Below are 54,851 nucleotides of genomic sequence, written 5' to 3' on the forward strand. Positions count from 1 at the left end.
GCAGCTCCGCTACCTTCCGTTCCGTCCGCCTCCGTGGCGCCCCGTAGCGCCTCAGCGCCGCCGGTGAAGGGGCTTTTACGTATAACACCAAATACCCGCAAGTGGATTTTTGAAGTTTTTGCGTTTTTTTTCACAGAACCGCGAAAAACCCCTATTTTTATGGCATTCCTTGCGGCTCTCCTCAGAGGACGCCCGGCGCCAGCCTCGCCCTTTGGCCCCCTCCCCCGCCCGCCGGCCCGGTGAATCGGCGCAGATCCCCCCGAGTCACCGCCTCCTCCCCGGCAAAATACTCCGATCGAAGCGCTGACTCGGGCGATTTTTTCCTCAGAGGTCCTCCACCAGCAGCGGTCGCGACTCGTGGAGCGGCCGGTCCGCCCCCTCAGCAGTAGAAAATCCCGCCCGATCCAGAATCTCCCGCAGGGCGTCACTGCGCGCCACGAAATGCCCCAGCCCGACCTCGACCATCTCGGCGCGCTCGGGCGCCTGCCCTGCCGGCAGCAGGAGCGAGGGCCGCGCAAGGCTCTCCCCTCCCCCCCGGTGTCCCCCGCGCCGCGACGGGTCCGGCACCGGCACCGCCGCCAGCAGCCGTCGGGTATAGGGGTGGCGCGGGTCGTGCAGCACCGCCTCGGTCGGGCCGGTCTCGACGATCTGGCCGGCCCACATCACCGCCACCCTATGGCTCACCCGCTCCACCACCGCGATGTCGTGCGAGATGAAGAGGAAAGACACTCCCTCCTCCACCTGCAGCCGCGCCATCAGATCGGTCACCTGCCGCGCCACCGAAACATCGAGCGCCGAGACCGCCTCATCCGCCACGATCAGCGCCGGCCGCACCGACAATGCCCGCGCGATGCAGAGCCTTTGCCGCTGACCGCCGGAGAACTGATGCGGGAAGCGCTCTGCCGCCTCGGGCTCCAGCCCGACCTTGCGCAACAGCTCCTCCGCCAGCGCCTGGCGATCTGCCTTGCGCAGCGGCGACTGGATATCGGCCGGTTCGGTGATCAGCTCGCGCACCGGCATGCGCGGATTGAGGCTGGCGAAGGGATCCTGGAACACCATCTGAGCCTCGGCTCTGAGCGGTCGCAACTCGGCGGCCTCCAACCGGGTGATCTCGCGCCCCTGCAGGCTGACCCGCCCGCCAGCGGGTTCGATCAGCCGCAGCACCGCGCGGGCGAGCGTGGACTTGCCGCAGCCGGATTCGCCCACCAGCCCCAGTGTCTCCCCCCGCCCCAAGGCAAGGGAGACGCCATTGACCGCGTGGTAATCCAGGTGCCCCTGCCGCCCCAGCCCGCGCTTGACCGGAAAGCGGACCGAGAGGTTTTCGACCTCCAGCACCGGATCGCCCACCGTCATCGGCGGCTTTGGCGCGCCGGAGCCGAGCTTGGGCGTCGCCGCCATCAATCCCTGGGTATAGGGCGCCACCGGGCGCAGGAAGACATCGGCGACCGGGCCTTCCTCGACCTTGTCGCCACGGCAGAGCACCACCACCCGATCGGCGATCTGCGCCACCACCCCCATGTCATGGGTGATGAACAGAACGGCCATGCCGATCTCCTGCTGCAGGTCGCGGATCAGGGCGAGGATCTCGGCCTGGGTGGTGACGTCGAGCGCGGTGGTCGGCTCGTCGGCGATCAGCACATCGGGGCGGCAGGCCAGCGCCATGGCGATCATCACCCGCTGGCGCAGCCCGCCCGAGAGTTCATGCGGGAACTGATCCAGCCGGCGTTCGGGATCGGGGATCTTCACCCGGTCGAAGGCGGCGCAGGCGGCGATGCGGGCCTGTTCCCGGCTCAGCCCCTGGTGCAGGCGCAGCACCTCGGCCACCTGTTCGCCCAGCGGCATCACCGGGTTCAGTGCCGTCATCGGCTCCTGAAAGATCATCGACACCCGGTTGCCGCGCACCGCCTGCATCTGCCGGTCGCTCAGCGCCGCCAGATCGAGGCTCGGCGTGCCATGCAGCCGTACCGATCCGCCGGCGATCCGGCCGCCCTCGCGTTCGATCAGCCTGAGGATCGCCAGGGCGGTGGCGGATTTGCCCGAGCCGGATTCACCCACCAGCGCCACCGTCTCCCCCCTTGCGATGTCGAAGGAGAGATCGCGCACCGCGCTGAAGCTGCCGAAGGCCAGGCTCAGCCCCTCGACGGACAGAAGGGGGGAACGGGCCATGGCTCAGCTCTCCGGCGCGGCGTGACGGGCACGCAGTTCGGGATGGGCGCGGAACTCGGGCAAGGGCGGCGTCCAGCGGCGCAGACCCGGGGTCAGCTCGGCGCGGAAGGGGTCGAGCCCGTCGACCGTCCAGCGCACCGTCTCGCCCAGCTCGATCACCCCCATGGCGCCGGCGGGGGTGCCTTCGGTGGTGAAGCTTTCGGTCAGCGACTGCTGGGTCAGATGCGGGATGCCATCCACCGTGGTGACGGTGTTCCAATGCACATGGCCGGAGAGGCAGACCACCGGCACCCGCGCCTGGGCCAGCGCGGCACGGGCACGCTCGGCCATCGGATAGGTCGAAAGCCCGGGGTTGTTCTGGAAGTAATAGTTCCCAGTCTGCGAATGACCCGACAGCGGCACGTGGCTGACGATCAGCAGCGGCCGGTCGGCGGCCTGCACGGTGCGCGACAGCCACAAAAGGTCCGCCTCGCGCAGGATGAAACCCGAATGATCGGAGCTGCGGTAAATCCGGCTGTCGGCACGCCAGAGCACGATGCGCCAGCCACCGACGTCATGGGTCTCATGCCCCAGCGACTGACCGAGGATTTCCTCGTTCTGCGCCACGCTCAGGTGATCGCGGTCGTGATTGCCGTTCAAGTGCCAGATCGGCGTGCCGACGGCGCGGAAGGCTTCGGCCACCTCGGCCTCGAGCCGCAGGTCGGTGTCGTGATCGACGTCGGAAATCCGGTCGCCGAGGTCCAGCACATGCGTGACATCGGCGTCGCGGACATAGCGGGCGAATTCCTCCATCAGCCCCATGGCGGCATCGCCGCGTTTGGTCGAGGAAGGCGCGCCGTGATGGATATCGGCAACGATGGCAAGACGGAGGGTCATGTCGGAAGGTCTTTCGTATATGGGAGGGAGGGGTCCATCGCATCCCGGCGACGAACCCCGGTCAGATCAGTTCGAGGCGAGCGAGATCGCGCCGGCGCGGAAGTCGAGCACATAGGGGATATGCCCCGGCTTCGGCGCCCAGGTGACGGATTTGTTCATCGCCCAGCTTTCATAGGGGCGATAGAGCACCAGGAAAGGCGGGTCCTGCTTGATACGCTCCTGCAGCTCGGCATAGGCGGCCTTGCGGGCCTCGACGTCCTTGGAATAGCGGAAGCGTTCCCAAACCTTGGCATAGGCCTCGTCGGTGTTGAACCGGCCCTCGCCCTCGGACGGGCCATGCGGCGCCCACATCACCCCGAAGGAGCCGAAGGGGTCGGCGAAATACATCGGATTCGACCAGTTGCGCGCCATCATCTCGGGCGAGCCGCCGGACCATTTCTCGACGATGTTCACCTTGCCGTTGATGCCGACCTCTTTCCACATCTCGGTGATCGCCTGCGCCGCCAGCATCCCGTTGGTGTAATAGGTCGGGTGGGTGTCATAGGTGATCTCGAAACCGTCATAGCCGGCTTCCTTCAGCAGCGCCTTGGCCTTCTCGGGGTTGTATTCGAAGGTCTTCAGCTCGGGCATGTAGAGATCGCCGAACTCCTTGTAGGTATGAGAATCCGGCACCACCGCCTTGCCGAACCACAGCGCCTCGTTCAGCATGTCGCGGTCGATCGCCAGGCTCATCGCCTGACGGATGCGCGGGTCCTTCAGCTTGGGATGGTTCACGTTCATGATCATGACGTGGAACAGCGGCGTGGCGCTGCCCACCGCGGTCAGCTTGGGGTCGTTTTCGATCAGACCAAGCTGATCAGGCGCGATATTGGTGATGATATCGGCCTCTCCGGTCTTCAGTGCCGTCACGCGCGAGGCGGTCTCGGGGATCTGCTGGACCGTCACCTTGGCGAGCGGCGCCTTGTCGCCCCAGAAGCCGTCGAACCGCTCCCAGACCAGCCGTTCGCCCGGCACGAATTCGGTGACGCGATAGGGGCCGGTGCCGATCGGGGCGAGCGAGAAGGCCTCGAAATCGTCATCCTCGGCGACCTTGGGATCGCCGGTCAGCCCTTTGGTGTAATCCTCGGGGATGATCATGACCTGCTGCAGGTTCAGCAGCGTCTCCCACAGCGGCTCCTCGCGCTTGACGGTGATCCGCACGGTCAGGTCATCGACCTTCTCGGCCTTCTCGAAGTTGTCCAGCCGGTCGCGCGAGCGCACCACATAGGGCGGGAAGGTCGCCTGATACATCCGGTTCAGCGAAAAGACGACATCGTCAGCCGTCATCGGTTCGCCGTTCTGGAACAGAACGCCTTCGCGCAGCTTCAGCTCCATCACGGTCGGTTCCACCAGATGCCATTCGGTGGCCAGCGCCGGCTGCCATTCGGCGTCGAGCCTGTCGTGGTTCTTGTCGATCAGCGTGTCGAAGATGTTGTAGTAGAATTGCGACCCGACGTTGGAATGATCGCGGCCTGGGTCGAGATAGCTCGACACATTGGCGGCGCCGACGGTCAGCTCTTGCGCAGCCAGACCGGTGGCAAGGCCGGCGGCCAGGGCGGTGGAAAGCAGCAGTCTCAGCATGGGTGTCTCCGTGGTGCTGAAGGAGGGGGAACGGGCCTTTGGCGGCCTTCTGAGGGTTGAATTCCGGGGGGTCACCGCGCGCGCAGCCGCACATCGGCGCCGTCGCGCAGCCAGTCGCCGAGGATCTGGACGGCGAAGGTGATCAGCAGGATCATCGCGGCGGGGGCGATCACGATCCAAGGGGCGGTCGGCATGAAGTCGCGGCCGATCCCCACCATCGAGCCCAGTGTCGCCGTCGGCGGCTGCACGCCCAGCCCCAGGAAGGACAGCGTGCTTTCCAGCAGGACGATGTTCGACAGCGACAGGGTGAACTGCACCACGATGGGCGAGACGATATTGGGCAGCAGATGGTGCCGGGCGATCCTGAACGGGCCGGCACCGGCGGCGCGGGCGGCCTCGATAAAGGGCATGGTCATCATCCGCTTGACCTCGCCGCGGACGATGCGAGCGTATTGCTCCCAGCCGTAAAGACCCAGAACCAGCACGATGACCTCGATCGAGCTGCCGAGGATCGCCAGCAGGAACAGCGCGATCAGCGTGAAGGGCAGCGCGATCTGGGTATCGACGGCGGCCATGATCGCGGCTTCGGTGCGGCCGCCGGCGATCCCGGCGATCACCCCCAGCGCGCCGCCCAGGATCAGCCCCAGCGTGGCGCCCAGGCTTGCCAGCATCAGGGTCAGGCGCAGACCGTAGAGGCTGCGCGACAGCACGTCGCGGCCAAGCTCGTCGGTGCCGAGCAGATAACCCGCCTTGGCCCGTGCGAACCCCAAGGGCGGGCGCAGCCGCGAGATCAGGCTTTGCGAATCCGGGTCGAAGGGCGCGATGAGCGGCGCGAAAAGCGCCAGGATCACCAGTGTCAGGCCGACGAGGATGGCCACCTTCTGGATCGGATCAGCACTGCGCCAAAGGCCGAGAGCAGCGGCAAAGGGTGACGGGGTGACGCGGGAAACGGGGATATCGGTCATGGCGAACCTCAGGCGGTGACGCTGTGGCGCAGCCGCGGGTCGGCCCAGGCATAGGCCAGGTCCACGGCTGCATTGATGACGATGACGGCAAGCGCGACGGTGACGACACCGAACTGCAGCACCGGGTAATCACGGCGCAGCGCCGAGCTGACCAGCAGATCGCCGATCCCCGGCCAGGCGAAGATCGACTCGATCACCACCGACCCCGCGGCGGCGAGGCCGGCGACCTGCAACCCGATCACCGACAGGATGGTGATGCCGGCGTTGCGCAGCCCGTGCTTCAGGATCACCCGGGATTCCGGCAGCCCCTTGGCGCGGGCGGTGCGCATGAAATCCTGTCCCAGCACATCGAGCATGGCGTTGCGGGTGAACCGCGTCAGCGCCGCGATCAGCACGCCGGCCATGGCGATGGTCGGCATGATGAAATGCCAGGGCGTGCCATTGCCCACCACCGGCAACCAGTTCAGCCAGTAGGAGAAGACCAGCACCATGACGATGGCCATCACGAAGTTCGGCACCGCATAGCCCAGGAAGGCCAGCACCATCACCGCGCTGCCGATCCAGCTCTTGCGCCAGAGCGCGGCGGCGATGCCGAGCGGCAGCGACACCAGGAGCGTCAGCCCCATCGCCGAGAGCAGCAGTTGCGCCGAGGGCCAGAGCCGTTCGACCACGATCTGGCTGACCGGCCGGCGTTCGATGAAGGACAGGCCGAACTGCCCGTCGGTGAAGGACTTCAGAAAGGCGAAGTATTGGGTGAACAGCGGCTGATCCAGTTCATAATATTTGATCAGCAGCGCGCGATCCTCGCTGGTGATCCCCTCGCCCACCACGAAATCGACAGCATTGCCCGACAACCGGGTGGCGAAGAAGACGATGGTGATGATGACGAAGAAGGTCAGCGCCATCCGGGTCAGCGTGCGCAGGGTATAGCTCAGCATAGGCTTGCCTCTCTCTTCCGCGGGGCGGAGGTGTCCCGGTCGGGACGGGTGAGCAGGACGAATTCGACCCCCGCCGCCCGGGCAGCGGCGCCGTCGGTCTCGGGCGTGTCGCCGATGAAAATCGCCTGATGTGCCGCGACGTCGGCGCGGGCCAGCGCCTCCTCCAGCAGGTCGGGGGCGGGCTTGCCCAGGCTGGGGGCGGCCAGATGCGGCAGGGCGGCGGCGACGGCGGCCCAGATCGCGCCGGTTTCCGGCTGCGGCGTGCCATCGGCGCCGGGATGGAAAGTATCGGGATTGGCCAGCCGCACTGGCACCCCGCGATGGGCGAGCGCGATGATCCGCGCCAGATCATCGAAGCGTAGCCCGATGTCGCGGGCCAGCACCACCAGATCGGGTGCCTCGTGATCCGGACGCAACCCCAGGGTGCAGGCCAGCCGCTGCAACGGCGCCGCCGCGAACAGCGCCACCCGCACCGCCGGCTGCAGCCGGCGCAGCGTCATCTCGCCGGCCAGCAGGATGCGCGCCGGCGGCATCGCCAGCCCCATCGCCCCCAGCCGCAGCGACAGGGTTTCCGCGGTATCGGTGGAATTGTTCGACACGATCCACAGCCGGTCGCCGCAGCGGTCGAACAGCGCCGGCACATCCGGCAGCACGGTGCCGCCCGAGATCAGGCAGCCGTCCAGATCCGCCAGAACGGCGGCCCTCTCGGGCCCGGGGCCGTTCAGAAATTCGCTCAGGCGGATCGGCGGTCGCATGCAATATCCTCTTGCTGCGGGGGCAGCCCCTGCCCCCGGTCTTTCGGTGTCATGGTGTCAAGCTGTGGCCGCCCCGGTTCGGTCGCGGGCAGCAACAGGGGCGGTATCGGCGCCTTCTGTAACCGCACCGTTACGTCTGACAGCTAAAGCTTCAGGCCATGACAGCATTCCTTTCAGACCTGCCCTCGGGCCTCACCCTTTCGCGTTTGCGCGCCCTCACTGCCGTGGCCGAGGAAGGCTCCTTCTCTGCCGCAGCCCGGCGAATCGGGGTGTCGCATTCCGCCGTCGCCCAGCAGATCCGCGATCTGGAGCGCGCGCATGAGGTTCACCTGTTCGACCGGGTGCGCGGGATGTTGCGCCCGACGCCCGCCTGTCTTGAGCTTTGCGACATAGGTAACCGCATCCAGGCCGCCGAACGTGACGCGGCGCGGGTGCTGGCGCGACGCGGCCCCTCGGGCAAGCACCGGCTGCGGGTGGGCCTGGGCAACTCCATGCCCGGGATCGCCATCGTCGGCCGGGTGCTGGCGCAACATCCGACCCTGACGGTCACCGTCGACAGCGGCTCGCATCAGGACATCATGGCCGCCGTCTCCCGGCGCGAGGTCGATGTCGCCGTGCTGCCCGACCTGCCGCCCGACCCGCGGTTTCGCCGCGCCCCGGTACTGACCCAGGAGGTGGTCGCCATCACCTCTCCCGACAATCCGATGGCAAGGCGCGAGACGGTGACGCTGGCGGAGCTGGCGGCAAGCCCGCTGGTGTTCCGCTCGCCCGGATCGTCAACGCAGAAACTGGTCGACCGGGGGTTCCGCCATGCCGGGCTCAGCCCCGAACCGCGGTTGATCGCCGACACCCGCGACGCGGTTTACGAGGCCGTCGCGGTGGGGATCGGCGTGGGCTTCATGTGGCGCTATGGCACCTATCGGTCGGACGTGGTGCGGCGGTTGATGGTGCCCGAGTTCCGCTCAACCGTCGACGAGGTGGTCTTCGCCCTCTCGGACGAAAGCAATCCGCTGGTCGATCTGTTCTTCAACGTTGCCACGCAATTCCGGCCGGAAGAGATGGTCACCGGCTGACCGCCCACGCCGCTAGAAGGCGCCGGTCACCGCCTCGGCACCGGTGACGACCTCGATCATGTCGTTGGTGGTCTTCTCCTGCCGGGCGGCGCGTTCGTCGCGGTGCAGGGTTTCAAGCTTGTGGTCGATATTGCGCGACGCGGCATCCATCGCCGACAGCCGGGCGCTGTTCTCGCTCGCCAGACTTTCCATCAGCGCATGGGCGATCTTGGCAAAGAGATATTCCCCCGCCAGGCTTTGCATCAATTCCGCCGGCGGCAGTTGAAACAGGGGCGGCGCCGCGGAGCGTTCCGCGCCGGTATCCTTGAGCGGCAGCACCTCCTCCACGCCCACCTCGAAGGCGGCGCCGATACGCGGTTCGGCAAAGAGGATGCGAACGGCGGCCACTTTGGAGAGCCGCGCCGCGATCCGGCGGGCGAGGCCGGTCACCCCCGCCACATGGGTGCACATGGAAAATCCGAGATCGGGGGTGACCGCATGTTCCATCGCCGTCACCCGGCCCCGCCGGCCGACGATGATCAGCGTCTCGCCGGCGCGCCGCTCGGTCAACATGCGCTCGACCAGCCGGGTGTTGAAGCCGCCGACGAACCCGTTTTCCGAGGTGATGACCAGCAGGACCCGCGCCACACCGGTGCCGAAATCGCCCGGATCGGGCACCAGCGGCGCGATCTCGGCAATGGCCCGTTCGACGGTATTGCAATAGGCGCGGGTGCCGGCGAAGGCCTCGGTCGCCTCGCGCGAACGCGAGGCCGCCATCGACCGCAGGGCGCCGACCAGCTCGCCCAGATCGCCGAGGCTTTCCAGCCTGGCCTGGATGCGGGACAGCTCCTCCACTCAGGCGCCCTCCCCCTCCGCCGGTTTTGCCGCCGCGCCTGCCGCCGGCGTCAGATCGGCCAGGCAGAGGTCGATCAGCTCGTTCAGCGCCTTGCGGGCATCATCGGACAAGGCGCCGCTGTCGTCGATCGAGGCGGCGGCGCGTGGCCGCTCCTTCGGCAACCGCTCGGCGATGAGGGCGCGCAGCTTCGGCATGTCGCCAAGCGACACCGCATCCAGCTTGCCCTCGGACACCGCCAGCAGCAGGGTCACCTGCAACGACAGCGGCAGCGGCGCATATTCGTTCTGCCCCAGGATCGCCCGCAGCCGGCGGCCGTGGTCGATCTTCTTCTGGGTGCGCGCATCCACCATGGCGCCGAAACGGGTGAAGACCTCAAGTTCCAGGAACTGCGCGTAGTCGAGCTTGAGCGAATCCGCCAGGGACTTGATCGCCTTGGCCTGGGTGGCGCCGCCCACCCGCGACACGCTCATCCCGACGTTGACCGCCGGCTTCTGCCCCTCATAGAACAGCTTCGGTTCCAGATAGATCTGCCCGTCGGTGATCGAGATCAGGTTGGTCGGGATATAGGCGGTCAGGTTGCCCGCCAGGGTCTCGGCCACCGGCAGCGCGGTCAGCGATCCGCCACCGTTCTCCTTCGACAGCTTGGCGGCGCGTTCCAACAGCCGCGCGTGCAGATAGAAGACATCGCCCGGATAGGCCTCGCGCCCCGGCGGCTTGTGCAGCAGCAGCGACAGTTGCCGGTAAACCTCAGCGTGCTTGCTGAGATCGTCGAGGATCAGCAGCGCGTGTTGCCCCTTGTCGCGGAAATATTCCGCGATGGTGCAGGCGGCATAGGGGGTGATCCACTGGGCGCCGGGCGCCGCGTCAGCGGTGCCGACGACAAAGACGCAGCGGTCGATATTGCCATGATCGCGCACCGCCTCGATCACCCGGTTGACGGTCGAGGCCTTCTGCCCGATGGCGGCATAGACGCAGACCACATCGCCCTTGCTCTGGTTGATGATGGTGTCGATCGCCACCGTGGTCTTGCCGGTCTTGCGGTCGCCGACAATGAGCTGCCGCTGGCCGCGCCCGAGCGGGATCATCGCGTCGATCACGGTGATGCCGGTCAGCAGCGGCTCGGTCACCAGATCGCGGTCGACGATGCCGGGTGCCGGCCGTTCGATCGGATCGAAGCGTTCGGCCTTGATCTCGGGTCCACCATCCATCGGCGCGCCGATCCCCGAGACCACCCGCCCCAACAGTGCCTCGCCCACCGGAACGCGGGCGACAGTGCCGGTGCCGGTCACTGTGCTGCCGGCGGAAATGCCCGTTCCCTGCGACAGCAGCACGCAACCATGGGTGGTCTCGCTGACGCTCAACGCCACCCCCATGGTGCCATCCGCGAAGCGAACGAGTTCATCGAGCCGGGTATGCGGCAGGCCCGAGATGGTGGCGACCCCGTCGCCCACCACCTCGACCCGGCCGGTCCGCTCAAGATCAGGGGTCACGTCGGCCGCGTCGACACGGGTCCGGGCCGCGTTCAGCCAGTCCTGCGCCGCGTCCTTCATCGTTGCCATGGGCTCTACCCTTTCAAATCCTTGACCGCCTGTTGCAGCCGCGCCGCGACCGAAAAACTGAGCACCGCATGAGGAAAGCGCAGCTCGGCCCCGGCGATCAGCGCCGGATCGGTCGCAAAACCGATGCCGACCTCGGCGCCGAAGCGCTGCTGCAAGACCTCCCGCCATTGCTGGCGCAGGCCCTCTGGCAGATCGCCGGCGCTGGCGACGGTGATCGCCGCGCCCTCGGCCGCCAGATCGGACGTCAGATCATGCAGGTCAGCGCCCGCAAGCGCCTTCAGATGCGCCTGCGCCTGCGCCAGGGCCGCCTCTGGCGCCACGATATCCGGGGCGCCCAGGGCCTTCTGCACCAGCCCTGCAGCCAATCCTCCGATCTCGGCGCGCAGATCATCCACCGTCTGCGCCCGCTCGACCTCGATCTCGGTGCGGGTGCGGGTCAGCAGCGTTTCCGCCTCCTCATGCGCCGCCTTCAGCAGCGCATCCCGTTCGGCCGACATCTGCTTGTGCAGATCGGCCTCTTCCTGGCGCTGCTTGTCAGCGATGGTCGCGATCCGCGCCTCGTAATCGGCCTGGATCGCCTTGGCGGCGTCCTCCTTGGCCTGGGCCGCCTCGGCCGCCTTGCGGTCGGCCTCTTCCCGCTCCTCGATGACACGGCGGATCGGGCGGAACAGCAAGCGGCTGAGCAGCCAGACGACGACCAGGAAGTTGATCACCTGAAACGCGAGTGTCCACCAATCGATATGCATTGCGTCAGTGCACGAAAGGGTTGGCGTAAAGCAGCAGAAGCGCGATCACCAGACAGTAGATCGCCATGGTCTCGATCATCGCGAGCCCGACGAAAAGCGTCCGCGACACCGTGCCCGAGGCCTCGGGCTGGCGCGCGATGGCATCCATCGCCGCGGCCACCGCCCGGCCTTCGCCCAGCGCCGGGCCGATGGCACCGATCCCCACGGCCAGCGCCGCCCCCAGAACACTTACGACTTCTACGATATGATCCATGTCGTTCCCTCTCTCACGCCTCGCTCATGCCTCCGCGGCCCCGACCGCGGCGGCGATATAGACGCTTGCCAGAATGGTGAAAATGTAAGCCTGGATCAGTCCGATCAGCACCCCGAGCAGCAGGAAGGGGATCGGCAACAGCAGGCCGGCGAGCAGCAGCAGAATGGCGATGATGAACTCATGGCTCATCATGTTGCCGAACAGGCGGACCATCAGCGAGAAGATCCGCGTGATCTCGGACAACAGGTTCAGCGGCAGCAGAAACGGCGTCGGCTGCACGTAGTGGCGCAGATAGGGGCCGATGCCGCGCACGCTGATCCCGTAATAATGCACCGAGAAGAAGACGATCAGACCCAAGGCCGCCGGGGTCTCGATATGGCTGGTCGGCGATTTCACCCCCGGCAGGATCGCCGAGAGATTGGCGATCCCCAGAAACAGGAAGAGCGAGCCCAAGAGCGGCACATAGCGCCAGGGATCGCGGTCGAGCACCTCGCGCAACTGGCTGACGATGGCCATCACCACGATTTCCAGCGCCGCCTGAACCGGCCCGGCATCGCGCGCAGGCTTGCGCAAGGCGATACGCAGGAAAATCACCATCGCCGCCATGATCGCCCAGGTGGTCACCACCTGCCGGGCGATCGGGATCGGGCCGATGTGGAACAGAACCTCGATCGAAAGCGGGCTTGTTTCCATCACTCGGCCCCCTTCACCCGCCAGATCGCCGCGGTGCGGACGATGACGAAGCCCGCCAGCGCCAGCAGCAGCGGCCCGGTGCCCTGCAGCGCGGCCGCCGTCAGCACCGCCACCGCCACCGCCAGGCGCAGCACGATGAACAGAACCGCGCGCCGCCGTCCTTCCGTCTGCCCGAAGGCCGCAACGCTGCGCCCCAGCAGCCAGAAATAGAACAGCCCCAGCGCGCCCCCAGCGGCAAGCCAGATCACGATCTGCGGCAGGTCAGCCAGGGTCATTCCTGATTCATCCTCTTCCAAGCCAGATAAAAGCCCAGGCAGGCGCCCAGAAAGGTCAGCGCCCCGGTGATGGTGATGCCGCTGCCCAGCTTGTCGTCAAGCCAGCGCCCGGCGAATACCCCGATCAGGGTGGGGATCACGATCAGCCAGCCCAGCGCGCCGAACATCGACATGTTCTTCCAGATCGGCCGTTCGCCCTCGCGCGCCCAGCGGGCGCGGCGCTCCTGCCGCAGCTCCACCGCCCGGGTGACATCCTGGTGATCCTCGCGCCGGGGATCGGCGCCCTGCTCCGAAGTCTGATCAGAGCGCTTGTTGTCGGTCTTGTCGGGCCGCGAGCTGGTCATTGCGCCGCCTCCCCTGCCCCGCCACGGGTGCCGATGTCGAGCCGCGGCAGCGGCGTGTCGATGCCGCGCTGCGCCTGCAACACCCGTTCGATCTGCCGGATCGCGGCCAGATGCAGCCGGGTGTCGGCGGTCCAGGTCTCGTCCTCGGTCTCCTCGGATTGCTCGAGCTGCTGCAGCGCCACCTCGCCCAGAGTGGCGAGATCGTGGTCGCTGGTCGCGCCGCGCGCGGCGATCTCGGTCAGCTTGCCATCGCGCACCGTCAGCACGCCGCCGCGCACCACCACGAAGCCCTCGGCCCCGGCGCTGTCATGCCAGCTGACGACCGAGGCCGGCAGCACCGTGACGAAATCGGCATGCCCCGGCAGGATGCCGAAGGCGCCGGTGGCATCCTCGGCCCGGATGCGGGCCACATCCTCGACCGTCACCACGACCGAAGTGGGGGTGCTCACGACCAGTTTCACGCGCCCCCCCCGGTTTTGGCAGGGGCCGCATCCGGTTCGGTCGCCTGCGCCGATGGCGCCGCCGCAGCCTTGGCGGCCTCTTCCTTGGCGCGGGCGTCGCCGATCGTCCCGATCATATAGAGCGAATCCTCGGCCCAATCGTCGGCCGCGCCGTTCAGGATCGCCTCGCAGCTGGCCAGGGTGTCTTCCAACGTGACCGAAGCGCCCGCGCGGCCGGTGAATTGCGCCGTCACCCCGAAGGGTTGGGTCAGGAAGCGGATCAGCCGCCGCGCCCGGCTCACCGCCTGACGGTCATTGGCGCTCAGCTCCTCGACGCCGAGGAGCGAGATGATTTCCTGCAGTTCGCGATATTGCTCGATCAGCCGGCGCACCTCTTCGGCGGTATCATAGTGGCGCTGACCGACGATCGCCGGATCCAGCAGGGTCGAGCTGGAGGCCAGCGGATCGACCGCCGGATAGAGCCCCTCGCTCGCCATGTCGCGGCTCAGCACGATGGCGCTGTCGAGATGGGTGAAGGTGGCGGCCACCGCCGGATCGGTGAAATCGTCGGCCGGCACATAGACCGCCTGGATCGAGGTGACGGCGGCAGACCGGACCGAGGCGATCCGCTCCTGCAGCTCGGCGATCTCGGTCGCCAGTGTCGGCTGATAGCCCACGCGCGACGGCAAGCGGCCCAGCAGCCCTGACACCTCGGACCCCGCCTGGACAAAGCGGAAGACGTTGTCGATCAGGAACAGCACGTCCTGCCCCATCTCGTCGCGGAAATGCTCGGCGACGCTGAGCGCGCTCAGCGCCACCCGCCAACGGGCCCCGGGCGGTTCGTTCATCTGGCCAAAGACCAGGATGGTGCGGTCGATCACCCCGGAATGCTTAAGATCCTGCCAAAGCTCATGCCCCTCGCGCGACCGCTCGCCGACACCGGCGAAGACCGAGATGCCCTTGTAGCGGTCGGCCACCGAGCGGATCAGCTCCATGATCAGGACGGTCTTGCCGACGCCGGCACCGCCGAACATCGCCGCCTTGCCACCGCGCGACAATGGCGCCAGCAGGTCGATCACCTTGATGCCGGAGAGGAACAGCTCGCTCCCCGCGGTCTGGTCGGTCAGCTTCGGCGCGGCGCGGTGGATCGGGCGGCGTGGCGTGTCGGGCGGCAGATCGCCCAGCCGGTCGATCGGTTCGCCCACCACGTTCAACAGCCGCCCCATCACCGTATTGCCGACCGGCACCTGGATCGGCATGCCGGTGTTCTCGGCCTCGGTGCCGCAGGCGAGACCGGCGGTTTCCTGAATCGCCACGCAGCGCACGGTTTCCACGTCAACGTGCTGCTGCACCTCCAGCGTGAGGGTATAATCGCCATCCCAGAGGATATTCAGCGCGGTGTTGATCTCGGGCAGCGCGCCTTTCGGAAAGCGGACATCGACCACCGCGCCGGAAATCTTGATGATCCGCCCCCTCGCAAGCGGCCCGCGCGCGGGTGCGGTCGCGGGGGCGGCAGGGTCAGGTACGGAGGCCTCGGGAACCATCTTCGCCGCCTCGGTCATCACGCGTCTCCAACCTGTTCGCAAGCCGGAGGCGAATCGCCCCCGAAATCCGCCAAGGAGGTCACCGGCAAAAGCGTCATTCGTCGTGCCAAAGCCCTTTTCCCTTCGATCGTCTCGCGCCCCCAGCCCGATCCGGGGCCGGCGCGTCGTCTCGCTCCCTGCGACTATTGCCGATAACACCCCATCTGACCATGGGGTTACACCCTGATTTCTCTCAAAGATTATTAAGCTTTCGTGAGGGGCTGGCATTTTGAGCGGAAACGTCGCATGGTCGAAACAAAATAGCACGCTATGGAAGGGGCGCGACATGTCAGGCCTGCTCTGCTCTGTGCCGCTGGTTGCCACCCTGTTCGGCGCCTGTGCCGCCCCGGCGCCTTTCGCCACCGGCTATGTCGAGGGCGAATATCTTCTGATCGCCCCCGTCGCCACGGCGCAGATCGAGGCCTTGCCGGTCAAACGCGGCGACCGGATCGCCGCCGGCGAGCTGCTGGTCGAGATGGAGAAGCGCGACGCGGCGATTGCCCTGGCCCAGGCCGAGGCGACGCTGGCGCAGGCGGAAAGCAAGCTTGCCGATCTGAAACTGCCCAAGCGGGACGAGGAAATCCGGGTGATCGAGGCCGAATTGGCCTCGGCCCGCGCCCAGGCCGTCGAGGCGGCGCGCGAGGCGGAGCGGCAGAAGAACCTCTATCTGCGCAACACCGCGCCAAAGTCCCAGGCGGATGAGGCCGAGACCGCGCTGGATGTCGCCCGTGCCAAGGTGTCCGAGGCAGAAGCGAGCCTGGCGGTGGCGCATCTGCCGTCACGCCCCGATGTCATCGCCGCCGCCGAGGCCGCGGTGACCGAGGCCCGCGCCGCCCGCGAGGCCGCCGCCTGGCAGCTCGACAAACGCAGGCTCACCGCGCCTGCGACCGGCGAGGTCACCGAAATCCTCCGCCGCAAGGGCGAGATCGCCGGCCCCTCGGCCCCGGTGCTGTCCTTCCTGCCGGACGGCGGTGTGCTGCTGCGCGTCTATGTGCCGGAATCCGATATCTCCTCGATCCACGTGGGCAGCCGCCTGTCGGTCAATTGCGATGGCTGCGAGCCCGGCATGGTGGCGCGGGTCTCCTATGTCTCGGATTCGCCCGAATTCACCCCGCCGGTGATCTACTCGCTCGAGAACCGGCAGAAGCTGGTCTATCTGGTCGAGGCCCGGCCAGAGACCGGCACGCCGTCGATCCAGCCCGGCCAGATCGTCGACGTCGCGCTGGAGCCCAAGCCGTGACAGAGCCGGCGATCGACGTCCATGACATCGTCAAGCGCTTCGGCGACCGGGTGGCGGTGAACCATGTCACCATGCGGGTCGAGACTGGCGAGATCGCCGGCTTCCTCGGCCCCAACGGATCAGGCAAGACCACCACCATGCGGGTGATCTGCGGCCTGCTGACGCCGGAGGAAGGCACCGGGACCGTGCTGGGCCACGACCTGAAGGACGCCGCCCGCATCAAGCGCGAGATCGGCTATATGACCCAGCGGTTTTCGCTCTACGAGGATCTGACGATCGAAGAGAACCTGCAGTTCGTCGCCGGTCTTTATGAGCTGAAGCCGATCAGGGATCATGTCCGCGACACGCTGGCCTCGCTGGGGTTGACGGCGCGGCGGCAGCAGTTGGCCGGCATGCTCTCGGGGGGCTGGAAGCAGCGGCTGGCACTGGCCGCCTGCGTGATGCACCGGCCCCGCCTGCTGTTGCTGGACGAGCCCACCGCCGGGGTCGACCCCAAGGCCCGGCGCGAATTCTGGGAGGAGATCCACCGGCTCGCCGCCGAAGGTCTGACAGTGCTGGTCTCGACCCACTACATGGACGAGGCCGAGCGCTGCCATCGGATCAACTATATCTCCTATGGCAATCTGGTGGTCTCCGGCACGGTGGAAGAGGTGATCGCGAAATCCGGGCTGACCACCTGGGCGATCGGCGGCGGCGATATCGGCCTGGCGGAACGGATGCTGCGGCAAGACCCCGCTGTCGATCAGGTCGCGGCCTTCGGGCTCAAGCTGCATGTGGTCGGCCGCGACCGGGACAAGCTGGAACAGGCGGTGCGCGCTGCCGCCACCGCCGGCGGATGCCATGCAGCCCCGGCCGAGACCAGCCTTGAGGATGCCTTCATCCGTTTCATCGGCCAGGACAATTCCGTCCCCGCCGAGGGGACGCGCGCATGATCTTGCGGTTCTCGCTGTCCCGCCTGCTGTCGCTCCTGCGCAAGGAGACGATCCAGATGAAGCGCGACCGGATCACCTTCGCGATGATGCTGGGGATCCCGGTGATGCTGCTGGTGATGTTCGGTTTCGCCATCAACACCGATCCCAAGCACCTGCCCGCCGCGCTGGTCGCCCCCGGCCAGGACCGCTATACCCGCGCCATCGTCACAGCGCTCGAGATGACGGGCTATTACCACTTCACCCATCCCAACGTGACCGCCCCCGAAGCTGATGCGCTGATGGCCCGCGGCGCGGTGTCCTTCATCGTCACCATCCCGTCCGACTTCGGCGCCCGGGTCGAGCGCGAAGACGAACCGCGCATCCTGATCGAGGCCGACGCCACCGACCCCTCGGTCGCCTCCGGCGCGGTCTCGACCCTCAGCACGGTGGCGGCGCAGGCGCTGCTGCACGAACGCCACGCCGAGGCGCAGGCCGAGGCCGCCCAGCGCGGTCAGCTGCAGGTGATCGTGCACCGTCGCTACAACCCCGAGGGCATCACCCAGTATAATATCGTCCCCGGCCTGCTGGGGGTGATCCTGCAGATGACCATGGTGATGATGACCTCGATCGCGCTGACGCGAGAGATGGAGCGCGGCACGATGGAGAACCTGCTGGCGATGCCGGCGACGCCCCTGGAGATCATGCTGGGCAAGGTGCTGCCCTTCTTCGGGGTCGGCGCGGTGCAGGTGCTGGTGATCCTGGTGGCGGCCAAGGAGCTGTTCGCGGTGCCCTTCGTCGGATCGCTGCCGCTGCTGCTGTGGGGGGTGCTGGTCTTCGTGCTGGCGCTGGTGCTGCTGGGCTATACCATCTCGACCTTCGCGCGTACCCAGATGCAGGCGATGCAGCTGACCTTCTTCTTCTTCCTGCCCTCGATGCTGCTGTCGGGTTTCATGTTCCCCTATCGCGGCATGCCCGGCTGGGCCCAGACGGTGGGAGAGATCCTGCCGTTGACCCATTTCCTGCGGCTGGTGCGGGCCGTCATGCTGAAGGGCGCCGGTCTTGCCGACGTGCGCGCGCCGCTCTTGGCCATGGCCGTCTTCGTGCTGGTCTTTGCGCTGGTCGCGTTGCTACGCTTCCGCCGCACGCTGGACTGACGGGAGGGTCGTGCGATGATTCCAAAGTATGCCGACCATTCCTCCAACGAACGGACCTTTCTGGCCTGGGTCAGAACCGTGATCGCCATCGTCGGCTTCGGTCTCGGCGCTGGCAAGCTCAGCGCCGAGCCCGCCCCGATCTGGTCGGATGTGGTGCTGCTGGGAGCCGGCGCCCTGGTGGTGCTGATCGCCTATCTGCGGATGCGCGCGCTGCGCCGGGCGATCAACTCCGACGAGGAGAGCGATGACGAAAGCGAAGGCGCCGGCGCCCTGCTGGTGGCGCTGGTGGCGGCGCTGTTCGCCCTGCTGGCAAGCTTTGCCCTGCATGTGAGCTGATCGCCCCTTGCCGCCCCTTTCGATCCGATCCGACTGGACGCCTGCGCGCCAAACCGTATTGATGCGCATATGACTCCGCTTTCCCTGCCGCCGGCGCGGCCCGTCGACATCGCGAAGAAATTTGGCCAACTGGGGCTGATCCTGGCGCTTGCCGCCGCCGGCGCCTGGGGCGCGCGGCATCTGGGGCTGCCGATCCCCAACCTGCTGGGCAGCCTGACCACCAGCGCGGCGCTGTCGTTGTTCCTCTATGCCCGGATGGGCCGGCGGCTGTGGTTCCCGCGCCCGTTCCGCACCACCTTCATCGGCGTCATCGGCGCCATGATCGGCAGCGGCTTCACCCCCTCGCTGCTGGGCCTCGCGCCCAGTCTGGCGCTGTCCTTCCTGGCGATGGGCCTTTTCATCGCCACCGCCTGGGGGCTGAACTTCGCGCTGTTCCGGCGGATCGGCGGCTATGACCAGCCGACCGCGCTCTATTCCGCCCTTCCCGGTGGCCTGCTCGAGGCGGTCGCCCTGGGCGAACAGGCAGGCGGCGATGTCGAGACGCTCAGCCTGCAGCAATTCATGCGCGTCGTGGTGGTGGTGATCAGCGTGCCGACCGTGCTCATGCTCTGGACCGGCCATGCGGTGGGCAGCGCCGCCGGCATCAGCCTTGAGCACAAGCCGGCCGATCTGATCGACTGGCTGTCCTTTCTGGTGATCGTGCCCGCCGGGCTCTGGCTGGGCAAGGTGCTGAGATTGCCGGCCTGGGCGATCATGGGGCCGCTCCTGCTGTCGGCGCTGCTGCATGTCACCGGTGTTTGGGAGGTGAACGGACCGGGGCCATTGCTGGCGGCGGCGCAGCTGGTGGTGGGCGCCGGGCTGGGGGCGATGTTCGCCCGCTCGACGATCCGGCATATCGTGAAAGGCTTTGGCCTGGCGTTGCTCTCGGTCGCCGGGATGCTGGTGCTGGGCGGCGGCATATCGCTGCTGTTGACGCATCTGGTGCCGATCCCGCTGGAAACGCTGATGATCAGCTTCGCCCCCGGCGGCATCACCGAGATGAGCCTGATCGCGCTTAGCCTCGGCGCCGATCCGGTGCTGGTGGCGGCGCATCACCTGTTCCGGATTCTCGCCACGGTGATTTCGGCCAGCTATCTCAGCAAGCGGATGACCCGGGAGCGCGGCCCCTCGGTCGGCGTCTGACCCCTAGCCCCGGCGGCAGAGCCGGTCCGACAGCACGCCAGCGGCGGCCTGCACCGCGGCGCCGACCCGCTCGACATCGAGATTGTCGAGCGCGACCACCCCGATCGAGAATTCCATCCCCTCGAACCGCGGCCCCTCCAACCCTTCGGTGCAGATGCGCACCGGGCTGGATATGCCGATGGCGCTTTTCTGCAGTTCTCCGCGGGTGACGGCATAGCCGAGGCGGCGCGCGGCACGGATCGCCTCGGACTCGCAGGGCTGTTCCGGCCGGCTGGCAAGGATCGCGATACCCGAGGCGCCGCGCCCCAGCGGATGGCGGGTGCCGACGCGGTAATGCACGTTGAGAAAGGCCTCGGGAGGTTCGGTCGACAGAATCGCCACGCAATCTTCGCCCTGCGCCATCGACAGAAAGGCGGAACACCCGGTCTCGGCCGCCAGTTCCTCGACCACCGGACGGGCCATTGCGCGCAGGCTGCCCTCGGCATGCACGCCCAGCACGATGGCACCGCTGCCCAGCACGATCCGGCCGTCGGGCAGACGGGTCACCATTCCGTGATCGGTCAGCGTGGCCACGATGCGATAGGCGATCGCCCGATGCAGCCCGAGCTGATCGGCCAGATCGGCGATCTTCAGACCGCCACCGCTGCGCGCCACCTGCATCAGCAGGGCAATCCCGCGATCCAATGTCTGAAGCTTGCCGCTCGACATTCCCGGCTCCTCTCCCGCTTTGAATGTTCCCCCCGGACCGGCGCCGGCTTTAGCAAAATTGCGAAAGCCCCGGCAAGCGGGATTGACAGACGGATAACATGCACCGTAGATCCACTATCAGTCAACACTTGTTCACTATTCGTAAAACAAGTGCCGCCAGGGAGGAGGGACAGATGACGAAGACCCCGCAACAGACACAGCAGATCCCCAGCGGCTGCCCGATGCATGCCGCCGCAACCTCCGGCTGCCCGGTGTCACAGATGGCCGAAGCCTTCGACGCCTTCGAGGGTCCCTATCAACTCGACCCGGCCGAGGCGCTGCGCTGGTCGCGCGACCAGCTTCCCGTCTTCTACAGCCCCAAGCTGGGCTATTGGGTGGTCAGCCGTTACGAGGACATCAAGGCGGTGTTCCGCGACGGCATCCTGTTCTCGCCCAAGAACGTGCTGGAAAAGATCACCCCCGCCACGCCCGAGGCGATGGAAGTGCTCAAAGGCTATGGCTACGCCATGAACCGCACCATGGTGAACGAGGACGAGCCGGCGCATATGGAGCGCCGCCGGGCCTTGATGGATCACTTCATCCCCGCCAACCTGGAAAAGCACCAGGAGATGGTCCGCCGCCTGACCCGTGAGAAGATGGACGCCTTCATCAACGAGGGCCGGGTCGATCTGGTCGACGCCATGCTCTACGAGGTGCCGCTGAACGTGGCGCTGCATTTCCTCGGCGTACCGGAAGACGAGATCGCGGTTCTGCGCACCTTCTCGGTGGCGCATTCGGTCAATACCTGGGGCAAGCCCACCGACGACCAGCAGGTCGCCATCGCCCATGACGTCGGCCAGTTCTGGGCCTATGCCGGCAAGATCATCGAGAAGATGAAGCAGGAGCCCGAGGGCACCGGCTGGATGCACGAGACCATCCGCAAGAACGCCATCATGCCCGACGTGGTCACCGACAGCTATGTGCATTCGATGATGATGGCGATCATCGTGGCGGCGCATGAGACCACCTCGCTCGCCTCGGCCAATATGTTCAAGACGCTGCTGAGCAACCGCGAGGCTTGGGACGATATCTGCGCCGACCCGAGCCTCATTCCGAACGCGGTCGAGGAATGCCTGCGCTATGCCGGCTCGATCGTCGCCTGGCGGCGGCAGACCACTGCGCCGGCGCGCGTCGGCGACGTCGACCTGCCGGAGGGCGCCAAGCTGCTGATCGTGCAGGCCTCGGCCAACCAGGATGAGCGGCATTTCGAGGATGGCGAGAAATTCGACATCTATCGCGACAATGCCATCGACCACCTGACCTTCGGCTATGGCAGCCACCAGTGCATGGGCAAGAACATCGGCCGGATGGAGATGCGCATCTTCCTTGAGGAGATGACCCGCCGCCTGCCCCACCTGCGGCTGGCCGAGCAGGAGTTCACCTATCTGCCCAATACCTCGTTCCGCGGCCCCGATCATGTCTGGGTCGAATGGGATCCGGCGCTGAACCCGGAGAACGAGCATCCGCAACTGGCGCATGATCACCTCTATTTCCCGGTCGGCGCGCCGTCGCGGCGTGACATCGCCCGCAAGGTCCGCGTCGCCCAAGTGCGGCAAGAGGCCGAGGGCATCGTCGGGCTGACGCTGGAAGACGCCAAGGGCCGCCCGTTGCCGCGCTGGAGCGCCGGCGCCCATGTCGAACTGGTGCTGGACGGCTATGACCGCAAGTATTCGCTCTGCGGTCGGGCCGATGCCTCGGGCTATGACCTCGCCATCCTGCGCGAGGAGGAGGGCCGCGGCGGCTCGCGCTATATTCACGATCACCTGCGCGAGGGGATGGAGCTGCGCCTGCGCGGTCCCAGCAACCTTTTCCGTCTGGACGAGGAGGCGCCGGCCCATGTGCTGATCGCCGGCGGCATCGGCATCACCCCGATCATCGCCATGGCCGACCGGCTGAAGGCGCTGGGGAAGCCCTATGCCATCCACTATTGCGGCCGCTCGCGCGCGACCATGGCGCTGCTCGACCGGTTTGAGGCCGATCACGGCGCGCATCTGCAGGTCCATACCACGGACGACGGCACCCGCGCCGATCTGGCGGCCATCGTGGCGGCCCTGCCCGAGGGCGGCCAGATCTATTGCTGCGGGCCGGAGCGGATGATCACCGCGCTGGAAGACCTGACCGCCGACAGGCCCGAGGGAACCTTCCACTTCGAACATTTCAGCGCCCATGACACCGGTCTCGACCCCGAGAAGGAGCAGGGCTTCGAGGTAGAGCTGAAGGACTCCGGCCTGACGCTGCAGGTGGCCGCCGATCAGACCTTGCTCGACGCCATTCTGGCGGCCGGCATCGACGTCGCCTCGGACTGCTGCGAGGGGCTTTGCGGCAGTTGCGAAGTCACCGTGATCGAGGGCGACATCGACCACCGCGACATGGTGCTGACCCGCGGCGAGCGGGCCGAGAATCGACGTATGATGACCTGCTGTTCGCGCGCGAAGAACGGCGGCCGGATCAAGCTGGCGCTCTGACGTCGGCCCGGCCAAGGCAGCTTTTGAAGGCAACCCAAGACTGGATCACGACAGGGAGGATCACAGATGAAACTGAAACCCAACCTCTTGGCGGGAGCGGCACTCTCCGCCGTTCTGGCCGTTACCGGCGCGGTCAGCGCCGAAGCCAAGACCAAGCTGAAAATCAGCCACTATCTGCCCACCGTCCACGGGCTGCACACCGATTTCGTGGTACCTTGGGCGCAGGAAGTCACCGAATGCACCGGTGGCGAGGTCGAATTCGACATCTTCCCGGGCGGCACCCAGCTGGGCAACGTCGCGCGTCAGCAGGAACAGGTAATGGCCGGTGTCGTCGACATCGCGCTCGGTCTGACCGGCATTCCGCGCGGCCGCTTCCCGCGCACCTCGCTGATCGACATGCCGTTTCTGACCGACAGCGCCGCCTCGGCGACCTATGCGCTGTGGTCGATGCTGCCGAACGAACTGGCCGACGACTACAAGGGCATGAAGGTTCTGGGGCTCTTCGCCCATAACCCCGGCGTCATCCATACCGCCACCAAGAAGGTGGAGACCATGGAGGACCTGAAGGATCTGCGCATCCGCACCCCCTCGCCGGCGGTATCCGAGATGCTCTCCTACCTCGGCGCCACGCCGCAGGGCCTGCCGCCCGGGGAGGTTTACGAGAACCTCCAGCGCGGCGTTCTGGACGGCACCGTGTTCCCCTGGGATCCGGTCAAATCCTTCGGCCTGAACGAAGTGCTGAAATATCACCTGGAAGCCGGCGTCTATACCGTCTCGTTCTTCTTCGTGATGAACGAACGGTCGTACAATAAGCTGAGCCCCGAGGCGCAGGCCTGCATCGACAAGTATTCGGGCGACGCGCTTGAGCCGAAGTTCGGCCCCTGGTGGGACAAGTGGGATGAACCCGGCCGTCAGGAAGCCATTGCCGCCGGCCACGAGATCACCACGCTCTCGCCTGAGGAACGCGACCGCTGGCGCGAGGCGCTGCAGCCGATGATGGCGAAATATGTCGAGCAGGTGAAAGCCGCGGGCGTCGACAACGCCCAGGAAATCTACGACACGATGAAAGCCAAGGTCGCGGAATACGATGCCGCGCACTAAGGCCAAGACCCGCTGATCCCGCCCCGGCCCGAGTGGCAAGACCACCCGGGCCGGTTTCCGTTCAAGAGGAGGAACACCGCTGTGAACACCCTGAAGACCCTGCCGCGACGGCTGGTGTCGATGCTCGCCGTGATCGGCGTGCTCGCCTATGCCGCGGCCGCCGTGGTGACGGTGGCCGATATCGTCGGCCGCAACCTCGGCATGCCGATCGAGGGCGTGGTCGATCTGGTCCAGCTTTTCGTCGTCGCCGGCGCCTGGCTGGTGATGCCCTTTGCATTTCAGTCCGCCGCCCATGTCAGCGTCGATTTCGTGCTGAACATGCTGCCCGCCGCCGCCGCGGCGCCGCTGAAAGTTCTGGCCGCCCTGGTGGCGCTGGTGCTGATCGGGCTGATGCTGTGGTACGGCTTCGACACCTTCAAGGTGCGCACCATGTTCGGCGACCGCTCGCAACAGCTGGGCATTCCGATCGCCTGGTACTGGTATCCGCTGCTGGTCGGTCTCGCCGCCTCGCTGATCGGGGTGCTGGTGCAACTCTCTGACAGCCTGAAAAAGAAGGAGTCCCAGGCATGAGCGATCCCGTCCTGGGCCTTCTGGGCTTTGTCGCCGCCCTCGGGCTGATCGCGCTCGGCCTGCCGGTGGCGATCTCGATGGGGGCCATCGGCATCCTGGGCTATTGGTGGATGAACGGCTGGATGGGCGCCGCCTATATCATCGGCTCCAGCCCCTTCGAATCGATCTTTCCCTATTCCTTCTCGGTGATCCCGCTCTTCGTGATGATGGGGGTCTTCGCCTCCCATGCCGGGCTGTCGCGGTCGCTGTTCGACGTGATCAACAGCTTTATCGGCCACCGCCGCGGCGGGCTGGCGGTGACGGCGGTGGGCGCCAGCGCCTTCTTCGGCGCGATCTGCGGCAGCTCGCTGGCAACCGTCGCCACCATCGGCCGCGTCGCCCTGCCCGAGATGAAGCGCCACGGCTATGACGAATCCCTGTCCACCGCCACGGTGGCAGCCGGCGGCACGCTGGGCGTGCTGATCCCACCCTCGGTGCTGCTGGTGGTCTATGGGCTTCTGACCCAAAGCTCGATCGGCCAGCTTTTCATCGGCGCGCTGATCCCCGGCATCCTCGGCGCCCTGCTCTATGCGCTGGCGATCATCATCCGGGTGCAGATGAACCCCGGCCTCGCCCCCAAGGCGGAACGCATGGGCTGGGGCGCGCGGTTCCGGTTCCTCGGACAAATCTGGCCGGTGGTGCTGTTGTTCGGGGTGGTGATCGGCGGCATCTACCTCGGCTGGTTCTCTCCCACCGAGGCGGCGGCCGTCGGTGCGGTGGGCGCCTTTCTGCTGGCGCTGGCCTCGGGCGGGCTGACCCTCCAGGCGCTGCGCTCCTCGGTCTTCGAGACCGCGGGGCTGACCGGCATGATCTTCTTCATCCTGATCGGTGCCGCGCTGTTCAACTCCTTCCTCGAGGAGACCGGCCTGCCGCAGATGCTGATCGAACAGATCCAAACCTCGGGCCTCAGCCCGCTGGCGGTGATGGTGCTGATCCTGATCTTCTACGTGGTGCTGGGCTGCTTCATGGATTCGATGTCGATGATCCTGCTGACGGTGCCGCTGCTGGCCCCGGTGGCGCTGGAGCTTGACTATAACCTCGTCTGGTTCGGCATCGTCGTCGTCACCGTGGCCGAGATCGGGCTGATCACCCCGCCGATCGGGATGAACCTCTTCGTGGTGCAGGCGGCGGCGGGCAATGTGCCGCTCTCCACCGTGGTGAAGGGCATCCTGCCCTTCATCCTGGCCGATTTCACCCGGCTGGTGCTGTTGGTGGCCTTCCCGGCGCTGGTGCTCTGGCTGCCGCGCGCGATGTTCTGATCCGCCCCGCGTGGATTGGCTTCAGGGGCGTCCTTCGGGGCGCCCCTTTGCGTTGCGCCCCTTACCGTCGCGGCGCGGGAATGCTAGGCTTTGGCCATGACGTCCACCGCCCCCGATACCCCCAGAAAACGCGGCCGCCCGCGCGGCAGCAGCATCGACCGCGCCATCCTCAAGGGCGCCGCCCGCGCCTTTGCCGCGCAGGGCTATGCCGCCTGCCGGATCGAGGATATCCTGCAGGCCGCCGGCGTGTCGCGGACCCATTTCTATCGCCGGTTCAGCAACAAGGATCAGCTCTATCGCCGGCTGGTCGCGCGGCATCTGGACTATGCCCAGCGTCGGCTGCGCGCGGTGCCGCAGGGGTTCGAAGCCGACCTGCCGCCGCAGGAACGGCTGCGCCGGATCATCGAGACGGATGTGGAGGTGGCCTTTGAGGCCGGCCCCTTCCTGACCGTGCTGCTGCGCGATCTGGGCCGGAGCGAGGCGCATGCCGACCTCTGGCGGGAGAAGGACGCCTTCTTTCTGGACCTGCTCACCGACATGATCGACGCCGCCGGTTACCCCCGGCCCGAGCCCTTGCTGCTGGCGGCGATCATCAGCGGCATCGAACATATCCTGGTCGGGCTGACCGAGACGGAAATCGACCCCGAGATCCGCCGGCAAAGCGCGGTGGCCTTGATCGGCCAATTGCTCTCTGCCCTGCGGGCGCCCGGGGCCGGTGACGGCAGTCAGTAACCCTTCAACGCCGCGTAGCGGTCGGCGTGATAGGAGCGGCCGCCATAAAGCTGCTGCGCCACCCGCGCGCGCTTGAGGTAGAAGCCGATGTCGGCCTCGTCCGTCATGCCCATGCCGCCATGCATCTGGATCGCCTCGGCGGTGACCAGATGCGCCAGCCGCGACAGCTTCAGCTTGGCGGCGCTGGCGATCAGCTCCAACCGGGGATCGCCCTCGTCGATCGCCAAGAGCGCCACGCGCAGCGCGGAGAGCGCCATCTCAAGCTCCGCCGCCATATGGCTGGCGCGATGCTGCAATGCCTGGAAACTGCCGATCAGCACACCGAACTGCTTGCGCTGCTTGAGGTAGTCGACCGTCAGGTCATGCGCCTGCCGGGCGATGCCGTAAAGCTCGGCCGCCAGCCCGATATTGGCGACCGCCAGCGCATGGGCCAGCACCGCCTCCCCCTCGGCCGCCGTGCCGATCACCTCGGTCGCGACCACGCCGTCGAACACCAGCCGGCCATAGCTGCGCTCGTCCACCAGCGACAGCGGCTCGATCGCCAGCCCCGGCGCGTCGCGCGCGACCAGCAGCAGAAGCAGCCCCGCGCCGCCCTCGGGCCGGGCCGCGACGATGAAGCGATCCGCCGTCGCCACATCCGGCACGAAGAGCTTGCGGCCCGACAGAACGAAGCCGCCGCCCGCCGGCCGCGCCACCATGGCGATCCGCTCGGGCGCGTGCTGCGGCATCTCGTCCACCGCCAGGCTCAGCGTCAGCTCCCCCGCCGCGATGGGCGGCAAAAGATCGGCCTTCTGCGTCTCGGAGCCGCCGCGCAGGATCAGCGGCGCCGCCACGAAGGCAGAGGTGTAAAGCGGCGCGGCGGTCAGGTTGCGGCCCATCTCCTCCATCAGCACGCCAAGCCCGCGATAACCGAAGCCGAGCCCGCCATAGGCCTCGGGCAGCGCCGCCGCCGGCCAGCCCATGTCGACCATCTGCCGCCAGATGGCCGGATCATGCCCCTGCCCCGCCTCGCGCAGCCGCCGGATCGCGCCCACCGGCGCCTCCGCCCGCAGGAACCCCGCCGCGCTTTCCGCCAGCATGGTCAGATCGTCGTTCAGAATCAAACTCATGTCGGGCCCTCCTCAGCTCGGCAGGTTCAGGATGGCGCGGGAGATGATGTTGAGCTGGATTTCCGATGTTCCGCCCAGGATCGGCACCGCCTTGGCCAGAAGCCAGGCCATCGCCGCCGTCTCCTTGTCGTCGCCATCATGGACCGAGCGCCACTCAAGCCCCTCGGCCCCCAGCAGGGTCACCACCATCTCGGCCCGCGCCGCATAGATGCGCGAGCCGCAGTATTTCAACACCGAGGAATAGGCACCGCTTTCGCGCCCCGCCTCCTTCTCCTCGGCGAAGCGGCGCAGGCTGCAATCGAGCGCCCAGCTGTCCACCTCGGCCTCGGCCAGCTCCAGCCTGAGCTGCGGATCGGTGATCCGCCCCTCCTGCCAAAGGCCGGATTTGCGAGCGTAGTCCACCAACTCCAGATCGCCGCTGAAGCCGAATTCGGCCACCGTATCGCGTTCCCGCTCCATCAGATACTTGGCGACCGACCAGCCGTGGTTCTCGGCGCCCACCACATTGGCCTTGGGCACCCGGACGTCGGTAAAGAACACCTCGTTGAACACCGAGTGACCGTTGATCATGCGAATCGGACGCACCTCGATCCCCGGCGTTTTCATGTCGATCAGCAGGAAGGTGATGCCGCGCTGCTTGACGCTGGGATCAGTGCGCACCAGCCCGAACATCCAGTCCGAGCGATGCGCGAAGGTAGTCCAGATCTTCGACCCGTTGATGATGTAATCATCGCCATCAGACACCGCCCGGGTCTTGAGCCCCGCCAGATCGGATCCGGCGTCGGGTTCGCTGAAACCCTGGCACCAGCAGGTCTCACCACTGGCGATCATCGGCAGGAAGCGGCGCTTCACCTCCTCGCTGCCGAACTGCAGGATGGCGGGGCCCGCCATCGACAGGCCGGTGCCATTCAGCGGCCGGATCGCATCGACGCGGCGCATCTCGTCCCAGATCACCGCCGCCTCGGCCGGGGAATAGCCGCCACCGCCGTACTCGCGCGCCCAGTCCGGCGCGGTCCAGCCGCGATCGCGACAGGCCTCGAACCAGGACCGGTGCTCGTCATTGGTGAAGGGGAAGTTCGGCCCGCCCTGATAGCGCGCCTCCTCGCCCAACAGCGGGTTGCGGACCGAGGCCGGGCAATGCTCGGCGATCCAGCCGCGCGCCTCGGCGCGGCAGGCCTCCAGATCGGGCACGCTCATCGGAACACCGGCGCGCGCTTGCCCAGAAAGGCCCGCACCCCTTCGTGGAAATCGGCGTCGCTCATCAGGCTGACATGGCTGGTCGCCTCGCGGTCGAGCGTGGCGGCCAGGCCTTCGGCGTGAGAGGCGTTGATATTCGCCTTGATGAAGCGCAGCGCGTTCATCGGCCCGGCGGCAAGGCGGCCGGTCAGATTCGCCAGCTCCGTCGCGTAATCCTCTGCCTTCACAAGGAAATTCACCAGCCCCAGTTCCTTGGCCTGCGCCGCGCTCAGCTTGCCGGGCAGGAACATCAGCTCCTTCGCCTTGGCCTCTCCCACCAGCCGCGGCAGGGTCCAGCTGATGCCCAGATCGCCGTCCAGCCCGACCGAGGCGAAGGCAGTGCCGAAGCTTGCCTTGTCCGAGGCGAGCCGCAGATCGGTCGCCAGCGCCAGAGACAGGCCGGCGCCGAAGGCCGGGCCGTCGATCGCCGCCACCGTCACCTTGGGCATGTCATGCAGCAGCCGGGCGAATTCATGGATCAGATACTGCTGTTTCAGCGTCTGGTGATAGTCGGTCTTGCCGTCCACCGCCGCCTGCATCTGGGCAACATCGCCACCGGCGCAAAAGGCCGGGCCGGCGCCGGTCAGCACCACGACGCGGATGGCGTCATCCTCGGCAAAGGCGCGCAGCGCGGCAAGCCCGCGCTCGGCCATGTCGAGGCTCAGCGCGTTCATCATCGACGGGCGGTTCAGGGTCAAAGTCGCGACAGCCCCTTCCGTCGCGACCAGCAGATCAGGTTCAGACATTCCGCGCCTCCCCAGCATCGGATATTTAATGGAACTTTTGTGTTCCATAAATTTTACCAAGCCGCTATGTCAAGTCTCGGGAGCGATGAGGGAGGAAAGATCATGGTCCTGCAATTGAGACAGATTTGCCTGGCCACCGGTGATCTTGAGGGGGTGGCGGCGCAGATCGAGGTGCTGTTCGGCCTGCCCCCCTGCTTCACCGACCCCGATGTCGCAGGCTTCGGCGCCCGCAACCTGCTGTTCCAGATCGGCACCGATTTCATCGAGCTGATCGCCCCGACCAACCCCAAGGCGCCGCTGCAGCGGTTTCTCGACCGCCAGGGCGGCGACGGCGGCTATATGGCGATCACCCAGGTGGCGAGCGCCGCCGAGCAGCAGGCGATCCGCGACCGCGCCAGCGCCGCCGGCATCCGCATCGCCTGGGAGCTGAGCCACCGGGGCGCCGATTTCCTGCAATGGAACCCGGCCGATACCGGCGGCAGCTTTCTCGAGACGAGTTTCGATCACGCCGGCGACTTTGAAGGAGAGTGGAGCGCGGCAGGCGGTGCCATCGGGCCGGCGACGCCGTTCCGGCTGGAGGGGATCACCGTCAGATCGCCGGACCCCGCCGCGACCGCCGCGCGCTGGGGCATGATGTTGGGATTGGTGCCGCAGGATGGCCCCCGGCTGGCGCTGCGCAATGCCAGCATCGCCTTTGCCCCGCCCGCCGAAGACGGCGCCACCGGGCTGACCCGGATCGAGCTGCACAGCCCCGAGGCGCCCGCGATCCTCGACCGCGCCACCGCCATGGGGCTGGAGGTGAGCACAGAGGGAGAGGCCGGGAGCTTCCCCCTCTGCGGTGTCGAGATCGCGCTCAGGGCCTGAGCGCGATCCGTCAGATCATGCTGCCGGTCTCGGCCAGGCGGACATGCCAGGACAACGCCTCTTCCATCACATGCGGGGTGTGACCGCCCCGCGCGACGGCGCGCTTGTAATAATCCATCAGCTGATCGCGATAGATCGGATCACAGCAGTTCTGGATGATCAGCGGCGCCCGTTCCCGCGGTGCCAGCCCGCGCAGATCGGCCAGGCCGAATTCGGTGGCCAGAATATCGACGTCATGTTCGTTGTGATCGACATGGCTGACCATCGGCACCACCGAGGAGATCTTGCCATCCTTCGCCGTCGCCTTGGTGACGAAGATCGACAGATAGCCGTTGCGCGCGAAATCGCCCGAGCCGCCGATGCCGTTCATCATCCGGGTGCCGCCCACATGGGTCGAGTTGACGTTGCCGTAGATGTCGAACTCCAGCGCCGTGTTGATGCCGATGATGCCCAGCCGCCGCACCACCTCGGGGTGGTTCGAGATTTCCTGCGGGCGCAACATCAGCCGCGACTTGTACTTGTTCAGCTGCGGGAAGACCTCTTTGTACTTCTCCGCCGACAACGTGATCGAGGAGCCGGAGGCGAAATCCAGCTTGCCGGCGTCGAACAGGTCGAAGGTCGAATCCTGCAGCACCTCAGAATACATCTTGAGGTCGTGGAAGGGCGTGTCGATCAGCCCATGCAGCACCGCGTTGGCGATGGTGCCGATGCCGGCCTGCAGCGGCTGCAGCGAATTGCTCAGCCGGCCGCGCTTCACCTCGTTCTGCAGAAAGTCGGACAGATGGCCGGCAATTGCCCGGGTGCCATCATCCGGCGGCAGGATGGTCGAGGAACTGTCGAGCTTCTCGGTGATGACGATGGCCGCGATCTTGTTGGGGTCAATCGGGATGAAGGGCACCCCCACCCGGCTTTCGGGCGACACCACCGGGATCGGCATCCGCACCGGCCGATGGGTCGGGATATAGATGTCGTGCAACCCTTCGAGCTGGGTCGATTGCGACAGGTTGATCTCGACGATGACCTTTTCGGCCAGGATGGCAAAGCTGGCCGAGTTGCCGACCGAGGTGGTCGGCACGATGCCGCCCTGTTCGGTGATCGCCACCGCCTCGATCACCGCCACATCCACCGGCCCGATCTGCCGGGTGCGCAACATCTCGACCGTTTCCGACAGGTGCTGATCGACGAACATCACCTCGCCGGCGTTGATCGCCTTGCGCAGCGCCGGATCGGCCTGAAACGGCATCCGGCGCGACAGCACATGCGCCTCGGCCAGGGTCTTGTCCAGATCGTTGCCCAGCGACGCCCCGGTCACCAGGGTGATCTTCAACGGCTCAGTCTTCGCCCGCGCCGCCAGCGCCATCGGAACCGCCTTGGCCTCGCCCGCCCGGGTAAAACCGCTCATGCCGACCATCATGCCGTCCTTGATCAACAGGGCGGCCTCTTCGGGGCTGACGATGCGGTCAAGAAGCGCGGAATTCCGCACGCGGTCTTCGTACATGGACACGTCCTTCGCAATTTGGGTGTCGGACTGGCCCGGAGGGAGCCGCCCTTCAATCTGTTGCCTGCGATCAGGTGGGGGGAGGAGGCCCCGCGCCCGTCGGCATTCTGTTCCCATATCTGAAAGGAGGTGTCGAGATCATCGAAGACGGCCCAACCGGCATCCTCACACATAATGTTTCGCAAAACCCTGTGTATACTTGCAGATTATTGCCTCAACTCAAATTGCAAACCAGATATGCAAAAAACGGGATACAGTGGTACACCATAACCAAGCTGCCCCGGCATCCCCGCACCACAGGTCAGAGAAGGAGCCCACCCATGGCCGACCGCATGCAACCATCCCCCCTGCCCGCAGAGCAACAACGGGCGCTGTTCCAGGCCGCGGCGGAGGAATTCGCCACCAATGGGATCGACGCCGCCTCGCTCGACCATATCATCGCGCGTGCCGGCATCGACGCGCCCGCCGTTCAGGACAGGTTCAGCGGCAAGGCCGATCTGTTCAGCGCCCTGGTCGACCGCGCGCTGGCGGTTCTGTTCCACCAGATCGGCCCCTTCGACCTGAATGCGCTGACCGCCGAGACCTTCTGGAGCGCGATCGAAGAGTATTACCACCGCGCGATCATCCTGGTCGACCACAACGACTGGCTGGTCCGCTTCGGGCGGCTGTTCTACCACCTGCGCGACACGCCGCGACTGGGGGCGGCCACCACTCCCCTGTTCGACGTCACCCGGCACTGGACCGAAGCGCTGATCCTGCGCGGACAGCGGTTGGGCGTGCTGCGCGACGACCTTCCCCTGGAACTGCTGACCGATATCGCCATGGGGGTTCTCGAACCGCTCGACCGCTGGTCGGTGGCCCATTGGACCGATCTTTCGGAAGCACAACGTCAGGCGCTGCCGGAACAGCACATCGGTCTGTTCCGCCGACTGCTGGAGGACAGATCCGCCAAGGAAACCCTGCCTGAGGACTGAGGTGGCCGGCCGAAGCCGGCGAAACAGAGACCCAGGTCTTCGCTATAGCCCGCCAAAATGATTGACATTAATTAGGCACCATATTATTTGCCGCCATATGAGAGAAATGCTTGAACAAAAACACATGGCGCTGCTGGAAGAGGCCGAGCGTCGGGCTATCGCGCCTACGGACAATATCCGCGCGTGCTTTGAACTGCTGGCATTGACTGGCGCCATTGATCGCGATTGTGCCGTCCGGCTGGCGCGGCACCGCCTGTCCGAAGGCAAGTTCGTCCTGCTGTTCCTGCTGCATGACAAACCCGATGGGCTATCACCGCATGAACTGGCCGAACGTGCGGGCGTGACGCGGGCAACGATCACCGGACTTCTCGACGGCCTTGAACGTGACGGGTTCATTGCCCGGCGCGGCGGTCTCGAAGACCGGCGCAAGATCGCTGTCGCGTTGACCGAAGTTGGACGGCAGATGGCCCGCGAGCTGTTCAGCGAACATACACAGTGGGTCGCATCGCTGTTTGAAGGCTTTACGGCAGACGAACGCAAGACGCTGCACGAGCTGCTGCAACGCATCTGGCGAAATCTGGATGCCGGCAAGCAACAGACTGGCCAAACTGCGGATGCGCGCGCATGAGCGGCACCAGGACCGCAGGGCGCGGCATCAAGGATATTGACCCGGACCACCTTGCCCGTCTCAACGCCGGAGAGGTTGAGGCCGCGACGCTGACCGACTGTCTGGCAGTCGATTTTACCGTGCTGATGCGCAATATCCTGCCGGACATCGGTGCCGATGCCTTGGCCGAAATGGAGCGCGGCGCGGCAACGGGCATATCCAAGCGCATGTCGCTTGCGGCGCGATTGATCTGCGGGAAACTTGGCTGTGCCGCTCTCGATCGGCTTGGTCGGCATCCGTCGGACACCGCGCGCGGCTGGGCCTGTTTCATGATCGGTGCGGTCGATGACATGCCGCTCGGTGAGCGGCTTGCAGCGATACGGCCCTATGCAGATGACCGGCATTTCGGCGTGAGGGAATGGTCATGGTTGGCCATCCGGCCGCACCTCGCGGCGCACCTTGAAAGCGCCATCGCCACCCTGACCGAATGGACCGCCGATCCGTCAGAGCGCATTCGCCGCTTCGCGTCAGAAGCGATCCGGCCGCGCGGCGTGTGGTGCGCGCATATCGGCGCGCTCAAGGCACAGCCGCAGCTTGCGCTTTCGATTCTCGAACCGCTGCGCGCAGACCCGTCCGGCTATGTGCAGGATTCGGTTAGCAACTGGCTGAATGACGCCGGGAAGGACCGGCCGGATTGGGTGCAGGCGCTCTGCGCCAGATGGTCCATCGAAAGCCCATCACCTGCGACGGCGCGCCTCTGCAAGCGTGCCCTTCGTTCGATCAACCCCGACCGTTAACATCGAAATGGAAGCAATACATGGCTCACTACCTCGCCGAACTCTACACTCCGAAACCTGCGTGGCTGGACCTGTCCGATGCTGAGCGCCAAGAGTTCCTTGCGGCGATCGGCTCCGCCATGCCGATCTTGGCTTCCCTCGGCGTCGAAGCCCTTGCGCTCGGCAAGGTCGATCAAACCAAGCTACATGCCGCGCCGCAGACGTTTTTCGCGGTCTGGCGCTGCCCCGACGATGCAGCGCTTGACGCGCTTGTCTCCGGCATCGCGCAATCGGGCTGGCACGACTATTTCGAGACCATCAACGCCGGCGGCGAAGCAACCGATCTGGTCGGCCATATCGCGCAGCTCGGCGAAGCCGCGCAGCGATAGCCAAAACAGGAAACCAAATCTTTGGACCGATCGCGCTGACCACTCCGCCTATCGCGGCGGCAAGGGGCTGGCGGCTTTGTTCGCCTGCCACCCTCGCTGTTAGAAATGCGGTGGTCGGCGGCACATGGACGATTGTCGGCGACAATCGACGGGGTGGCGGGCCACGCCCGAGGAAGATGAGAACTATGAAATCTTCATAACCCTTTGATGATTATGAAGATACTTGGTCTTGTGCGGTTATCGGTGGGTTTCGGCGGCATTTGGGTGGCTAACGGCGGCCATTTCGGGCGTTTGACAGGGTATTTCCGTTTTGCCCGCCGATTGCTGACATGCAGTCGCTCTTTGGATCCACCGGTTCCTCCAACCTGCTCGACTGATCGATCAAACGACGGGAACTGGGACTAATTTGACGTTCGCGCCGCGCCAGCCCTAGGGCAGCTTTTACCGTGAGCCGCCGTCCGACTGGCTGGCCACCCTCGTCGTGTAAATCATGATGTCGACGCCCAGCGGTACACCATCGGGTTCAAGCGCATCATTTCGCAGGAATGCTCAGCCATGCACGCGTTCCGCCAATGTTGCGCAACCTGTCCGGAGACCGCTCACAGCCGCTAGTCCATCTCTTTAGCGGGACAGAAACGGCGCAAGCGTCTCGGTCGCCCAGTCAACGAACACCCTGACCTTCGGCGACAGGTGCCGATTGTCCGGGAACAGGATCGATATGGGCGTCGGCACCGGCGGATAGTCCGCCATGACCTCGACCAAGGCGCCGGATGCGAGATCATCTGCGAAGCGATAGCGCGGTGCTTGCACCAGCCCGCACCCCAGTCGTGCCGCCGCGGCGCTCATGTCCGCATCGCTGACGAGCAGGCGCGCCGGCAACGCCACTTCCACGACCGCGCCATCGACGGTGAACTCCAGAGGCAAGGGTCGGCCGGTGCGGGAGGACACGAAGCCGATCATTTGATGCCCCGCTAGCCGGTCGGGCGCTAAGGGAACGCCGTAACGCTCAAGATAGGCGGGACTGGCGCAGGTCATCTCCTCGATCGTGCCAAGGCGCCGGGCGACCATGCTGCTGTCGGCGAGCGGTCCTGCGCGCACCACGCAGTCCACCCCCTCTCGCACGAGATCGACGTAGCGCTCGCCTTCGCTGAGATGGATGCTCAGCCGGGGATGCTGCGCCAGAAAGTCGGGAAGCCCCGGCAGCAACATGGTCCTGGCAAGCGACCCTGCGACATCGACGCGCAACCGCCCGGATACAGTCCCGGAGGCGCTCTGGTCCGCATCTTCCAGATCGGCGAGGATCGCCGTGCAGCGTCGGTAATAGGCATCGCCTTCGCTCGTCGGCCGAACCTGCCGCGTCGTACGGTGGAGCAGGCGGGCGCCGAGCCGCCGCTCCAGTGCCTGAATCGTCGCCGTCGCGGCAGGGCGGGACATGCCGAGGTCAGCCGCTGCAGCACTGAAGCTTCCGCGGTCCACGATACGCACGAACAGCTCAAGAGCGGTTAGCCGGTCCATGACGTTTTATTCCTCCCTGTGGAACAGTGATGTCTGATCATTCGGTCTAAATGTCCTGCGCGAGGATCATAATATGCAGGGAAGCAAACAATCGGAGAAAACACCATGTCTACATCTGCACGCATCGCCATCGTCACGGGTAGCAGCCGCGGCATCGGCAGGAACACCGTGCTCCGACTCGCCGAGCGGGGCGTGTCTTCCATCGTCACCTACAATAGTCGGCAGGATGAAGCCGCAAAGGTGGTCGAAGCCGTCCGGGCGGCAGGCGCAAATGCAGTGGCCTTGCAGCTCGACGTGAGCCGTTCAGAAAGCTTTGACAGCTTCGTCGCCGCCGTCGGTGAGGCGCTCGCCACTCTGGGCGCGGATCGCTTCGATTATCTCGTGAACAATGCTGGCACATCGTCAACCGCGACGCTGGCGAATGGGACCGGGGAGGAGATCGACGCGCTGTTCGCCGTTCACTTCAAGGCCCCCTATTTGCTCACCCAGAAGCTGCTGCCGCTGATGAACGATGGCGGCAGCATCGTGAACATCTCTTCAGGGCTTACCCGCTTCAGCCTACCGGGACGGACCATATATGGACCGATCAAGGCGGCGGTGGAGACGCTGACCCGCTATATGGCGCTGGAGCTCGGGCCGCGCGGCATTACCGTGAACGTCGTGGCGCCGGGGGCCATAGCAACCGATTTTAGCGGCGGCGCTACTCGGGACAATCCGGAGGTCAACAAGGCCATCGCCTCGCAGACGGCGCTGGAGCGCGTCGGAGGACCCGAGGAAGTGGGGCCGGTCATCGCAGCTTTGCTGTCCGACGACTTTCGCTGGGTGAACGGGCAGCGGATCGAAGTCTCAGGCGGCTTCCGCCTCTGATGCGCGCGAGGGTGTGCGAGGGGCGGGACGGCACAGTCAACGACTACGTCTTTCCGAGCCGGGTCGACCATAACGGTCATCTCAGCACCCGACCGTACGCTCGGCTTGTCGATGAATGGGTGACGGGAGTCGGCCTGATGCGAAGCGAGCACGGCATGCACTCCCTTCGGCGAACGAAGGCATCGATCATCTACAGGGCCACGGGCAACCTCCGTGCCGTTCAAATCCTGCTTGGCCATAGCAAGATCGAGAACACCGTGTGCTATCTCGGGATCGACGTAGAAGACGCCCTGGCCCTTGCCGAAAACACCGAGATTTGAATCAACGGCTCCTCGTCGCTCGGCGAGGATCCTCTCCCCCGTTGGGACATTCCTGTTGTTCGCAGAGTGAACAGCGAACGACGGCTATCGGCAGAGGCGGACGCTCGCTATCGCTCGGCAAATCCCGTTTCGACACCCGAATCCGGGCCGCGAAAGGACCGCCGGCGTTTTGTCTGACGAGGCATAACCACGATTCCTGACCCGAGATGACCGTTGAAGGCTGCCCCCGTTGGCCCGTTCATAAATCCTCTGATCCGCTAGCTGTCGCGATCGGATAGCGCAATGGCGTCCTCTGCGACTGCGCAATTGACCGCCACAGGCCAGATGTTCGCTCATCACGTCAGAAAGGAAGCGAACATGGCACAGACAATCCTCATCACCGGCACCTCGAGCGGCCTCGGTCGCGCAACTGCCATGCAATTCCATGCCCAAGGCTGGAACGTCGTCGCCACCATGCGCTCGCCCGATCAAGAAAGAGCGCTCAACGCGCTCGACAATGTTCTGGTGACGCGCCTCGACGTTCAGGATACCGCTTCAATCGACGCTGCGGTCCAGGCCGGCATCGCGCGGTTCGGACGGATCGACGCGCTGGTGAACAATGCCGGCTACGGCGCCTATGGCCCTCTGGAAGTGACGCCTGCCGACAAGATTCGGCGCCAATTCGAGGTCAACGTACTGGGGCTGCTGGCGACGACGCAAGCGCTGATCCCGCATTTCCGCGCCCTGCATGGCGGTACAATCGTCAATGTCGCCTCGGTTGGCGGGCGGCTCGCCTTCCCGCTCGGTACGCTGTACCATGGGAGCAAATTCGCCGTCGAAGGGCTGACGGAAGCGCTGATGTACGAGATGGCCCCGCTCGGCGTCCGCGTGAAGCTGATCGAGCCGGGCGGGATGCAGACTGACTTTGGCGGACGCTCACTTGATTTCAGCAATGATCCGGCAATTGCGGAATATCAGCCGCTGATCCAGCGTGTGCTTGATGTGATGGGCCCGGCCATGGCGCAGGGCTCGACGCCCGAGCGTATCGCAGAAATCGCCTATCACGCCACGACCGATCACAGCGACCGGTTGCGTTATGCCGCTGGTGACGACGCCGTCCAGCAGATCACGGCGCGGCAGGCAACCGATGACGAAACATTCTTCGCCGCCATGCGCGCGACGTTCAACCTGGCAACCTGAGGCCTTCACCGGGAACGATTGCCGGCTTAAGCTACGCAAAATAATTCAGGTGCATCGATGGCGACTACGCCACATCCGCTTTACGCGCTCGATACGACATGGCGCACGCTATTGGTCGATCTTGGCCTGCGCCCCGCCGATGTGCTGCGCCGGGCGGGGCTATCGGATGATTTGCTGACACAGCCGTCTGTGCGCCTGCCTTCCGAAGACTACTACAGGCTATGGACGAGTATCGAGGACGCCTTGGCCGATCCATTGTTGCCCCTGCGTTTGTGCACCGGTGTGAGAGCGGAATCGTTCTTGCCGCCCCTTTTCGCGGCGCTGTGCAGCCCGAACCTGCTGGTGGCCTTGCAGCGCATTGCAAAATACAAGGCGCTGATCGGGCCTGTCCGGCTCGGCGTGGCGCAAGAGCCCGACCGGGTGACGGCGGAGTTCAGCTGGTTGGATGCGCCGTGGACGCCGCCGCAGTCGCTCGTGATGATGGAACTTCTGTTCACCGTTCAACTGGCGCGGATGGGAACACGGGAGACGATCCGACCGATTGAGTTCTCGATCGGTGCCGTGCCGGGGCCGCTGGCACCATATGAGGAATTTCTCGGAATTCGTATCCGTCGGGCTAGCAGCCATCGGGTGGTTTTTGATGCGCGCGATGCAGCAATGCCGTTCCTGACCTCGAACGACGCGATGTGGTCGATGTTCGAGCCGGACTTGCGACAGCGACTTGCCGATCTGGACGCAGATGTGAAAACAGCGGAGCGAGTCCACGCAGTTCTGCTCGAAGGCTTGCCGAGCGGGTTGATCGGCATGGACGCGATCGCCTCGAAGCTAGGCTTGAGCAAGCGCAGCCTCCAGCGGCGGATCGAAGCCGAGGGCACCAGCTTTCAGGAGATTTTGAGAGGCACTCGCAACGCACTGGCGCGGCATTATCTCCGCAAGACGAGGATGCCGATTGCCGAAATTTCCTTCTTGCTAGGCTTCGACGAGCCGAACTCTTTCTACCGTGCCTTTCGCAGTTGGGCAGGGATGACCCCGGAAGGTTTTCGCACTGCGTCGTCGTGAAAGCTGTCATGAACAGCGCAGACAACGCGCAATTTAGAGAATCGCCATCCTGCTCGCGAACGAGCGTTTCTGTCGTGAGCCGACGTTTCAGTAGTGTTCAGCGATCGACAGAGATTGGGTCGGGAGCCGCCAGATCCGGAAGACGCCGACGCCGTGTCCACAGCCGCCGACAAAGCTGGCGTTCCTGGGGACGGGTCATGCCATCGAAACTTGCCGTTCGTTCACGGATATCTCGGCGGGGACGATCGACCATCGTTGGGACAAAGCGGTCCTTGCCGGAACACCGCTCCAACGACGGCCTTGTGCGATAGTTACCCCTGGGAGGCATACACGAGCGCACGAACTTTTTCCGCATCTGTTTGGGTAGCCGGATTGTAGACGATCATCCCGAGTTCCGGCCTGCCTTCGACGGCGAAAGACGAAAATTCGAGTTTCACAAGCCCTGCCGACGGATGGCGAATCCGTTTCACGCCTTCGCTGTGAGCGATGACGTCATTATCCTGCCACAGCGCTTTGAATTCCGGGCTCAACCTGCTCAGTTCCTCTACGAGCCTGGCAGCATCCATGCTGTCCTGTGCGCCAGCCCTCGCCATGTCAGCCCGAAAGGCTCCGACCACGAACCGCGCAACGCTTTCCCAGTCCTCATTCCGGTTGCGGCCACTACCGTTCGTGAACATCAGCCGCAAGATGTTGCGCTGGTCCGACGGCAACTGCGAATAGTCCGTAAGCAGCGCGGCTGCAGCGCGGTTCCAACCGAGTACATCCCAGATGGCGTTCTTGATGATCGCGGGACTGAACGCCATTCCATCGAGCACGCGCTGCAATCGCGGGGTGATCTCGTCGACAGGCTGATAACGCGCTTCGGGCGGACGACCGAGGCCCAGCATGTACAGATGTTCGCGCTCAGGTTCGGTCAGCATCAGTCCCTTGGCGATCCTATCCAGCACATCTGCGGAAGGAGCACCGCCGCGACCTTGCTCCAGCCAGGTGTACCAGGTCGGACTGATGTTCGCCCGGCTCGCGACCTCTTCGCGCCGCAGACCGGGGGTACGTCTGCGACCGACGTCGAAACCAAAAGTCACCGGATCAAGCCGAGCGCGCCGATCACGAAGATAGGTGCCAAGCCGGTTAGTCCCGTCATTCATCATGAGCGATCCTGTTGCAAATTATACCATGATAATGTCACTACTTTAACAGGTTAAATCTAGCTCCGATACTCTGCCTTTGTCATTAGGAGAAGTATCATGCGCGTATTCCTGACCGGGGCGACGGGCTTCATCGGCTCGCACATCATTCCCGAACTTTTGGACGCTGGGCATGAGGTGCTCGGCCTCACCCGTTCCGACGCGGGCGCCCGTCAGCTCGAGGCCGCTGGTGTCGACGTCCATCGCGGCGATCTAGAACGACCCGATACGCTCGCCAGCGGTGCGGCGGCCGCTGATGCGGTGATCCACTGCGCGTTCGACCATAATTTCGAGACCTTTTTCGACAATACGAAGAAGGACGAGCGCAATATTGCCGCGATCGGCGCAGAGTTGGAGGGGACGCAGAAGCCCATCCTGATCACCTCTGGTATCGGCATCGGCACGCCGTTAAATGGCGGCTTGGCGACCGAAGACATACTCAATCCACGTCACGCCAATCCTCGCATCGCAACCGAGCTTGCCGGTACGGCGCTGATTGCGCGACGCATCGACGTGCGCACAATCCGGCTTCCGCAGGTGCATGACAAGGTCAAGGCCGGCTTGATCACGCCGCTCATCGCCGAGGCGCGACGAGCCGGAGCGGTGGCGTATCTCGGAGAGAGGGAATGCCGCTGGGCTGCAGCGCATGTAAGCGACGTTGCCAAGCTTTATGTTCTCGCACTGGAAAAGGGTGAGCCAGGCGCAAGGTATCATGCGTCAGTGGAGGAAGGCGTTAGCGCACGTGCTATTGCCGAGGCGATCGGAAGAGGCACTGGTCTGCCGGTTCGCTCGATCAGCGCCGAGGAGGTCGAACTGTACCTCGGCTGGATGGCACCTTTCGCCGGGCTCGACATGATTGGGGCAAGCACTTGGACCCGCGAGAGGCTTGGATGGAATCCGACCGGCGCTGACTTGCTGTCGGACCTTGCTGCCATAGATTACTCCATGACAGCTGCGGACTAGCCTCAACCGCTTAACTTTGAAGTCACCCGCTCATAGGGCTGGGCGGGAGGCGAGCCATCGGCGGTGGATTTTGGCGTAATCCGCCGTCGGTAGCCTTCCCGTGAAGGACACCAATTGGGTCGGGAGCCGCCAGATCCGGAAGACGCCGACGCCGTGTCCACAGCCGCCAACATAGCCGGCGTTCGCGATGGTCTTCGCGCTTCCTGAAACCTGAGCACCTCCCCGAAAATCGGACAGTGACGGAAGCTACGATCTGACGTCTGCTGGTCTCCAAGAACGAGGAGATCAGAACATGTCGAAACGCAGGAACCACGATGCGGGCTTCAAGGCTCGCGTGGCGCTGGAAGCCGTGAAGGGCGATCGCACCGTGTCGGAGCTGGCCGCGGAATACGGCGTGCATCCGACGATGATCCACCAGTGGAGCGAGCCATTGTGCGCCATTGGTTCGAGCCCAATGGCGAGCGCGCTGCTCGAGGAGGCGTCGGACATCTTCGAGCGCGGCGGAAAGAAGAAGGCTGAGGTCGACGAGGAGACGGTGCGGTCGCTGCACGCCAAGATCGGGGAACTGGCTGTCGCCAACGATTTTTTGTCACGAAAGCTCAAGCCCTGGACCGGCAAGTGAGGCGCGGGATGATCGAACGTCACCACCCCACGCTGTCGATTGGGGCGCAATGCCGCCTGCTGTCGATCTCGCGCTCGTCGTTTTACTACGCGTCGCAGGGCGAGACCGAGATGAACCTGGCGTCATGCAGCTGATCGACCGGCAGTTCCTGGAAACCCCGTTCTACGGTGTCCGGCAGCCTCTCGGGACATTGCTCCGCAATGCCCTGCCGGCCAGTGGATGACCTGGCACCTGCAGAACGAGGGTCATCCTGTGAACCAGAAGCGTATCCGGCGGCTGATGCGGCTCATGGTGAAGGGGACCGTGGCGCCAGTGGCGCCGCATAAGCCCCGAAACGATGCTGATCTACCAGATGCCCAACACCAGCAAGCCCGCCAAGGGGCACAAGACCTTACCCCTACCTGCTTGGTGGGCTGCGGGTCGATAGGCCCAACCAGGTCTGGTGCGCCGATATCACCTATTTGCCGATGCGCCGGGGCTTCCTCTACCTGGTCGCCATCATGGACTGGTTCACCCGCAAGGTTCTGTCCTGGCGGATCTCGAACACACTGGAGGCCGACTTCTGTGTCGAAGCGCTGACCGAGGCCATCCACAAGTTCGGGCCGCCCGAGATCATGAATACCGATCAAGGATCCCAGTTCACGTCCTTTGCCTGGACGGATCGGCTCCGTCGATCGGGCGTCCGGATATCGATCTCGACAACATCTTCATCGAGAGGCTGGGCGCACGCTGAAATACGAGTGCGTCTACCTGCATGCCTGGAAGACAGGATCGGAGACCAAGGTGGCCATCCGGAAATGGGTGACCTTCTACAACCACCAGCGCCCTCACTCAGCCTTGGGCGGCAAGCCACCCGCGGTGGTCTATTGGCAGAGAAATGATATCAACCAACCCGATCAGCAAGTGCAGCGAGTAGCTTAATTTACGCCAGATCCTGTCCAACGATCCGGGAGTAGCTCAGTCCGAAGAATGCCAGGACCTGATCTCTTCTCAGCTTCTTGCGCAGCACCGCCCGGCCCGCAGCCTCGGCCCCGTGAGCCTGAAACACATTCTTCGCCAGATCGAGCCCGACCGTGATAATCTCCGACATGACCGCTCTCCTTTCTGGATCGTTGCAGACCCACCTTGGCACACAGATGCCGTCGGGGGCGGTTACAGCATCAGAGCCGATCGAAGGGAACGCTGCTGCGAACACTTGCTTCGGTCTCTAGGGGGAAATCGGCTGGAATCGGCGTGCCCACTATGGGACTGAAGTGGCGGGGAGACAGGGATTCGAACCCTGGGAACGCTCTCACGCTCAACGGTTTTCAAGACCGCCGCATTCGACCACTCTGCCACCTCCCCGGCGCGAGCCGGTGTAAGGCGCGTCGCAGGCTCAGGCAAGTGGAAACCGGGGATTTTCTGCCGACGACCGGCCCTCCTGCTTTCCATGCCCGCGCCCTCACGTTATGATCGCGCCAATCGCCGCGCGGCGTCCGTGTGCAAGTCGGGGTTTGGGGATCCCGTTCAGGCGGCGGAGGGGCAGCCCTCCGCGTCGGGGTCGTGCGGTGGCAGGACCGGGTCAACCGGCATGAGCATAAGGGCTTGGGCGCAGGGGCGCGGGATCGAACCCGCCGCCGACAGGCAAGGAACGTGAAGATGAATCGAGCAAATCCCAGACTCCGGCGCCCGCTTCATGCGGTCGGGCGTCCGGCGCGGCTAGCCATGCTATGCAGTGCCATGGCCCTGCTGGCCGCCTGCGAAGAGGGCCCGAAAATGCCCGGTTTCCTGAAACCCGGCGCCAAGAGCGAACAATCCGCCCCGGCGCAAAGCTCGCGCACCAAGCTGGTCGCCCGCGACGTCGAGGCGCCCGAGGTCTTCCAGGTGACCGAGACCGGGCTTTGGGATGGACGCCCCTCGCTCGGCGGCGTCTGGGTGGCGCATCCCGACGTCAAGGATCCCGAACGGGTGATCATCCGCAACACCGCGAACGGCAAGTTCGTCATCGGCGCCCTGTTCCGACGCGAACGTGCCATCCCCGGGCCGCGCATCCAGGCCTCGTCCGACGCGGCCGAGGCGCTGGGGATGCTGGCCGGCGCGCCGGTCGAGCTGAACGTGACCGCGCTGCGCCGCGAGGCGCTGACGCCCGCCGAGGACGAGGGCACCGCCACCAGCCCCGAGGCGCCGGCAGAGGTCGAGGCCAGCAGCCTGACCCCCGCCCCCACGGCGAGCGTCGCAGCCAAGCCGGCCGAAACCAAGCCTGCCGCGTCGAAGGCCGCCCCGAAAGCCGGCACGCCGAAGTCGTCGTTGCCCAAGCCCTATGTCCAGCTGGGCATCTTCAGCGTCAAAGCCAATGCCGAACGCACCGCCGGCCAGATGCGCAATGCCAGCATGAAGCCCACCGTGCTCGAGCAGGAGTTGAACGGAAAACAGTTCTGGCGGGTCGTCGTCGGCCCGGCGCGCACTAAATCCGAACTCAACAGCCTGCTGAAGGAAGTGAAGGAAACAGGATTCTCGGATGCCTATGCCGTCTCGAACTGATCTCCGCCCCGCCGCTCAAACCGCCCGCCGCGCCCTGCGCCTGAGCGCCCTGGCTTTCTCGGCCCTGCTCTGGGCCCTGCCGGCCTCGGCCTTCGACACCCGGGCGCGCGCCGCCTATATCCTGGACCAGACAACCGACACGGTGCTCCTGGCCAAGAACGCGGATGAGGCGATCCCGCCGGCCTCGATGTCGAAACTGATGACGCTCTATGTCGCTTTCGAAGCGCTGCGCGACGGTCGGCTGACACTGGACGAACGGCTGCCGGTATCGCAGCACGCGATGAGCTATGGCGGCTCCACCATGTTCCTCGATACCACCGACCGGGTGAAGGTCGAGGATCTGCTGCAGGGCATCATCGTGCTCTCCGGCAACGATGCCTGCGCGGTGATCGCCGAGGCGCTGAGCCCCGATGGCACCGAGGCGGGCTTTGCCCGCTACATGACCCAGCGGGCCAAGCAGTTGGGCATGACGCAGTCGACCTTCGCCAATTCCAACGGCTGGCCGGCCCCCGGCCATCTGATGTCGGTGCATGACCTGGCGATTCTGGCGCAGCACATCATCAACGATTTCCCCCAATATTACCCGCTGTTCTCGGAAACCCGTTTCAATTTCGACGGCCGCGCGCCATCGAACACCCAGAACCGCAACCCGCTGCTGAGCCTCGGGATCGGCGCCGACGGGCTGAAGACCGGCCACACCGAAGAGGCGGGTTATGGTCTTGTCGGCTCGGCCAAGCAGGGCGACCGGCGGGTGATCTTCGTGGTCTCCGGCCTGCCCAGCAAGGAAGCCCGCGCCGATGAGGCGGAGGCGATCGTCAACTGGTCCTTTCGCCAATTTGCCAAGAAAACCCTCGTCCATGACGGCACCCCCGTCGCCCAGGCCAAAGTTTGGATGGGACGCGAGCCGACGGTAGATCTGGTGCCCGAGGGTGACCTGACCCTGCTGCTGCCAGCGATGTCCTCGGACGATGTGCAGGCCGAGGTGGTCTATACCGGCCCGGTCCATGCGCCGATCACCAAGGGCCAGAAACTGGCCGATCTGGTCTTCACCCCCGAGGGCATGGGCGAAATCCGCCGGCCGCTGGTGGCGGCGAATGACGTGCCGACCGGGGGCTTTCTGGTACGGGTGCAGACCGCCGTCAAAGTCCTGTTCGGGCGGGTGATCAATGGTCCCGAGGGGGCGATGTGACCTCATCGGGTCGGTTCATTACCTTTGAGGGCATCGACGGCTCCGGCAAATCGACCCAGGCGCGGCTTTTGGCCGAGGCGCTGCGCGCACGTGGCCGCGAGGTGGTGCTGACCCGCGAACCCGGCGGATCGCCCGGGGCGGAGGAAATCCGCCGTCTGGTGCTGGAGGGAGACCCCGACCGCTGGTCGGCGGAAACCGAAATCCTGCTGTTCACCGCCGCCCGGCGCGACCATCTGGAACGCACGATCGCCCCGGCGCTGGCCGCCGGCCAGGTGGTGGTCTGCGACCGCTTCGCCGACAGCACCCGGATGTATCAGGGCCTGTCGCGCGGCGATCTCAGGGCGCTGGTCGACCAGCTTCACGGCCTGATGATCGGCCGCGAACCCGATCTGACGCTATTGATCGACATGGACCCGGAACTCGGCCTCTCCCGCGCCAGGGGGCGCAAGGGGCACGAGGAACGGTTCGAGGATATGGGCATCGAGCTGCAACGCCGGATGCGTGCTGGTTTTCTGGCGCTGGCCGGGGAATTCCCCGCCCGCTTTCGCGTCATTGACGGCGGCCGGCCGATGGAGGCCGTCACCGCCGATGTCTTGGCAGCGGTGGAGCGCGAGCTGGCATGAGCGACGCCGCCCCCGCCGCCGATCAGGTTCCCGGCGCCCCGCACCCGCGCGAAACCCCCACCCTTTTCGGTCAAGACGCTGCCGAACAGGCCTTCCTGACCGCCTATAATTCCGGCCGGCTGCATCACGGCTGGCTGCTGACCGGCCCGCGCGGCGTCGGCAAGGCAACGCTGGCCTGGCGCATCGCGCGTTTCCTGCTGGCCACTCCGCCGGCCGAAGACGATGGGCTCTTCAGCGCGCCGCCAGCGCCCATAACGCTCGACATCGACCCGGAACATCCGGTGGCGCATCGCCTGTTGGCGGGCTCCGACCCCGGGCTGATCACCATCACCCGCAGCGTCAACGACAAGACCGGCCGGCTGCGCGACGAGATCGTCGTCGATGACGTGCGGGTGCTGAACCGCTTCTTCGGCCTCTCGGCCACCGACGGCGGCCGCCGGGTGGTGATTGTCGATTGCGCCGACGAGATGAACGTGAACGCCGCCAATGCGCTGCTGAAGATGCTGGAGGAGCCGCCGGCGCGCACCACGCTGCTGCTGATCTCGCATCGCCCCTCGGGGCTGTTGCCGACGATCCGCTCGCGCTGCCGCACCCTGCGCCTGTCGCCGCTGTCCCCCGCGGACATGGGCCGGGCGCTGGAACAGGCCGGCGTGGCGATGCCCGGCAATGCCGGTCACCTGACCGCGCTCGCCGCCGGATCGGTCGGCGCGGCACTGCGGCTGACCGCGCTCGGCGGGCTCGACCTCTATGCCGAGCTGATCGCGCTGCTGGCGACCCTGCCCCGGCTGGATCGGCCGCGCGCCCTCGCCCTGGCCGAAACCGCCGCGCAACGCGGCGCAGGCGACCGCTTCGACCTGCTGCTCGACCTGATCGACACCGCGCTGGCCCGCCTCGCCCGCACCGGCGCCGCCGGCCAGCCGCCGCAGCCCGAGGCCGCGCGAGGCGAGGCCGAAACCCTGACCCGGCTGGCACCGAATGCCCATAGCGCACGCGCCTGGGCCGATGCGGCGGCCGAGATCACCGCCCGCAGCCGCCATGGCAAGGCGGTCAACCTTGACCCCGCCGCGCTTGTCCTAGATACGGTTTTCAAGATGCAAAAGACCGCCGCGGGCTGATCCCCGCCCGAACGCCCGCTCCGGCACCAGGCCGCCCCGGGAGAGCACCGCGCGGCGCGACAACTGACCGGAAGACGATGACCGACCAAGCCCAACCGGAAATCACCGACAGCCATTGCCACCTGGATTTCGCCGATTTCGACGGAGAGGTCGACGCGGTGATCGCGCGCGCCGCCGAAGCAGGCGTGACCCGCATGGTGACGATCTGCACCAGGCTGAAGCACGAACCCCGCGTCCGCGCCCTTGCCGAGGCGCATGATCCGGTCTTCTTCGCCGCCGGCACCCATCCGATGAGCGCTGCCGAGGAACCGATGGCCACGGTCGACGAACTCATCGCCCTCGCCCAGCATCCGAAATTCGTGGGCCTGGGCGAAACCGGGCTCGATTACCACTACACCCCGGAGTCGGCTGCGGTGCAGCAGCAAAGCCTGCGCGTCCATGTCACCGCCGCGCGCGAAACCGGGCTGCCGCTGATCATCCACGCCCGCGACGCCGATGACGACATGGCCCGCATCCTGACCGAGGAATACCGCAAGGGCGCCTATTCCTGCGTGATGCATTGTTTCTCCTCCTCGGCGGAGCTGGGCAAGGCGATGCTCGATCTGGGATTCTACCTGTCGATGTCCGGCATCGCCGCCTTCCCGAAAAGCAAGGAGCTGCGCGACATCTTCGCGGCAGCCCCCCTCGACCGCATCCTGGTCGAGACCGACAGCCCCTATCTGGCGCCGCCGCCGCATCGCGGCAGGCGCAACGAACCGGCCTATTCCGCGCTGACCGCCCGCGTCGGGGCCGAGGTCTTCGGCCTCGACTATGCCGCCTTCGCGGCACAGACCCAGCAGAATTTCGACCGTCTCTTCTCCAAGGCCGCCACCTGGCGCAAGGAGGCAGAATGAGCAACCTGCGCATCACCATCCTCGGCTGCGGCTCGTCCGGCGGGGTGCCGCGGCTGGGCGGCCACTGGGGCGCCTGCGATCCGCTGAACCCGCGCAACCGGCGCCGGCGCTGCTCGATCCTGGTCGAACGCGACGGGCCCGAGGGCACCACCTCGGTGCTGATCGACACCGGCCCTGACATGCGCGACCAGCTTCTGGGCACCGATACCGGCCGGCTTGACGGGGTGATCTATACCCATGCCCATGCCGATCATGTCCACGGCATCGACGATCTGCGGATGATCGTCTTCAACATGCGCGCCCGAATCCCGGTCTGGGCCGATGGCGACACCCAGAACGCATTGCTCAACCGCTTCGCCTATGCCTTTGTACAGCCCGAGGGCTCGCCCTATCCGCCGATCCTCGATCTGCGTTCGATCAGCGGCCCGTTCGAGGTCAGCGGCCCCGGCGGCCCGATCCCCTTCCGTCCGTTCCGGGTCGGCCATGGCTCGATCGACGCGCTCGGCTTCCGGATCGGCGATATCGCCTATCTGCCCGACGTGGCCGAGATCTATGACGATGCCTGGAGCGAACTGCAGGATCTCGACTGCTGGATCCTCGACACCCTGCGTTATACCCCGCACCCGACCCATTCGCACCTGAGCCAGTCGCTCGACTGGATCGAGCGGGTCGGTGCCAAGCGTGCGGTGCTGACGAACATGCACATCGACCTCGATTATTCCACGCTCGATTCCGAAACCCCGGCCCATATCACCCCCGCCTTCGACGGCATGGTGATCACTGGCGATCTGACCTAGGCCCCCACCCTCCTCCTGGCCCGAACACTCTCACCGAAGGCCTCCAGCAGCAGTCAAAGGCACCAGGGCCCATGTTTCAAAGCCTGATCGACGTCATCCTGCCGGTCTTCCTGGTGATCGGCGCCGGCTATGCCGCGACGCGGGCGGGCTATTTCAACCAAGGGCATATCGACGGCATCCTGCGGTTCACCCAAGGGTTCGCGGTGCCCTGCCTGCTGTTCAGCGCGATCTCGCATCTCGATCTCAAGGCCAGCTTCGATCCGCGTCTTCTGGTCAGCTTCTATTCCGCCGCGCTGATCTGCTTCCTGCTCGGCCTCTTCGGGGCGCGCTTCCTGTTCAACCGCGATTGGGAGGACGCCGTCGCCATCGGCTTCTGCTGCCTGTTCTCGAACTCGGTCCTGCTCGGCCTGCCGATCACCGAACGGGCCTATGGGCCCGACAACCTGACCGGCAACTATGCCATCATCGCCTTCCATTCGCCGTTCTGCTACGGCGTCGGCATCACCGCGATGGAGGCGATCCGCAGCCGCGGTCGCGGCGGCAGGCACATGGCCCGCGCGGTGCTGACGGCGATGTTCAGCAACGTGCTGATCGTGGCGATCGCGCTCGGCTTCATCGTCAACCTGACCGGGCTGCATCTGTTCGGGGCCGCCGAACAGGCGCTGGCGCTGATCACCCGCACCGCCCTGCCCGGCGCGCTCTTCGCGCTCGGCGGCGTGCTGGTGCAATACAAGCCCGAAGGCGACATGAAGACGATCCTCTTCGTCTGCGCCCTGTCGCTGATGGCGCATCCGGCGCTGACCTTCCTCTTCGGCAAGGGCTTTGGCCTGCCGCAGGATCTGTTCCGCTCGGGGGTGCTCAACGCCTCGATGGCGCCGGGGTTCAACGCCTATATCTTCGCCAATATGTACGGCCGGGCCAAGCGCGTCGCCGCCTCCTCGGTGCTGATCGCCACCGGCAGCTCGATCCTGACCGTGTGGTTCTGGCTCTTCATCCTGGGTTGAGACCGGCCCGGCTGGTCATCGCAGGCCAGCGTGCTAGTCTGATCGTCGAGAGACATTCAGGAGGACATCCCATGAAGATCATCTGGCTCGGCCACGGCTCCTTCCGGATCGAGGCCGGCGGCGCGGTGCTGCTGCTCGATCCCTGGTTCACCGGCAACCCGATGCTGCCCGAGGACCAACACGAGGCCGCCATCACCGGCGCGACCCATATCCTGCTGACCCATGCGCATTTCGACCATGCCGCCGATGTGCTGGAACTGGCGAAAAAGCTCAGCATCCCGATCGTCGGCCAATTCGATCTGATGAGCTATTGGGGCGAGACCAAGGGAGTGGAAACCGTCGGCTTCAACAAGGGCGGCACGGTCGATCTGGCCGGCGCCAAGGTGTCGATGGTCAATGCCGAACATTCCTCGACCCTCGCCAGCCCCGACGGCCCGCGCGCCGGCGGCACCGAGGCCGGCTATATGATCCGGGCCGAGGGCAAGACGCTCTATTGCAGCGGCGACACCGACATCATGGCGGATATGGAGTGGATGGGGGATTACTACAAACCCGACATCGGCATTATGTCCTCGGGCGGCTATTTCACCATGGACATGGACAAGGTCGCCTATGCCGCCAAGCGGTATTTCAACTTCAAGACGCTGATCCCGGCGCATTACCGCACCTTCCCGCTGCTGGAGCAATCGGCCGAAAAGCTGGTCGCCGCGCTGCCGGGAGTGGCGGTGATCGAACCCGAGGTGATGCAGCCGATCGAGGTCTGAGGCAGTTTCGGCGCCGCCCGCGATGCGCGGCGGCGCCTCCCCCCTGCTACATCTGATCGGACGACCAGCCGCGATAGCCCAGCGCCTCGGAAATCTGCCGGGCGGCCGCCTTCACCTCCGCCTCGATCTCGCCGACGATGGGGCTGTCCTCGGCGAAGACGCTGGCGTGGCCGGTGACATTGATCGCGGCGATGGCACGGCCCTGATAGTCGTGCACCGCCACCGCCGCCGAACCGATATCATGTTCGAAGTTCGCCACGCTCCAGGTCATGCCACGGGCGCGGTCGGTCTCGAGCTGGCGCTGCAGTTCTTCCAGCGTGGTGCGGGTCTTGTCGGAATAGGCCTCCAGCGCCTGGCCCTGGTACAACTCGCGCAGCTCGGCCGGCGTCAGCTCGGCCAGAAGGATACGCCCGATGGTGGTGGCATGGGCCGGCAGGCGCGATCCTTCGCGAACCGAACTGGCCAGATGCGACATCGGGGTTTCGCGGGCGAGATAGACGATCTCGCGCCCCTCGCGCACCGCCAGATGCGCCGACAGACCCAGCTTGGTCGCCAGCGCCTTCAGCACCGGCCGCGCGGTCGGGATGATGCCACGTTCATTCAGCGCCTGGGTCGCTAGGGCGATCACCCCGGTGCCCAGCCGATAGCCGCCGGCATCGGGCAGCGCCTCGATCATCCGCTCCGCCTCCAGCGTCGCCAGCAGACGGATCAGCGTGGTGCGGTTGATGCCAATCTCCTTCGCCGTCTGGCTGGAGTTGCGGCAATGGTTGCCGGCCGCGATATGGCGCAGCAGCCGGAAGGCCCGCTCGACCGGGGGAACCGAGTAATCGGGGCCCGATTTCTGCGCGGGCCCCATATCCTGTTCAGGCAGGGGGAGGGTCATCATGCGGCTCCGAAGGCTTTTCATCCAATATTGAACAAAGCCTTCTTAATTGATCAATCCCGCAGGGCAACCCCGGAGGGCGCCGAAGCGCCCCCTGCCCTAGATTTCGTCAAATCCCTGATAAAAGCGGTTCCAGGTCGGCGAAATCAGGATTTCGTTGATGCAGGCATGCGCCGGCATCTCCGCCACGAAACGCACGGTGGCCGCCAGATCCTCGACCTGCAGCATCCGCGCCCGGGTCTCGGCCGAGGGCGGGTTGGGCCGGGTGTCGAGGATATCGGTCGCCACCTCGCCGGGCATGATCACGGTCGAGCGGATGCCATGGGCGCCGCCCTCGTCGTTGATCGTCTCATTGAGCGCGATCACCGCCCGTTTGGTAGCGCCATAGGCCGCCCCGGTCAGCCGGCCGTTGTACCGCCCCGCCCAGCTTGAGATCAGGATGATCTGGCCGCCGCCCCGCGCCCGCATCCCCGGCAGCACCGCGTGCACCGGGTAATAGACGCCGTTCAGGTTCACATCGACGACCTTTTGCCAATCCGCCGCACTCAGGTCGAACAGCGCCCGCCTGGGCACGTTGAGACCGGCGTTCGCCAGCAGCAGATCGACCGCGCCGATCCGCTCTGCCGCCGCGGCCACGGCGGTGGCATCGCCGACGTCGAGGGAAAGGGCCTGCGCCCTCCCCCCCTCGGCCTCGATCCGCTCGACCACCGCCTGCAACGGCTCCATCCGGCGGCCGGAGACCACGACCTCGGCCCCGGCGCGGGCCAGCTCAACCGCCGCCCCGGCGCCGATGCCCGAGCCGCCGCCGGTGATCCAGACGCGCTTGCCTGTCAGTCTTCCCATCGCTCTGCCCTCCTCAGGCCGGTTGCGGTTCCCAATAGGGCGCGCGCAATTCGCGCTTGAGGATCTTGCCGATGGTGCTGCGTGGCAGCTCATCGCGAACCTCGACGGCCGCGAGGCGCTGGCTCTTGCCCAGAACCTCATTGGCGCGGGCGCGGATATCATCGGCCCCGCGCAGGGCGCCGGGACGCAGCACCACCAGACCCAGGGGCGTCTCCCCCCATTGCTCCGACGGCACCCCGATCACCGCCGCGTCGACCACATCCGGATCGTCCAGCAGCACCCGCTCAAGATCGTCGGCAAAGATGTTCAGCCCGCCGGAGATGATCATGTCCTTCTTGCGGTCGGACAGGATCAAAAAGCCGTCCTCGTCAAACCGCCCCATGTCGCCGGAGCGGAAATAGACCCGCCCCTGATCGTCGCGCCACAGGTAATCCGAGGTCAGATCGTCCCGCCCGAAATAGCCCACCATCATGGTGGGAGACCGGCCGACGATCTCGCCGACCTCGCCCGGGGCAACCTCGCGACCCTGATCGTCGATCAGTCGGATATCGCTGCCCGGCGCCGGGCGGCCCACGGTGTGCAGCTTGTCGGGATGGTCATGCGCCGGCAGCATGGTGACGCCGCCGCCCTCGGTCAGCCCGTAAAGCTCGGTCAAAGTGCCGGGGAAACGGTTCAGCGCATCCAGCTTGACGTCGTGGCGCAGCGGCGCCGAGGTCGACCATTTCACCCGCAACTCGCTCAGGTCGAAATCGTCGAATTCGGGGATGTCGAGGATCCGCTTGTATTGCACCGGCACCAGCATGGTGTGGGTGATCCGCTCGGCCTCGGCCAGCTCCAACCAGCGGCGGGCGTCGAACTTGCCCATCAGATGCACGGTGGACCCACCCGCCAGCGTCGGCAGGAAGGAGACGATTGTGGTGTTGGAATAGAGCGGCGTCGACAGCAGCGTGCGGGCGTCCTGATCGTAGCCGCTGATGGCGATCCGATCCATCTGCGCCGCCCTCAGCCCGTGGTCGTGCAGGATGCCCTTGGGCGTGCCGGTGGTGCCAGAGGAATAGATCAGGTTGAACCGATCCCCCATCTCGATCGGCACCAGCGGATCATCGGTCCCCGCACCGTCCAGCAGGGTGCCATAGCTGACGCAGCCGGGTGCCGCGAAATCCAGCGCGATCACCTTCAACGGCAGCGCCGCAACCGCCTGCGCCGCCAGATCGCGATAGGTATGGGCCAGGAACAGGAACCGGGCGCCGCAATCGGCCAGCATCCCTTCCAGCGCCGCAGGTGAGGCCATGGTGGAAAGCGGCGTGACGCAGCCCCCGGCCCGCAGCACCCCCATGAAGACCTCGGCAAACTCCGCCGAATTGGGTGAAAGCACCGCCACCGGCTCGCCCTTCTGCAGGCCAAGGGCCAAAAGCGCGTTGGCCACCCGGTTCACCCTTGCGTCGAACTGGCCCC

56 protein-coding genes, 1 tRNA gene and 2 pseudogenes (1 of these 59 running past the window's edge) are annotated in these 54,851 nt (G+C 65.8%); 32 read left to right on the plus strand and 27 right to left on the minus strand.

Annotation, left to right across the window (positions count from 1 at the left end; translation table 11 throughout):
* Positions 1-324: 324 nt before the first annotated feature.
* The 6 genes from ACN0V4_RS18105 to ACN0V4_RS18130 all read right to left on the minus strand — a co-directional run bounded on the left by ACN0V4_RS18105 (position 325) and on the right by ACN0V4_RS18130 (position 7,320).
* Entirely contained in the window at positions 325-2,166 is a 1,842-nt protein-coding gene (locus ACN0V4_RS18105; protein ID WP_417678700.1) for a dipeptide ABC transporter ATP-binding protein, read from the minus strand.
* A gap of 3 nt (positions 2,167-2,169) precedes the next feature.
* The gene (locus tag ACN0V4_RS18110; RefSeq protein WP_417678702.1) at positions 2,170-3,042 is read right to left on the minus strand and encodes a metallophosphoesterase family protein; all 873 of its coding nucleotides are present in this window, start codon (positions 3,040-3,042) and stop codon (positions 2,170-2,172) included.
* 66 nt (positions 3,043-3,108) lie between these two features.
* Positions 3,109-4,662, minus strand: a complete 1,554-nt coding sequence (locus ACN0V4_RS18115) for an ABC transporter substrate-binding protein (RefSeq protein ID WP_417678704.1) — start codon at positions 4,660-4,662, stop codon at positions 3,109-3,111.
* A gap of 71 nt (positions 4,663-4,733) precedes the next feature.
* Positions 4,734-5,627, minus strand: coding sequence for an ABC transporter permease (locus ACN0V4_RS18120; RefSeq protein WP_417678706.1), 894 nt, complete (start codon positions 5,625-5,627; stop codon positions 4,734-4,736).
* 8 nt (positions 5,628-5,635) lie between these two features.
* Positions 5,636-6,565 carry an ABC transporter permease gene (locus tag ACN0V4_RS18125; RefSeq protein WP_417678708.1) on the minus strand — a complete coding sequence of 310 codons (930 nt, stop codon included), beginning with the start codon at positions 6,563-6,565 and terminating at the stop codon, positions 5,636-5,638.
* Positions 6,559-7,320, minus strand: coding sequence for an HAD hydrolase-like protein (locus tag ACN0V4_RS18130; RefSeq protein ID WP_417678710.1), 762 nt, complete (start codon positions 7,318-7,320; stop codon positions 6,559-6,561). Before ACN0V4_RS18130 ends, ACN0V4_RS18125 begins: the two co-directional genes overlap by 7 nt.
* 158 nt (positions 7,321-7,478) lie before the next feature.
* On the opposite strand from ACN0V4_RS18130, the gene ACN0V4_RS18135 reads away from it, so the two are divergent.
* Positions 7,479-8,393: a LysR family transcriptional regulator gene (locus ACN0V4_RS18135; RefSeq protein WP_417678712.1), complete on the plus strand. Its 915-nt coding sequence runs from the start codon at positions 7,479-7,481 to the stop codon at positions 8,391-8,393.
* Between the two features lie 12 nt (positions 8,394-8,405).
* On the opposite strand, the gene ACN0V4_RS18140 is transcribed toward ACN0V4_RS18135, so the two are convergent.
* Genes ACN0V4_RS18140 through atpD form a run of 9 tightly spaced genes read right to left on the minus strand, consistent with a single transcriptional unit; the run spans position 8,406 to position 15,100 of the window.
* The gene (locus tag ACN0V4_RS18140; protein ID WP_417678714.1) at positions 8,406-9,227 is read right to left on the minus strand and encodes a F0F1 ATP synthase subunit gamma; all 822 of its coding nucleotides are present in this window, start codon (positions 9,225-9,227) and stop codon (positions 8,406-8,408) included.
* Positions 9,228-10,787: a F0F1 ATP synthase subunit alpha gene (locus ACN0V4_RS18145; RefSeq protein WP_417678716.1), complete on the minus strand. Its 1,560-nt coding sequence runs from the start codon at positions 10,785-10,787 to the stop codon at positions 9,228-9,230.
* Positions 10,788-10,792: 5 nt separating this feature from the next.
* Positions 10,793-11,533, minus strand: a complete 741-nt coding sequence (locus tag ACN0V4_RS18150) for a F0F1 ATP synthase subunit delta (RefSeq protein ID WP_417678718.1) — start codon at positions 11,531-11,533, stop codon at positions 10,793-10,795.
* 4 nt (positions 11,534-11,537) lie between these two features.
* A complete protein-coding gene (locus tag ACN0V4_RS18155; protein ID WP_417678720.1) occupies positions 11,538-11,786 on the minus strand; it encodes a F0F1 ATP synthase subunit C in 249 nt (82 codons plus the stop codon).
* Between the two features lie 24 nt (positions 11,787-11,810).
* Positions 11,811-12,479, minus strand: a complete 669-nt coding sequence (gene atpB / locus ACN0V4_RS18160; protein WP_417678722.1) for a F0F1 ATP synthase subunit A — start codon at positions 12,477-12,479, stop codon at positions 11,811-11,813.
* Positions 12,479-12,754, minus strand: coding sequence for an ATP synthase subunit I (locus tag ACN0V4_RS18165; protein WP_417678724.1), 276 nt, complete (start codon positions 12,752-12,754; stop codon positions 12,479-12,481). The genes atpB and ACN0V4_RS18165 overlap by 1 nt, the downstream gene beginning before the upstream one ends.
* Positions 12,751-13,098, minus strand: coding sequence for an AtpZ/AtpI family protein (locus tag ACN0V4_RS18170; RefSeq protein WP_417678726.1), 348 nt, complete (start codon positions 13,096-13,098; stop codon positions 12,751-12,753). Before ACN0V4_RS18170 ends, ACN0V4_RS18165 begins: the two co-directional genes overlap by 4 nt.
* A complete protein-coding gene (locus tag ACN0V4_RS18175) occupies positions 13,095-13,559 on the minus strand; it encodes a F0F1 ATP synthase subunit epsilon (RefSeq protein ID WP_417678728.1) in 465 nt (154 codons plus the stop codon). The genes ACN0V4_RS18170 and ACN0V4_RS18175 overlap by 4 nt, the downstream gene beginning before the upstream one ends.
* Complete coding sequence (gene atpD / locus ACN0V4_RS18180; RefSeq protein ID WP_417678730.1) at positions 13,556-15,100, minus strand: F0F1 ATP synthase subunit beta; 1,545 nt, start codon at positions 15,098-15,100, stop codon at positions 13,556-13,558. Before atpD ends, ACN0V4_RS18175 begins: the two co-directional genes overlap by 4 nt.
* Positions 15,101-15,407: 307 nt before the next feature.
* Here atpD and ACN0V4_RS18185 point away from each other — a divergent pair, with 307 nt between their 5' ends.
* The 5 genes from ACN0V4_RS18185 to ACN0V4_RS18205 all read left to right on the plus strand — a co-directional run bounded on the left by ACN0V4_RS18185 (position 15,408) and on the right by ACN0V4_RS18205 (position 19,944).
* Positions 15,408-16,361, plus strand: a complete 954-nt coding sequence (locus tag ACN0V4_RS18185) for an HlyD family secretion protein (RefSeq protein WP_417678732.1) — start codon at positions 15,408-15,410, stop codon at positions 16,359-16,361.
* Positions 16,358-17,293 carry an ABC transporter ATP-binding protein gene (locus ACN0V4_RS18190; protein WP_417678734.1) on the plus strand — a complete coding sequence of 312 codons (936 nt, stop codon included), beginning with the start codon at positions 16,358-16,360 and terminating at the stop codon, positions 17,291-17,293. The genes ACN0V4_RS18185 and ACN0V4_RS18190 overlap by 4 nt, the downstream gene beginning before the upstream one ends.
* Positions 17,290-18,426, plus strand: a complete 1,137-nt coding sequence (locus tag ACN0V4_RS18195) for an ABC transporter permease (RefSeq protein WP_417678736.1) — start codon at positions 17,290-17,292, stop codon at positions 18,424-18,426. Before ACN0V4_RS18190 ends, ACN0V4_RS18195 begins: the two co-directional genes overlap by 4 nt.
* 15 nt (positions 18,427-18,441) lie before the next feature.
* A complete protein-coding gene (locus ACN0V4_RS18200; RefSeq protein WP_417678738.1) occupies positions 18,442-18,762 on the plus strand; it encodes a YidH family protein in 321 nt (106 codons plus the stop codon).
* 69 nt (positions 18,763-18,831) lie between these two features.
* Positions 18,832-19,944 (plus strand): AbrB family transcriptional regulator, encoded by a 1,113-nt coding sequence (locus tag ACN0V4_RS18205; protein ID WP_417678740.1) that lies wholly within the window; start codon positions 18,832-18,834, stop codon positions 19,942-19,944.
* Between the two features lie 3 nt (positions 19,945-19,947).
* Here the strand turns inward: ACN0V4_RS18205 and ACN0V4_RS18210 are convergent, their stop codons facing one another.
* Positions 19,948-20,652 carry an IclR family transcriptional regulator gene (locus ACN0V4_RS18210; RefSeq protein ID WP_417678741.1) on the minus strand — a complete coding sequence of 235 codons (705 nt, stop codon included), beginning with the start codon at positions 20,650-20,652 and terminating at the stop codon, positions 19,948-19,950.
* Positions 20,653-20,825: 173 nt separating this feature from the next.
* Between ACN0V4_RS18210 and ACN0V4_RS18215 the strand changes: the two genes are divergently transcribed.
* The 5 genes from ACN0V4_RS18215 to ACN0V4_RS18235 all read left to right on the plus strand — a co-directional run bounded on the left by ACN0V4_RS18215 (position 20,826) and on the right by ACN0V4_RS18235 (position 26,857).
* A complete protein-coding gene (locus ACN0V4_RS18215; protein WP_417678743.1) occupies positions 20,826-23,156 on the plus strand; it encodes a cytochrome P450/oxidoreductase in 2,331 nt (776 codons plus the stop codon).
* Positions 23,157-23,222: 66 nt separating this feature from the next.
* Positions 23,223-24,257 (plus strand): TRAP transporter substrate-binding protein, encoded by a 1,035-nt coding sequence (locus ACN0V4_RS18220; RefSeq protein WP_417678745.1) that lies wholly within the window; start codon positions 23,223-23,225, stop codon positions 24,255-24,257.
* A gap of 81 nt (positions 24,258-24,338) precedes the next feature.
* A complete protein-coding gene (locus ACN0V4_RS18225; protein WP_417678747.1) occupies positions 24,339-24,827 on the plus strand; it encodes a TRAP transporter small permease in 489 nt (162 codons plus the stop codon).
* Positions 24,824-26,125: a TRAP transporter large permease gene (locus tag ACN0V4_RS18230; RefSeq protein WP_417678749.1), complete on the plus strand. Its 1,302-nt coding sequence runs from the start codon at positions 24,824-24,826 to the stop codon at positions 26,123-26,125. Before ACN0V4_RS18225 ends, ACN0V4_RS18230 begins: the two co-directional genes overlap by 4 nt.
* Positions 26,126-26,221: 96 nt before the next feature.
* A complete protein-coding gene (locus ACN0V4_RS18235; protein WP_417678751.1) occupies positions 26,222-26,857 on the plus strand; it encodes a TetR/AcrR family transcriptional regulator in 636 nt (211 codons plus the stop codon).
* On the opposite strand, the gene ACN0V4_RS18240 is transcribed toward ACN0V4_RS18235, so the two are convergent.
* The 3 genes from ACN0V4_RS18240 to ACN0V4_RS18250 are packed head-to-tail and all read right to left on the minus strand — an operon-like array spanning position 26,851 to position 29,948.
* Positions 26,851-27,966, minus strand: a complete 1,116-nt coding sequence (locus tag ACN0V4_RS18240) for an acyl-CoA dehydrogenase family protein (protein WP_417678753.1) — start codon at positions 27,964-27,966, stop codon at positions 26,851-26,853. The two genes, ACN0V4_RS18235 and ACN0V4_RS18240, sit on opposite strands and share 7 nt — an antisense overlap.
* A gap of 12 nt (positions 27,967-27,978) precedes the next feature.
* Complete coding sequence (locus ACN0V4_RS18245; protein ID WP_417678755.1) at positions 27,979-29,163, minus strand: acyl-CoA dehydrogenase family protein; 1,185 nt, start codon at positions 29,161-29,163, stop codon at positions 27,979-27,981.
* A complete protein-coding gene (locus ACN0V4_RS18250) occupies positions 29,160-29,948 on the minus strand; it encodes an enoyl-CoA hydratase-related protein (RefSeq protein ID WP_417678757.1) in 789 nt (262 codons plus the stop codon). Before ACN0V4_RS18250 ends, ACN0V4_RS18245 begins: the two co-directional genes overlap by 4 nt.
* A gap of 102 nt (positions 29,949-30,050) precedes the next feature.
* Here ACN0V4_RS18250 and ACN0V4_RS18255 point away from each other — a divergent pair, with 102 nt between their 5' ends.
* Positions 30,051-30,812 (plus strand): VOC family protein, encoded by a 762-nt coding sequence (locus ACN0V4_RS18255; RefSeq protein ID WP_417678759.1) that lies wholly within the window; start codon positions 30,051-30,053, stop codon positions 30,810-30,812.
* A gap of 10 nt (positions 30,813-30,822) precedes the next feature.
* Here ACN0V4_RS18255 and ACN0V4_RS18260 read toward each other — a convergent pair whose 3' ends face one another.
* A complete protein-coding gene (locus ACN0V4_RS18260; RefSeq protein ID WP_417678761.1) occupies positions 30,823-32,310 on the minus strand; it encodes an acetyl-CoA hydrolase/transferase family protein in 1,488 nt (495 codons plus the stop codon).
* 320 nt (positions 32,311-32,630) lie between these two features.
* Here ACN0V4_RS18260 and ACN0V4_RS18265 point away from each other — a divergent pair, with 320 nt between their 5' ends.
* The 4 genes from ACN0V4_RS18265 (at position 32,631) to ACN0V4_RS18280 (ending at position 35,056) form a co-directional block, all read left to right on the plus strand.
* The gene (locus tag ACN0V4_RS18265) at positions 32,631-33,284 is read left to right on the plus strand and encodes a TetR/AcrR family transcriptional regulator (protein ID WP_417678763.1); all 654 of its coding nucleotides are present in this window, start codon (positions 32,631-32,633) and stop codon (positions 33,282-33,284) included.
* Between the two features lie 106 nt (positions 33,285-33,390).
* Positions 33,391-33,912: a MarR family winged helix-turn-helix transcriptional regulator gene (locus tag ACN0V4_RS18270; RefSeq protein WP_417678765.1), complete on the plus strand. Its 522-nt coding sequence runs from the start codon at positions 33,391-33,393 to the stop codon at positions 33,910-33,912.
* Positions 33,909-34,688 carry a DNA alkylation repair protein gene (locus tag ACN0V4_RS18275; protein ID WP_417678767.1) on the plus strand — a complete coding sequence of 260 codons (780 nt, stop codon included), beginning with the start codon at positions 33,909-33,911 and terminating at the stop codon, positions 34,686-34,688. The genes ACN0V4_RS18270 and ACN0V4_RS18275 overlap by 4 nt, the downstream gene beginning before the upstream one ends.
* Positions 34,689-34,708: 20 nt before the next feature.
* On the plus strand, positions 34,709-35,056 hold the full coding sequence (locus ACN0V4_RS18280) for a DUF6616 family protein (protein WP_417678769.1): 348 nt from the start codon (positions 34,709-34,711) through the stop codon (positions 35,054-35,056).
* 621 nt (positions 35,057-35,677) lie between these two features.
* Here the strand turns inward: ACN0V4_RS18280 and ACN0V4_RS18285 are convergent.
* On the minus strand, positions 35,678-36,571 hold the full coding sequence (locus ACN0V4_RS18285) for a LysR family transcriptional regulator (protein ID WP_417678771.1): 894 nt from the start codon (positions 36,569-36,571) through the stop codon (positions 35,678-35,680).
* A 105-nt stretch (positions 36,572-36,676) separates the two neighbouring features.
* Between ACN0V4_RS18285 and ACN0V4_RS18290 the strand changes: the two genes are divergently transcribed.
* The 4 genes from ACN0V4_RS18290 to ACN0V4_RS18305 all read left to right on the plus strand — a co-directional run bounded on the left by ACN0V4_RS18290 (position 36,677) and on the right by ACN0V4_RS18305 (position 39,996).
* Positions 36,677-37,438 (plus strand): SDR family NAD(P)-dependent oxidoreductase, encoded by a 762-nt coding sequence (locus ACN0V4_RS18290; protein ID WP_417678773.1) that lies wholly within the window; start codon positions 36,677-36,679, stop codon positions 37,436-37,438.
* Positions 37,438-37,758, plus strand: a complete 321-nt coding sequence (locus tag ACN0V4_RS18295) for a tyrosine-type recombinase/integrase (RefSeq protein WP_417678775.1) — start codon at positions 37,438-37,440, stop codon at positions 37,756-37,758. The genes ACN0V4_RS18290 and ACN0V4_RS18295 overlap by 1 nt, the downstream gene beginning before the upstream one ends.
* A gap of 357 nt (positions 37,759-38,115) precedes the next feature.
* Positions 38,116-38,937: an SDR family oxidoreductase gene (locus tag ACN0V4_RS18300; protein ID WP_417678777.1), complete on the plus strand. Its 822-nt coding sequence runs from the start codon at positions 38,116-38,118 to the stop codon at positions 38,935-38,937.
* Between the two features lie 57 nt (positions 38,938-38,994).
* Positions 38,995-39,996 (plus strand): AraC family transcriptional regulator ligand-binding domain-containing protein, encoded by a 1,002-nt coding sequence (locus ACN0V4_RS18305; RefSeq protein ID WP_417678779.1) that lies wholly within the window; start codon positions 38,995-38,997, stop codon positions 39,994-39,996.
* Positions 39,997-40,307: 311 nt separating this feature from the next.
* On the opposite strand, the gene ACN0V4_RS18310 is transcribed toward ACN0V4_RS18305, so the two are convergent.
* Positions 40,308-41,141, minus strand: coding sequence for a helix-turn-helix transcriptional regulator (locus ACN0V4_RS18310; protein WP_417678781.1), 834 nt, complete (start codon positions 41,139-41,141; stop codon positions 40,308-40,310).
* 99 nt (positions 41,142-41,240) lie between these two features.
* Between ACN0V4_RS18310 and ACN0V4_RS18315 the strand changes: the two genes are divergently transcribed.
* The 4 genes and pseudogenes from ACN0V4_RS18315 to ACN0V4_RS18330 all read left to right on the plus strand — a co-directional run.
* Positions 41,241-42,143 (plus strand): SDR family oxidoreductase, encoded by a 903-nt coding sequence (locus tag ACN0V4_RS18315; protein WP_417678783.1) that lies wholly within the window; start codon positions 41,241-41,243, stop codon positions 42,141-42,143.
* Between the two features lie 292 nt (positions 42,144-42,435).
* Positions 42,436-42,765: a transposase gene (locus ACN0V4_RS18320; protein ID WP_417678785.1), complete on the plus strand. Its 330-nt coding sequence runs from the start codon at positions 42,436-42,438 to the stop codon at positions 42,763-42,765.
* Positions 42,766-42,773: 8 nt separating this feature from the next.
* The gene (locus ACN0V4_RS18325) at positions 42,774-42,899 is read left to right on the plus strand and encodes a hypothetical protein (RefSeq protein WP_417678786.1); all 126 of its coding nucleotides are present in this window, start codon (positions 42,774-42,776) and stop codon (positions 42,897-42,899) included.
* A gap of 8 nt (positions 42,900-42,907) precedes the next feature.
* A pseudogene (locus ACN0V4_RS18330) lies at positions 42,908-43,686 on the plus strand (IS3 family transposase); the annotation flags it as partial.
* 40 nt (positions 43,687-43,726) lie between these two features.
* Here ACN0V4_RS18330 and ACN0V4_RS18335 read toward each other — a convergent pair.
* Positions 43,727-43,855: pseudogene (locus ACN0V4_RS18335) on the minus strand (IS110 family transposase); the annotation flags it as partial.
* Between the two features lie 164 nt (positions 43,856-44,019).
* Positions 44,020-44,109: transfer RNA gene (locus ACN0V4_RS18340), tRNA-Ser, on the minus strand.
* A 294-nt stretch (positions 44,110-44,403) separates the two neighbouring features.
* Here ACN0V4_RS18340 and ACN0V4_RS18345 point away from each other — a divergent pair.
* The 8 genes from ACN0V4_RS18345 (at position 44,404) to ACN0V4_RS18380 (ending at position 51,670) form a co-directional block, all read left to right on the plus strand.
* Complete coding sequence (locus ACN0V4_RS18345; RefSeq protein WP_417678788.1) at positions 44,404-45,285, plus strand: SPOR domain-containing protein; 882 nt, start codon at positions 44,404-44,406, stop codon at positions 45,283-45,285.
* The gene (locus ACN0V4_RS18350) at positions 45,269-46,474 is read left to right on the plus strand and encodes a D-alanyl-D-alanine carboxypeptidase family protein (protein ID WP_417679012.1); all 1,206 of its coding nucleotides are present in this window, start codon (positions 45,269-45,271) and stop codon (positions 46,472-46,474) included. Before ACN0V4_RS18345 ends, ACN0V4_RS18350 begins: the two co-directional genes overlap by 17 nt.
* A complete protein-coding gene (tmk, locus tag ACN0V4_RS18355) occupies positions 46,471-47,097 on the plus strand; it encodes a dTMP kinase (RefSeq protein ID WP_417678790.1) in 627 nt (208 codons plus the stop codon). The genes ACN0V4_RS18350 and tmk overlap by 4 nt, the downstream gene beginning before the upstream one ends.
* Positions 47,094-48,212, plus strand: a complete 1,119-nt coding sequence (locus tag ACN0V4_RS18360; RefSeq protein WP_417678792.1) for a DNA polymerase III subunit delta' — start codon at positions 47,094-47,096, stop codon at positions 48,210-48,212. The genes tmk and ACN0V4_RS18360 overlap by 4 nt, the downstream gene beginning before the upstream one ends.
* 77 nt (positions 48,213-48,289) lie before the next feature.
* A complete protein-coding gene (locus ACN0V4_RS18365; protein WP_417678794.1) occupies positions 48,290-49,105 on the plus strand; it encodes a TatD family hydrolase in 816 nt (271 codons plus the stop codon).
* Positions 49,102-49,902: an MBL fold metallo-hydrolase gene (locus ACN0V4_RS18370; RefSeq protein WP_417678796.1), complete on the plus strand. Its 801-nt coding sequence runs from the start codon at positions 49,102-49,104 to the stop codon at positions 49,900-49,902. The genes ACN0V4_RS18365 and ACN0V4_RS18370 overlap by 4 nt, the downstream gene beginning before the upstream one ends.
* A 71-nt stretch (positions 49,903-49,973) precedes the next feature.
* Positions 49,974-50,906, plus strand: a complete 933-nt coding sequence (locus tag ACN0V4_RS18375; RefSeq protein ID WP_417678798.1) for an AEC family transporter — start codon at positions 49,974-49,976, stop codon at positions 50,904-50,906.
* 71 nt (positions 50,907-50,977) lie between these two features.
* Positions 50,978-51,670 carry a metal-dependent hydrolase gene (locus tag ACN0V4_RS18380; RefSeq protein WP_417678799.1) on the plus strand — a complete coding sequence of 231 codons (693 nt, stop codon included), beginning with the start codon at positions 50,978-50,980 and terminating at the stop codon, positions 51,668-51,670.
* A gap of 46 nt (positions 51,671-51,716) precedes the next feature.
* On the opposite strand, the gene ACN0V4_RS18385 is transcribed toward ACN0V4_RS18380, so the two are convergent.
* From ACN0V4_RS18385 to ACN0V4_RS18395, 3 genes are all read right to left on the minus strand, one after another.
* Complete coding sequence (locus ACN0V4_RS18385) at positions 51,717-52,553, minus strand: IclR family transcriptional regulator (protein WP_417678801.1); 837 nt, start codon at positions 52,551-52,553, stop codon at positions 51,717-51,719.
* Positions 52,554-52,652: 99 nt separating this feature from the next.
* The gene (locus tag ACN0V4_RS18390) at positions 52,653-53,396 is read right to left on the minus strand and encodes an SDR family oxidoreductase (RefSeq protein ID WP_417678803.1); all 744 of its coding nucleotides are present in this window, start codon (positions 53,394-53,396) and stop codon (positions 52,653-52,655) included.
* A gap of 13 nt (positions 53,397-53,409) precedes the next feature.
* A protein-coding gene (locus ACN0V4_RS18395; protein WP_417678805.1) for a class I adenylate-forming enzyme family protein crosses the window boundary here: on the minus strand, positions 53,410-54,851 show its 3' portion. It continues 127 nt past the right edge of the window; 1,442 of the gene's 1,569 nt are visible here — the last part of the coding sequence; its start codon lies off the right edge, out of view; it ends in the stop codon at positions 53,410-53,412.

It is taken from the genome of Pseudodonghicola sp. (genome assembly GCF_048268305.1).
GTDB lineage: Bacteria > Pseudomonadota > Alphaproteobacteria > Rhodobacterales > Rhodobacteraceae > Pseudodonghicola.

Excerpts from the sequence above, each read along its gene's own strand:
- ACN0V4_RS18105 (WP_417678700.1), bottom strand. The coding sequence starts at position 2,166 with ATGGCCCGTTCCCCCCTTCTGTCCGTCGAGGGGCTGAGCCTGGCCTTC.
- ACN0V4_RS18110 (WP_417678702.1), bottom strand. The coding sequence starts at position 3,042 with ATGACCCTCCGTCTTGCCATCGTTGCCGATATCCATCACGGCGCGCCT.
- ACN0V4_RS18115 (WP_417678704.1), bottom strand. The coding sequence starts at position 4,662 with ATGCTGAGACTGCTGCTTTCCACCGCCCTGGCCGCCGGCCTTGCCACC.
- ACN0V4_RS18120 (WP_417678706.1), bottom strand. The coding sequence starts at position 5,627 with ATGACCGATATCCCCGTTTCCCGCGTCACCCCGTCACCCTTTGCCGCT.
- ACN0V4_RS18125 (WP_417678708.1), bottom strand. The coding sequence starts at position 6,565 with ATGCTGAGCTATACCCTGCGCACGCTGACCCGGATGGCGCTGACCTTC.
- ACN0V4_RS18130 (WP_417678710.1), bottom strand. The coding sequence starts at position 7,320 with ATGCGACCGCCGATCCGCCTGAGCGAATTTCTGAACGGCCCCGGGCCC.
- ACN0V4_RS18135 (WP_417678712.1), top strand. The coding sequence starts at position 7,479 with ATGACAGCATTCCTTTCAGACCTGCCCTCGGGCCTCACCCTTTCGCGT.
- ACN0V4_RS18145 (WP_417678716.1), bottom strand. The coding sequence starts at position 10,787 with ATGGCAACGATGAAGGACGCGGCGCAGGACTGGCTGAACGCGGCCCGG.
- ACN0V4_RS18150 (WP_417678718.1), bottom strand. The coding sequence starts at position 11,533 with ATGCATATCGATTGGTGGACACTCGCGTTTCAGGTGATCAACTTCCTG.
- ACN0V4_RS18155 (WP_417678720.1), bottom strand. The coding sequence starts at position 11,786 with ATGGATCATATCGTAGAAGTCGTAAGTGTTCTGGGGGCGGCGCTGGCC.
- atpB (WP_417678722.1), bottom strand. The coding sequence starts at position 12,479 with ATGGAAACAAGCCCGCTTTCGATCGAGGTTCTGTTCCACATCGGCCCG.
- ACN0V4_RS18165 (WP_417678724.1), bottom strand. The coding sequence starts at position 12,754 with ATGACCCTGGCTGACCTGCCGCAGATCGTGATCTGGCTTGCCGCTGGG.
- ACN0V4_RS18170 (WP_417678726.1), bottom strand. The coding sequence starts at position 13,098 with ATGACCAGCTCGCGGCCCGACAAGACCGACAACAAGCGCTCTGATCAG.
- atpD (WP_417678730.1), bottom strand. The coding sequence starts at position 15,100 with ATGACCGAGGCGGCGAAGATGGTTCCCGAGGCCTCCGTACCTGACCCT.
- ACN0V4_RS18185 (WP_417678732.1), top strand. The coding sequence starts at position 15,408 with ATGTCAGGCCTGCTCTGCTCTGTGCCGCTGGTTGCCACCCTGTTCGGC.
- ACN0V4_RS18195 (WP_417678736.1), top strand. The coding sequence starts at position 17,290 with ATGATCTTGCGGTTCTCGCTGTCCCGCCTGCTGTCGCTCCTGCGCAAG.
- ACN0V4_RS18200 (WP_417678738.1), top strand. The coding sequence starts at position 18,442 with ATGATTCCAAAGTATGCCGACCATTCCTCCAACGAACGGACCTTTCTG.
- ACN0V4_RS18205 (WP_417678740.1), top strand. The coding sequence starts at position 18,832 with ATGACTCCGCTTTCCCTGCCGCCGGCGCGGCCCGTCGACATCGCGAAG.
- ACN0V4_RS18210 (WP_417678741.1), bottom strand. The coding sequence starts at position 20,652 with ATGTCGAGCGGCAAGCTTCAGACATTGGATCGCGGGATTGCCCTGCTG.
- ACN0V4_RS18215 (WP_417678743.1), top strand. The coding sequence starts at position 20,826 with ATGACGAAGACCCCGCAACAGACACAGCAGATCCCCAGCGGCTGCCCG.
- ACN0V4_RS18220 (WP_417678745.1), top strand. The coding sequence starts at position 23,223 with ATGAAACTGAAACCCAACCTCTTGGCGGGAGCGGCACTCTCCGCCGTT.
- ACN0V4_RS18230 (WP_417678749.1), top strand. The coding sequence starts at position 24,824 with ATGAGCGATCCCGTCCTGGGCCTTCTGGGCTTTGTCGCCGCCCTCGGG.
- ACN0V4_RS18235 (WP_417678751.1), top strand. The coding sequence starts at position 26,222 with ATGACGTCCACCGCCCCCGATACCCCCAGAAAACGCGGCCGCCCGCGC.
- ACN0V4_RS18240 (WP_417678753.1), bottom strand. The coding sequence starts at position 27,966 with ATGAGTTTGATTCTGAACGACGATCTGACCATGCTGGCGGAAAGCGCG.
- ACN0V4_RS18245 (WP_417678755.1), bottom strand. The coding sequence starts at position 29,163 with ATGAGCGTGCCCGATCTGGAGGCCTGCCGCGCCGAGGCGCGCGGCTGG.
- ACN0V4_RS18250 (WP_417678757.1), bottom strand. The coding sequence starts at position 29,948 with ATGTCTGAACCTGATCTGCTGGTCGCGACGGAAGGGGCTGTCGCGACT.
- ACN0V4_RS18255 (WP_417678759.1), top strand. The coding sequence starts at position 30,051 with ATGGTCCTGCAATTGAGACAGATTTGCCTGGCCACCGGTGATCTTGAG.
- ACN0V4_RS18260 (WP_417678761.1), bottom strand. The coding sequence starts at position 32,310 with ATGTACGAAGACCGCGTGCGGAATTCCGCGCTTCTTGACCGCATCGTC.
- ACN0V4_RS18265 (WP_417678763.1), top strand. The coding sequence starts at position 32,631 with ATGGCCGACCGCATGCAACCATCCCCCCTGCCCGCAGAGCAACAACGG.
- ACN0V4_RS18270 (WP_417678765.1), top strand. The coding sequence starts at position 33,391 with ATGCTTGAACAAAAACACATGGCGCTGCTGGAAGAGGCCGAGCGTCGG.
- ACN0V4_RS18275 (WP_417678767.1), top strand. The coding sequence starts at position 33,909 with ATGAGCGGCACCAGGACCGCAGGGCGCGGCATCAAGGATATTGACCCG.
- ACN0V4_RS18280 (WP_417678769.1), top strand. The coding sequence starts at position 34,709 with ATGGCTCACTACCTCGCCGAACTCTACACTCCGAAACCTGCGTGGCTG.
- ACN0V4_RS18285 (WP_417678771.1), bottom strand. The coding sequence starts at position 36,571 with ATGGACCGGCTAACCGCTCTTGAGCTGTTCGTGCGTATCGTGGACCGC.
- ACN0V4_RS18290 (WP_417678773.1), top strand. The coding sequence starts at position 36,677 with ATGTCTACATCTGCACGCATCGCCATCGTCACGGGTAGCAGCCGCGGC.
- ACN0V4_RS18295 (WP_417678775.1), top strand. The coding sequence starts at position 37,438 with ATGCGCGCGAGGGTGTGCGAGGGGCGGGACGGCACAGTCAACGACTAC.
- ACN0V4_RS18300 (WP_417678777.1), top strand. The coding sequence starts at position 38,116 with ATGGCACAGACAATCCTCATCACCGGCACCTCGAGCGGCCTCGGTCGC.
- ACN0V4_RS18305 (WP_417678779.1), top strand. The coding sequence starts at position 38,995 with ATGGCGACTACGCCACATCCGCTTTACGCGCTCGATACGACATGGCGC.
- ACN0V4_RS18310 (WP_417678781.1), bottom strand. The coding sequence starts at position 41,141 with ATGAATGACGGGACTAACCGGCTTGGCACCTATCTTCGTGATCGGCGC.
- ACN0V4_RS18315 (WP_417678783.1), top strand. The coding sequence starts at position 41,241 with ATGCGCGTATTCCTGACCGGGGCGACGGGCTTCATCGGCTCGCACATC.
- ACN0V4_RS18320 (WP_417678785.1), top strand. The coding sequence starts at position 42,436 with ATGTCGAAACGCAGGAACCACGATGCGGGCTTCAAGGCTCGCGTGGCG.
- ACN0V4_RS18325 (WP_417678786.1), top strand. The coding sequence starts at position 42,774 with ATGATCGAACGTCACCACCCCACGCTGTCGATTGGGGCGCAATGCCGC.
- ACN0V4_RS18345 (WP_417678788.1), top strand. The coding sequence starts at position 44,404 with ATGAATCGAGCAAATCCCAGACTCCGGCGCCCGCTTCATGCGGTCGGG.
- ACN0V4_RS18350 (WP_417679012.1), top strand. The coding sequence starts at position 45,269 with ATGCCGTCTCGAACTGATCTCCGCCCCGCCGCTCAAACCGCCCGCCGC.
- ACN0V4_RS18360 (WP_417678792.1), top strand. The coding sequence starts at position 47,094 with ATGAGCGACGCCGCCCCCGCCGCCGATCAGGTTCCCGGCGCCCCGCAC.
- ACN0V4_RS18365 (WP_417678794.1), top strand. The coding sequence starts at position 48,290 with ATGACCGACCAAGCCCAACCGGAAATCACCGACAGCCATTGCCACCTG.
- ACN0V4_RS18370 (WP_417678796.1), top strand. The coding sequence starts at position 49,102 with ATGAGCAACCTGCGCATCACCATCCTCGGCTGCGGCTCGTCCGGCGGG.
- ACN0V4_RS18375 (WP_417678798.1), top strand. The coding sequence starts at position 49,974 with ATGTTTCAAAGCCTGATCGACGTCATCCTGCCGGTCTTCCTGGTGATC.
- ACN0V4_RS18380 (WP_417678799.1), top strand. The coding sequence starts at position 50,978 with ATGAAGATCATCTGGCTCGGCCACGGCTCCTTCCGGATCGAGGCCGGC.
- ACN0V4_RS18385 (WP_417678801.1), bottom strand. The coding sequence starts at position 52,553 with ATGACCCTCCCCCTGCCTGAACAGGATATGGGGCCCGCGCAGAAATCG.
- ACN0V4_RS18390 (WP_417678803.1), bottom strand. The coding sequence starts at position 53,396 with ATGGGAAGACTGACAGGCAAGCGCGTCTGGATCACCGGCGGCGGCTCG.